51 protein-coding genes, 1 tRNA gene and 2 pseudogenes (2 of these 54 only partly in view) are annotated in these 57671 nt (G+C 62.2%); 26 read left to right on the top strand and 28 right to left on the bottom strand.

The window, feature by feature from the left end:
- Both DVR09_RS13830 and DVR09_RS13835 read left to right on the top strand, forming a co-directional pair.
- Positions 1-1411: the 3' portion of an ABCB family ABC transporter ATP-binding protein/permease gene (locus DVR09_RS13830; RefSeq protein WP_115417537.1), read on the top strand. Its footprint begins 410 nt before the window's first position; the window shows 1411 of its 1821 coding nt (coding positions 411-1821); its start codon lies off the left edge, out of view; its stop codon occupies positions 1409-1411.
- Positions 1412-1538: 127 nt separating this feature from the next.
- The gene (locus tag DVR09_RS13835; RefSeq protein WP_115417538.1) at positions 1539-3044 is read left to right on the top strand and encodes a SulP family inorganic anion transporter; all 1506 of its coding nucleotides are present in this window, start codon (positions 1539-1541) and stop codon (positions 3042-3044) included.
- Here the strand turns inward: DVR09_RS13835 and DVR09_RS13840 are convergent.
- The 4 genes from DVR09_RS13840 to DVR09_RS13855 are packed head-to-tail and all read right to left on the bottom strand — an operon-like array spanning position 3035 to position 5819.
- The gene (locus DVR09_RS13840; RefSeq protein WP_115417540.1) at positions 3035-3439 is read right to left on the bottom strand and encodes an ACT domain-containing protein; all 405 of its coding nucleotides are present in this window, start codon (positions 3437-3439) and stop codon (positions 3035-3037) included. The genes DVR09_RS13835 and DVR09_RS13840 overlap by 10 nt on opposite strands.
- Positions 3439-4740, bottom strand: coding sequence for an ATP-dependent protease ATPase subunit HslU (gene hslU, locus DVR09_RS13845; RefSeq protein WP_115417541.1), 1302 nt, complete (start codon positions 4738-4740; stop codon positions 3439-3441). Before hslU ends, DVR09_RS13840 begins: the two co-directional genes overlap by 1 nt.
- 4 nt (positions 4741-4744) lie before the next feature.
- Positions 4745-5305 carry an ATP-dependent protease subunit HslV gene (gene hslV, locus DVR09_RS13850; protein WP_115417984.1) on the bottom strand — a complete coding sequence of 187 codons (561 nt, stop codon included), beginning with the start codon at positions 5303-5305 and terminating at the stop codon, positions 4745-4747.
- Positions 5306-5360: 55 nt separating this feature from the next.
- Positions 5361-5819, bottom strand: coding sequence for an outer membrane protein assembly factor BamE (locus DVR09_RS13855; protein ID WP_115417543.1), 459 nt, complete (start codon positions 5817-5819; stop codon positions 5361-5363).
- A 162-nt stretch (positions 5820-5981) separates the two neighbouring features.
- On the opposite strand from DVR09_RS13855, the gene DVR09_RS13860 reads away from it, so the two are divergent.
- Positions 5982-6497, top strand: a complete 516-nt coding sequence (locus tag DVR09_RS13860) for a ubiquinol-cytochrome C chaperone family protein (RefSeq protein ID WP_115417985.1) — start codon at positions 5982-5984, stop codon at positions 6495-6497.
- On the top strand, positions 6494-7024 hold the full coding sequence (locus DVR09_RS13865) for a YceD family protein (RefSeq protein WP_115417544.1): 531 nt from the start codon (positions 6494-6496) through the stop codon (positions 7022-7024). The genes DVR09_RS13860 and DVR09_RS13865 overlap by 4 nt, the downstream gene beginning before the upstream one ends.
- A gap of 3 nt (positions 7025-7027) precedes the next feature.
- Here the strand turns inward: DVR09_RS13865 and DVR09_RS17400 are convergent, their stop codons facing one another.
- The 6 genes from DVR09_RS17400 to DVR09_RS13890 form a co-directional block, all read right to left on the bottom strand.
- On the bottom strand, positions 7028-7180 hold the full coding sequence (locus DVR09_RS17400; RefSeq protein ID WP_174223758.1) for a hypothetical protein: 153 nt from the start codon (positions 7178-7180) through the stop codon (positions 7028-7030).
- A 14-nt stretch (positions 7181-7194) separates the two neighbouring features.
- Complete coding sequence (ssb, locus tag DVR09_RS13870) at positions 7195-7734, bottom strand: single-stranded DNA-binding protein (RefSeq protein ID WP_115417546.1); 540 nt, start codon at positions 7732-7734, stop codon at positions 7195-7197.
- A 99-nt stretch (positions 7735-7833) separates the two neighbouring features.
- A complete protein-coding gene (feoB, locus tag DVR09_RS13875; RefSeq protein WP_115417548.1) occupies positions 7834-9696 on the bottom strand; it encodes a ferrous iron transporter B in 1863 nt (620 codons plus the stop codon).
- Positions 9693-9932, bottom strand: coding sequence for a FeoA family protein (locus DVR09_RS13880; RefSeq protein ID WP_115417550.1), 240 nt, complete (start codon positions 9930-9932; stop codon positions 9693-9695). The genes feoB and DVR09_RS13880 overlap by 4 nt, the downstream gene beginning before the upstream one ends.
- 54 nt (positions 9933-9986) lie before the next feature.
- Entirely contained in the window at positions 9987-10646 is a 660-nt protein-coding gene (locus DVR09_RS13885; protein ID WP_115417551.1) for a COQ9 family protein, read from the bottom strand.
- A 3-nt stretch (positions 10647-10649) separates the two neighbouring features.
- On the bottom strand, positions 10650-11243 hold the full coding sequence (locus tag DVR09_RS13890) for an ankyrin repeat domain-containing protein (protein WP_234041466.1): 594 nt from the start codon (positions 11241-11243) through the stop codon (positions 10650-10652).
- A 96-nt stretch (positions 11244-11339) separates the two neighbouring features.
- Here DVR09_RS13890 and DVR09_RS13895 point away from each other — a divergent pair, with 96 nt between their 5' ends.
- Genes DVR09_RS13895 through DVR09_RS13925 form a run of 7 tightly spaced genes read left to right on the top strand, consistent with a single transcriptional unit; the run spans position 11340 to position 15798 of the window.
- Positions 11340-11924: an SCO family protein gene (locus DVR09_RS13895; RefSeq protein ID WP_115417553.1), complete on the top strand. Its 585-nt coding sequence runs from the start codon at positions 11340-11342 to the stop codon at positions 11922-11924.
- Positions 11912-12379 carry a YcgN family cysteine cluster protein gene (locus tag DVR09_RS13900; RefSeq protein WP_115417554.1) on the top strand — a complete coding sequence of 156 codons (468 nt, stop codon included), beginning with the start codon at positions 11912-11914 and terminating at the stop codon, positions 12377-12379. The genes DVR09_RS13895 and DVR09_RS13900 overlap by 13 nt, the downstream gene beginning before the upstream one ends.
- Entirely contained in the window at positions 12376-13098 is a 723-nt protein-coding gene (locus DVR09_RS13905; protein ID WP_115417556.1) for a M48 family metallopeptidase, read from the top strand. The genes DVR09_RS13900 and DVR09_RS13905 overlap by 4 nt, the downstream gene beginning before the upstream one ends.
- A 43-nt stretch (positions 13099-13141) precedes the next feature.
- The gene (locus DVR09_RS13910; RefSeq protein ID WP_115417557.1) at positions 13142-13597 is read left to right on the top strand and encodes a hypothetical protein; all 456 of its coding nucleotides are present in this window, start codon (positions 13142-13144) and stop codon (positions 13595-13597) included.
- 34 nt (positions 13598-13631) lie between these two features.
- On the top strand, positions 13632-14555 hold the full coding sequence (ribD, locus tag DVR09_RS13915; RefSeq protein WP_435867818.1) for a bifunctional diaminohydroxyphosphoribosylaminopyrimidine deaminase/5-amino-6-(5-phosphoribosylamino)uracil reductase RibD: 924 nt from the start codon (positions 13632-13634) through the stop codon (positions 14553-14555).
- A gap of 20 nt (positions 14556-14575) precedes the next feature.
- Positions 14576-15193: a riboflavin synthase gene (locus tag DVR09_RS13920; RefSeq protein ID WP_115417560.1), complete on the top strand. Its 618-nt coding sequence runs from the start codon at positions 14576-14578 to the stop codon at positions 15191-15193.
- A 2-nt stretch (positions 15194-15195) separates the two neighbouring features.
- A complete protein-coding gene (locus DVR09_RS13925) occupies positions 15196-15798 on the top strand; it encodes a protein-methionine-sulfoxide reductase heme-binding subunit MsrQ (protein ID WP_234041467.1) in 603 nt (200 codons plus the stop codon).
- On the opposite strand, the gene DVR09_RS13930 is transcribed toward DVR09_RS13925, so the two are convergent.
- From DVR09_RS13930 to DVR09_RS13945, 4 genes are all read right to left on the bottom strand, one after another.
- Positions 15783-16283 carry a helix-hairpin-helix domain-containing protein gene (locus tag DVR09_RS13930; RefSeq protein ID WP_115417562.1) on the bottom strand — a complete coding sequence of 167 codons (501 nt, stop codon included), beginning with the start codon at positions 16281-16283 and terminating at the stop codon, positions 15783-15785. The genes DVR09_RS13925 and DVR09_RS13930 overlap by 16 nt on opposite strands.
- A gap of 117 nt (positions 16284-16400) precedes the next feature.
- Positions 16401-16940 carry a GNAT family N-acetyltransferase gene (locus DVR09_RS13935; RefSeq protein WP_115417564.1) on the bottom strand — a complete coding sequence of 180 codons (540 nt, stop codon included), beginning with the start codon at positions 16938-16940 and terminating at the stop codon, positions 16401-16403.
- 6 nt (positions 16941-16946) lie between these two features.
- Complete coding sequence (locus DVR09_RS13940; RefSeq protein ID WP_115417565.1) at positions 16947-18128, bottom strand: amino acid aminotransferase; 1182 nt, start codon at positions 18126-18128, stop codon at positions 16947-16949.
- 105 nt (positions 18129-18233) lie between these two features.
- A complete protein-coding gene (locus DVR09_RS13945) occupies positions 18234-19022 on the bottom strand; it encodes a DUF1134 domain-containing protein (RefSeq protein ID WP_115417567.1) in 789 nt (262 codons plus the stop codon).
- Positions 19023-19241: 219 nt separating this feature from the next.
- Here DVR09_RS13945 and DVR09_RS13950 point away from each other — a divergent pair.
- From DVR09_RS13950 to DVR09_RS17405, 4 genes are all read left to right on the top strand, one after another.
- Positions 19242-19333, top strand: a tRNA-Ser gene (locus DVR09_RS13950).
- 249 nt (positions 19334-19582) lie between these two features.
- Positions 19583-20152, top strand: coding sequence for a PilZ domain-containing protein (locus tag DVR09_RS13955; protein ID WP_162814977.1), 570 nt, complete (start codon positions 19583-19585; stop codon positions 20150-20152).
- Positions 20153-20390: 238 nt separating this feature from the next.
- On the top strand, positions 20391-21734 hold the full coding sequence (locus tag DVR09_RS13960; RefSeq protein WP_234041468.1) for an EAL domain-containing response regulator: 1344 nt from the start codon (positions 20391-20393) through the stop codon (positions 21732-21734).
- Positions 21710-22165: a response regulator transcription factor gene (locus DVR09_RS17405; protein WP_234041625.1), complete on the top strand. Its 456-nt coding sequence runs from the start codon at positions 21710-21712 to the stop codon at positions 22163-22165. Before DVR09_RS13960 ends, DVR09_RS17405 begins: the two co-directional genes overlap by 25 nt.
- Positions 22166-22177: 12 nt before the next feature.
- On the opposite strand, the gene DVR09_RS13970 is transcribed toward DVR09_RS17405, so the two are convergent.
- From DVR09_RS13970 to DVR09_RS13990, 7 genes and pseudogenes are all read right to left on the bottom strand, one after another.
- Positions 22178-24433, bottom strand: coding sequence for a PAS domain-containing hybrid sensor histidine kinase/response regulator family protein (locus DVR09_RS13970; RefSeq protein WP_234041469.1), 2256 nt, complete (start codon positions 24431-24433; stop codon positions 22178-22180).
- A 159-nt stretch (positions 24434-24592) separates the two neighbouring features.
- Positions 24593-24859, bottom strand: a pseudogene (locus DVR09_RS18045) (PAS domain S-box protein); the annotation flags it as partial.
- A gap of 221 nt (positions 24860-25080) precedes the next feature.
- Positions 25081-27498, bottom strand: coding sequence for a PAS domain-containing hybrid sensor histidine kinase/response regulator (locus DVR09_RS13975; RefSeq protein WP_115417572.1), 2418 nt, complete (start codon positions 27496-27498; stop codon positions 25081-25083).
- 9 nt (positions 27499-27507) lie between these two features.
- On the bottom strand, positions 27508-27915 hold the full coding sequence (locus tag DVR09_RS17690; RefSeq protein WP_234041471.1) for a hypothetical protein: 408 nt from the start codon (positions 27913-27915) through the stop codon (positions 27508-27510).
- Entirely contained in the window at positions 27894-31349 is a 3456-nt protein-coding gene (locus DVR09_RS13980; protein ID WP_234041472.1) for a GMC oxidoreductase, read from the bottom strand. Before DVR09_RS13980 ends, DVR09_RS17690 begins: the two co-directional genes overlap by 22 nt.
- Positions 31346-32782, bottom strand: coding sequence for a metallophosphoesterase (locus tag DVR09_RS13985; RefSeq protein WP_115417574.1), 1437 nt, complete (start codon positions 32780-32782; stop codon positions 31346-31348). The genes DVR09_RS13980 and DVR09_RS13985 overlap by 4 nt, the downstream gene beginning before the upstream one ends.
- On the bottom strand, positions 32779-34011 hold the full coding sequence (locus DVR09_RS13990; RefSeq protein ID WP_234041473.1) for a serine hydrolase domain-containing protein: 1233 nt from the start codon (positions 34009-34011) through the stop codon (positions 32779-32781). The genes DVR09_RS13985 and DVR09_RS13990 overlap by 4 nt, the downstream gene beginning before the upstream one ends.
- Positions 34012-34196: 185 nt before the next feature.
- On the opposite strand from DVR09_RS13990, the gene DVR09_RS13995 reads away from it, so the two are divergent.
- The gene (locus DVR09_RS13995) at positions 34197-37766 is read left to right on the top strand and encodes a hydantoinase B/oxoprolinase family protein (RefSeq protein ID WP_115417988.1); all 3570 of its coding nucleotides are present in this window, start codon (positions 34197-34199) and stop codon (positions 37764-37766) included.
- Here DVR09_RS13995 and DVR09_RS14000 read toward each other — a convergent pair whose 3' ends face one another.
- Positions 37767-39188 carry an aldehyde dehydrogenase family protein gene (locus DVR09_RS14000; RefSeq protein ID WP_115417577.1) on the bottom strand — a complete coding sequence of 474 codons (1422 nt, stop codon included), beginning with the start codon at positions 39186-39188 and terminating at the stop codon, positions 37767-37769. It lies immediately after the preceding gene.
- Between the two features lie 130 nt (positions 39189-39318).
- Between DVR09_RS14000 and DVR09_RS14005 the strand changes: the two genes are divergently transcribed.
- Complete coding sequence (locus tag DVR09_RS14005; protein ID WP_234041474.1) at positions 39319-40455, top strand: acyl-CoA dehydrogenase family protein; 1137 nt, start codon at positions 39319-39321, stop codon at positions 40453-40455.
- Positions 40452-41195, top strand: coding sequence for an acyl-CoA dehydrogenase family protein (locus tag DVR09_RS14010; protein WP_115417581.1), 744 nt, complete (start codon positions 40452-40454; stop codon positions 41193-41195). Before DVR09_RS14005 ends, DVR09_RS14010 begins: the two co-directional genes overlap by 4 nt.
- Positions 41196-41402: 207 nt before the next feature.
- On the opposite strand, the gene DVR09_RS14015 is transcribed toward DVR09_RS14010, so the two are convergent.
- Positions 41403-42380, bottom strand: coding sequence for a helix-turn-helix transcriptional regulator (locus DVR09_RS14015; RefSeq protein WP_234041475.1), 978 nt, complete (start codon positions 42378-42380; stop codon positions 41403-41405).
- Between the two features lie 117 nt (positions 42381-42497).
- Between DVR09_RS14015 and cysD the strand changes: the two genes are divergently transcribed.
- From cysD to DVR09_RS14030, 3 genes and pseudogenes are all read left to right on the top strand, one after another.
- Positions 42498-43418, top strand: a complete 921-nt coding sequence (gene cysD, locus DVR09_RS14020; protein WP_115417989.1) for a sulfate adenylyltransferase subunit CysD — start codon at positions 42498-42500, stop codon at positions 43416-43418.
- A gap of 122 nt (positions 43419-43540) precedes the next feature.
- A pseudogene (gene cysN, locus DVR09_RS14025) lies at positions 43541-45492 on the top strand (sulfate adenylyltransferase subunit CysN).
- A gap of 89 nt (positions 45493-45581) precedes the next feature.
- Positions 45582-46229: a helix-turn-helix domain-containing protein gene (locus DVR09_RS14030; protein WP_115417585.1), complete on the top strand. Its 648-nt coding sequence runs from the start codon at positions 45582-45584 to the stop codon at positions 46227-46229.
- Positions 46230-46254: 25 nt separating this feature from the next.
- Here DVR09_RS14030 and DVR09_RS14035 read toward each other — a convergent pair whose 3' ends face one another.
- A complete protein-coding gene (locus DVR09_RS14035; protein WP_115417586.1) occupies positions 46255-46647 on the bottom strand; it encodes a VOC family protein in 393 nt (130 codons plus the stop codon).
- 471 nt (positions 46648-47118) lie between these two features.
- On the opposite strand from DVR09_RS14035, the gene DVR09_RS14040 reads away from it, so the two are divergent.
- A complete protein-coding gene (locus tag DVR09_RS14040) occupies positions 47119-48594 on the top strand; it encodes a N,N-dimethylformamidase beta subunit family domain-containing protein (RefSeq protein WP_199798575.1) in 1476 nt (491 codons plus the stop codon).
- Complete coding sequence (locus DVR09_RS14045; protein ID WP_162814980.1) at positions 48591-49916, top strand: NAD(P)/FAD-dependent oxidoreductase; 1326 nt, start codon at positions 48591-48593, stop codon at positions 49914-49916. Before DVR09_RS14040 ends, DVR09_RS14045 begins: the two co-directional genes overlap by 4 nt.
- 75 nt (positions 49917-49991) lie before the next feature.
- On the opposite strand, the gene DVR09_RS14050 is transcribed toward DVR09_RS14045, so the two are convergent.
- The gene (locus DVR09_RS14050; protein ID WP_115417591.1) at positions 49992-52289 is read right to left on the bottom strand and encodes a TonB-dependent receptor; all 2298 of its coding nucleotides are present in this window, start codon (positions 52287-52289) and stop codon (positions 49992-49994) included.
- Between the two features lie 143 nt (positions 52290-52432).
- On the opposite strand from DVR09_RS14050, the gene DVR09_RS14055 reads away from it, so the two are divergent.
- The gene (locus DVR09_RS14055; RefSeq protein ID WP_162814981.1) at positions 52433-53134 is read left to right on the top strand and encodes a TetR/AcrR family transcriptional regulator; all 702 of its coding nucleotides are present in this window, start codon (positions 52433-52435) and stop codon (positions 53132-53134) included.
- Positions 53135-53141: 7 nt separating this feature from the next.
- On the opposite strand, the gene DVR09_RS14060 is transcribed toward DVR09_RS14055, so the two are convergent.
- A complete protein-coding gene (locus tag DVR09_RS14060) occupies positions 53142-54545 on the bottom strand; it encodes an alpha/beta hydrolase family protein (protein WP_162814982.1) in 1404 nt (467 codons plus the stop codon).
- A gap of 22 nt (positions 54546-54567) precedes the next feature.
- On the bottom strand, positions 54568-55539 hold the full coding sequence (locus DVR09_RS14065; RefSeq protein WP_115417597.1) for an alpha/beta hydrolase: 972 nt from the start codon (positions 55537-55539) through the stop codon (positions 54568-54570).
- 242 nt (positions 55540-55781) lie between these two features.
- On the opposite strand from DVR09_RS14065, the gene DVR09_RS14070 reads away from it, so the two are divergent.
- Positions 55782-56630 (top strand): DUF6544 family protein, encoded by an 849-nt coding sequence (locus DVR09_RS14070; protein WP_115417599.1) that lies wholly within the window; start codon positions 55782-55784, stop codon positions 56628-56630.
- Between the two features lie 67 nt (positions 56631-56697).
- On the opposite strand, the gene DVR09_RS14075 is transcribed toward DVR09_RS14070, so the two are convergent.
- Complete coding sequence (locus DVR09_RS14075; RefSeq protein WP_234041476.1) at positions 56698-57381, bottom strand: hypothetical protein; 684 nt, start codon at positions 57379-57381, stop codon at positions 56698-56700.
- Between the two features lie 187 nt (positions 57382-57568).
- Between DVR09_RS14075 and DVR09_RS14080 the strand changes: the two genes are divergently transcribed.
- A protein-coding gene (locus DVR09_RS14080; protein ID WP_115417602.1) for a flavin monoamine oxidase family protein crosses the window boundary here: on the top strand, positions 57569-57671 show its 5' portion. 1358 nt of this gene lie beyond the right edge of the window; only the first 103 of its 1461 coding nucleotides appear in the window; its start codon is at positions 57569-57571; its stop codon lies beyond the right edge, outside the window.

The following is a 57671-nucleotide window of genomic DNA, read 5'->3' on the forward strand; positions in this document are numbered from 1 at the left end:
GGTTACGAAGACGATCGATCGCGGCACCAAGAGCATCGACATCATGCTCTATTTCCTGTTGTTCAACATCGCCCCGACCGCGCTCGAGCTGACGGCAGTCGGCATCATTTTCTATATCAACTTCGGTTGGCAACTCGTGGCAGCAACCGCGCTGGCCGTGACACTGTATATTTATGTGACGCGCAAAATCACCGAATGGCGCAACGACTTGCGGCGACAAATGAACGAGCTCGACGGGACGGCCCTTGCCCGATCGGTCGACAGCCTGCTCAATTACGAGACAGTCAAATACTTCGGAGCCGAGGCCCGCGAGCGCGAGCGCTATGCGGAATCGGCGCGGGCCTTTGCCGAGGCCGCAGTCCGGTCGGAAAACTCGCTCGGCCTGCTGAACATCAGCCAGGCGGTCATCATGAACCTACTGATGGGCGGCGCAATGGGGTTTACCGTCTGGCAATGGAGCAAGGGCGTGCTGACCACAGGCGATCTTGTGCTGGTGAACACCTATCTCCTCCAGCTTTTCCGTCCGCTCGATATGCTCGGCATGGTCTACCGCACAGTTCGACAAGGGCTGATCGACATGGCCGAAATGTTCCGCCTGATCGATACGGAGCCCGAAGTGCGGGACGCACCCGGTGCCCCAGGCCTGGTGGTGCGACAGCCCACCGTTGTGTTCGATCAAGTGGTGTTCGGATATGAAGATGGACGCACGATCCTGCACGGGCTCAGCTTCGAGGTGCCTGCTGGCAGTCATGTGGCTATCGTTGGCCCATCGGGCGCCGGCAAGAGCACGATCGGACGGTTGCTGTTCCGATTCTACGATCCATGGAGCGGCCGCATCCTGATCGACGGACAGGACATAACGCAGGTCACGCAGGCCAGCCTGAGGCGAGCGGTCGGTATCGTTCCGCAGGACAGCGTGCTGTTCAACGACACGATCGGTTACAACATCGCCTATGGTCGTGACGACGCGGATGTCAAAAGGGTCATACAGGCAGCGCGCGCGGCAGCGATCCTGCCGCTTATCGAGCGTCTGCCCGAAGGGTTCGATACCGAGGTCGGCGAGCGAGGGCTGAAACTATCCGGCGGAGAAAAACAGCGCGTTGCCATCGCGCGCACACTGGTCAAGGACCCGCCGATCCTGCTGCTCGACGAAGCGACCAGCGCGCTGGACAGCCGGACCGAACAGGAAATTCTCGCGACCTTGCGACGTGTATCGAAGGATCGCACCACACTGGCCATCGCGCATCGCCTGTCGACCATTGCCGATGCCGACCGTATCCTCGTACTCGACCATGGACGTCTGACGGAAAGCGGCACCCATCGGGAACTGCTCGCAGCGCGTGGCCTCTATGCCGAGATGTGGGCCAGACAGCAGGCCGAAAAAGGCACACCCACCGAAACAATGAACTGAGTACGTGTCCCCCTCGCCCGCCCCTGACGACCCGGTCTTGTGCTGCAATGCAACATCGTCCATAGGGCGAGCGAATTTTCGCGCGCCGTCTCATGCGCGTTTTTCCAGATCAGACAGGACAAACCCCATGCTCGACCGCGCCGCGATTCGCCGCGACTGGTTCTCCAACATCCGTGCCGATGTGCTGGCGGGCCTTGTTGTCGCCCTCGCCCTGATCCCGGAGGCCATCGGCTTCTCTATCATCGCCGGCGTCGATCCGCGCGTGGGCCTCTACGCGTCGGTCGCGATAGCCATGGTCATCGCCTTTACCGGCGGACGGCCGGGCATGATCTCGGCAGCGACTGCCGCGGTAGCCGTGGTCGTCGTTCCACTGGTGCGCGACCACGGGGTCGAATACCTCTTCGCCGCAACCATCCTGATGGGCGTGTTTCAGGGCCTGGCCGCACTGTTGCGGCTCGACCTGCTGATGCAGTTCGTCTCGCGCAGCGTCATCACCGGCTTCGTCAATGCGCTCGCGATTCTCATCTTCATGGCGCAGCTGCCGCAGCTCGACCCGACCGCCGACGGCATCGGCTGGATGACCTATGCCATGGTCGCCGCCGCGTTGGCGATGATCTACCTGATCCCCAAGCTGACCACCGCAGTGCCCAGCCCGCTGATCGCGATCATCGTGCTGACCGCTCTCACCATCTGGCTCGGCGCGCCGGTGAACACCGTGTCCGACATGGGCGAGCTGCCCGAGGGCCTGCCCTATTTCGCCCTGCCCGATGTTCCGCGGACCTGGGAAACGCTGGCGATCATCGCCCCCTATTCGGCGACCATGGCCGCCGTGGGCCTGCTCGAAAGCCTGCTCACCGCGCAGATCGTCGACGACATGACGCATACCAGCTCGAACAAGCGCCGCGAAAGCGGCGGCCAAGGCGTGGCCAACATCGTCGCGGCCATGTTCGGCGGTATGGGCGGCTGCGCGATGATCGGCCAGTCGGTCATCAACGTGACCAGTGGCGGGCGCGGACGTCTGTCGACCTTCACGGCGGGCCTTTCGCTGCTGATCCTGCTGGCGCTGCTCGGCGATCTGGTCGGCCAGGTACCGATGCCCGCGCTGGTGGCGATCATGATCATGGTGTCGATCGGCACCTTCTCGTGGAATTCGATTCCCAACCTGTCCAAGCATCCGTGGCAGTCTTCGGTCGTGATGGTCACGACTGTCGTGGTCGTGGTTGCCACCCACAATCTAGCGCTCGGCGTACTGGCTGGGGTTATCCTGTCGGGTGTGTTTTTCACCCACAAGGTGATGACCATGTTCGAGGTCGTGCGCGAACGCCACGGCGACAAGGCCGTCTACCGTGCCAAGGGTCAGATCTTCTATGCCAGCGTCGAACGCTTCGAAGCTGCTCTCGGCCCGGAAGGCGCCATGCCGGACCCCGCCGATCACGTGGTGATCGACGTGTCCAAGGCGCATTTCTGGGACATCTCGGCGATCGGAGCGCTCGACAAGGTGGTCGAACGCATGCGCCGCCACGGCCGCAGCGTCAAAGTCGTCGGGCTCAACCGTGCCAGTGCCGATCTGGTCGACAAGTTTGCCCTGACCGACAAGACCGGCGTGGAAAGCGGGTTGGCACCTCACCCCTGATCGGAGGATAGCCTTTCGAGAATAGCGAGAGCCTCCTCGCCACGGGTAGCAGGCACGAAGGCGTGGTCGTGGTGGTAAGCCGCGACCATGTTGCAGGCGATCCCGGCATCGGCGAGCGCGCTCGCGACTGCGGCGGTGAGCCCGACGCTTTCGAGGTCGGAATGGACCATCAGCGTGATGTGCGCGAAGTCGGGTCCTTCGATCCCTAGTTCATCGGCTAGCTGTGACGGTATGATCGCGGACACACTCTCACCCTCGCGAAACGTGCCGGTCGCCGCACCGAGCAATTGCGGGGCGGTGTCGGGCGCGACAAGGACGAAGCGCCAACTGCGCGGGTCGAGCCGGGGTGCCATGGCGGCGATCATCGCCCGGCCATTGCGCACCGGGCCGGTCATCAGAGAATATACTTGCTCAGGTCGGCGTCGCCGACGAGCGTCTCCAGCCGTTCGCGCACGTAATCTGCGTCGATCGTGATCGTCTCGCCCTCATGCTCCTCGGCCTCGAAGCTGATGTCTTCCAGCAGGCGTTCCATCACGGTCTGCAAGCGGCGGGCACCGATGTTCTCGACGGTTTCGTTGACGCGCGCCGCCAGCTTGGCGACCTCGGCGATCGCATCCTCGGTGAAGTCGAGCGTCACGTCCTCGGTGCCGATCAGCGCTGTGTATTGCTCGACGAGGTTGGCGCGCGTTTCCTTGAGGATGCGCACGAAGTCCTCCTCGGTCAGCGCGCGCAGTTCGACGCGGATCGGCAGGCGGCCCTGTAATTCGGGTAGCATGTCCGACGGCTTGGCGACGTGGAATGCCCCCGAAGCGATGAAGAGCACGTGGTCGGTCTTCATCGGGCCGTATTTGGTGGCGACCGTGGTGCCCTCGATCAGCGGCAGCAGGTCGCGTTGCACGCCTTCGCGGCTGACCGATCCACCGCGCACGTCCGAGACGGCGATCTTGTCGATCTCGTCGAGGAAGACGATGCCGTTGGTCTCGGCATTTTCCAGCGCGACGCGATTGACATCGTCCTGGTCCATCCGTTTTTCGGCTTCCTCGTCGACGAGCCGGTCCCAGGCATCGGGTACCTTCAGCTTGCGGCGCTTCATCGGGCTCTTGCCCATCGCCTTGCCGAGCATGTCGCTCAAATCGATCATGCCCACGCCGCCGGGCATGCCGGGAATATCCATCTGCTGGCCCGGCTGTTCGCGCACGTCGATCTCGACCTCGGTGTCGTTCATCGCATTTTCGACGATGCGCTGGCGGAACGCCTCGCGCGTCGCCTCGCTGGCATTGTCACCGACGAGCGCAGTGAGCAGGCGCTCCATCGCCGCCTCGCTGGCAGCCTCGCGCACCGCCTCGCGGCGGCGTTCCTTTTCGAGCCGGATCGCCTCTTCCGCCAGATCGCGGGCGATCTGGTCGACGTCGCGGCCGACATAGCCGACCTCGGTGAACTTGGTCGCTTCGATCTTGATGAAGGGCGCTTCGGCAAGCTTCGCCAGGCGTCGGCTGATCTCGGTTTTGCCGCAGCCGGTGGGGCCGATCATCAGGATGTTCTTGGGCGTCACCTCGTCGCGCAGCTCGGGGCCGAGCCGCTGGCGCCGCCAACGATTGCGCAGCGCCACGGCAACCGCGCGCTTGGCATCCTTCTGGCCGATAATGTGGTCGTCCAGCGCGGCGACGATGGCCTTGGGGGTCAGATTTTCCATCAGTTCCTCAGACCGTTTCGACGGTCACATTTCCATTGGTGAACACGCACACATCGGCGGCGACTGCCATGGCCTTGCGCGCGATGGTTTCCGCATCGTCCTCATAGTCGACCAGCGCCTTGGCGGCCGAGAGCGCGTAATTCCCACCTGAACCGATCGCAGCGATACCGCCTTCGGGTTCGAGCACGTCGCCATTGCCGGTAAGGACCAGCAGGTTTTCCTCGTCCGCGACGATCATCAGCGCTTCGAGATTGCGCAGGTATTTGTCCATGCGCCAGTCCTTGGTCAGCTCGACTGCGGCGCGCAGAAGCTGGCCGTTATGCTGTTCGAGCTTCTTTTCGAGACGTTCGAACAGGGTGAAGGCATCGGCGGTAGCACCGGCGAATCCGGCGACGACCTTGCCGCCTTCGCCGATCCGGCGAACCTTTTTCGCATTGGGCTTCATTACCGTATTGCCCATGGAGACCTGTCCGTCCCCGGCAATCACAGTGCTATCGCCGCGCTTGACGCCGATGATCGTGGTGGAATGCCACTGGGTCAGCCCGTGGCGATCGTCTTGTGAACTCATGCCGCGCGATATGGGGCGCGCGAAGCCGGGATCAAGCCGTGTGTGCCGGGCCTTATTATCCGGGGCCTGCAGCGCCCGGCGCGCCAACCGCGCCGATATTGCCGAACAGGTCCTCGAGGAAGGTCCGCTCGCGGCCCAGCGTGGGCGTTTCGTCGCCATCGGGGCTCAGATAGACGACCTTGTCGATACCCGTCTGTTCCGCCGACACGACATTGCCCGCCTCGTCGAACTTCACCGCGAGGACCGAATGCTCCCGGATACGTGGGCGAACGAAAGGTTTGCGCCCGGTGGTGCTCGACACATAATACCAGGTGGGCTGGCCGTATTGGCTTTCGAAAGTCGGGCGGCCCAGCGTGCCCTCGACACTGCGCTGGTTATCGATCCCGGGCTGGACCGTCTGCAGCAATGTTGCATCGATGATATATCCCCGCGGTTCGCGGATCGCGGTACAGCCGCTTGCTGCGATGGCCGCCGCGCCGATGGCGGCAAGGCCCAGAATTTTCGACCTGTTCATGGGAACAGCAAATCTCCGTCTGTCGGCAGGCGCTTGGCCGCGGGCGACCCCCTGCCTATATGCTCGGGCAACGCCTTAATCCGAAAGCGTCTGCCCATGCAACTCGGCAATGGGGGACGCTTGGGGATCGCGGCCTGTATTGCCGCTGAACGGAGTAGAAACGTGTCCTTATTCGCCCGCCTCTTCGGCACCCAGACCGACCCGCGCGAGGAATGGCGCGGGCTGTGGCATCGCACCGTGGCCGAAGCCCGCGATCCCGACTGGTACCGCATGTGCGGCGTCGCCGACAGCATCGAGGGACGCTACGACATGATTACGCTGGTGTTGACACTGGTCATGCTGCGGCTGGAAGACGAAGGCGACATGGAGGCCAGCACCGCTCGGCTGACCGAACTGTTCGTCGAGGATATGGAAGGCCAGATGCGCGAAGCCGGTATCGGCGATCCCACCGTGGGCAAGAAGATCAATGCGCTGATGGAAAGCCTGAACGGGCGCATCGGCGCCTATCGCGAAGCCTTGCGCACCGATCCCAAAGTGCTGGTCGAGGCGGTGCGTCGCAATGTCACCATGGCCCAGCCCGACGAAGCCGAGGCGCTGGTGCAGCGCATCGCAGCGCTGCATGCGCGGCTGGAGCGCACCGACGTCGGAAAACTGCGCGCAGGCGAGATCGCGGCATGAGCGCGCCCGAACTCAGCCGACTGGTCAAACCCCGCGCCCTGCCCGCCGGAGCAATGGTGGTGGAAGCGAGCGAGGCCGAACGTTCCGCACTGGCTGACCGTTTTGGAGTCACGTCGATCCCGAGCCTTTCCGCGCAGGTCGAGTTCGGCACCGAAGACGAGGCCGTGCTCGCCAATGGAAAGCTGTTCGCAAGCATCGAGCAGCCATGCGCGATCACCGGTGAAGAGCTGAATTACGACGTCGAAGAGCCGCTAACGCTGAGGTTCGTGCCCGCAGGATCGGTGCCAGACTACGCCCCCGACGAGGAAATAGAGCTCGACAGCGAGGATTTGGACGAGATCGAGTATGAGGGCGACACTTTCGACCTCGGCGAAGCGATCGCGCAAACACTCGCGCTTGCAATCGACCCTTATCGCGAAGGCCCGGGCGCGGACGAAGCAAGAAAGCAGGCCGGTATCGCGAGCGACGAGGACCTTGCGCCAAGCGGCCCGCTCGCCGACGCGCTGACGGCGCTGAAGTTGGGCTAGGGGTCAGCCGGTAACCGGGAGACCTTCGCACTCCTGCCCGCCCCAGCGCCCACCTGCATCGAGACAGCTATCCTGGGCCAGAAACCAAGCGGCCTTCCACCCGAAAAGGAAGAAGGCCGCTGCGATCACAATCGCAATGAGAAACGCACGCGTCATTTGGAGTGCGCGCCTTAGAACGGAATATCATCGTCGAGGTCGTCATAATTCGAGCCACCGCCCGAGCCGCCGCCCGACGATCCGCCGCCGCCCTGATTCCAGTCGCCATCATTGCCGCCACCGGAGGAACCGCCGCCGTAGGAGCCGCCTCCGCCCCCGCCGCCATAGCCGCCGCGCTGGCCCCCGCCACCGCCGCCGCCCGATGCACCATCGAGCATGGTCAGGGTCCCGTTGAAACCGCGCAGCACAACTTCGGTCGAGTACCGATCGTTACCCGACTGGTCCTGCCACTTGCGGGTCTGCAATTGGCCTTCGACATAGACCTTGCTCCCCTTGCGCAGAAAGCGTTCGGCAACGCTCACCAGACCTTCGGAGAAAATCGCCACGGTGTGCCATTCGGTCCGTTCCTGGCGTTCACCCGTATTGCGATCCTTCCACGTTTCGGTGGTGGCGAGCCGCAGATTGCAAACTTTGCCGCCATTCTGGAAGCTGCGGATTTCCGGGTCGGCGCCCAGGTTTCCGATGAGCATGACTTTGTTTAGGCTACCGGCCATCGAATCGTCCCTTCGTAAACTGTTGGCGAAGGGCCTAACCGAGGCTTCGAGTCGCTTCTAGGGTTCCTGCCGAGTTTCCCCCGCAGTGGATCAGCTTGGCTACAAGCCCAGAGCCGTCGCGATCCAAAATGTGAGCCCCGCGAACACATAGGCCAGTACGAAAAGATAGCCGACCATGAAGGCTGGCCATTTCCAGCCATTGGTCTCGCGCCGGGCGACCGCGATCGTCGAAATACACTGCGGCGCAAAGACGAACCAGGCAAGGAAAGCGAGCGCGGTCGGCAGGCTCCACAATTCGGCGATCCGGTCGGTCACGCCCTCGGCGGCCAGATCCTCATCCTCGGCATCGACGGCATAGGTCGTGGCGAGCGCCGAAACGGCGACTTCGCGCGCGGCCATGGCGGGCACCAGTGCCAGGCTCATCTCGCGGTTGAAGCCGATCGGCTTGAGTACCGGATGCAGCCCATCGGCGATCATACCCGCGACACTCGCATCCATCTGGCTCTCACCCGGCTCCGCCTTGGGAAAACTCAGCATCAGCCAAAGCACGATGGTGACCGTGAAGATGATCGTGCCCGCGCGGCGCAGGAAGACCCAGGCGCGTTGCCACAGGCCGATCACGAGGTCCTTCAAACGCGGAAGCTGATAGCGCGGCATTTCCATGATGAAGCCGCTCGCAGCCCCGCTTGTCACCGTGTGGCGGAGCACCAGCGCGACGACCATCGCACCGAGGATACCGGCGATGTAGAGGGCGAAGAGGACAAGCCCCTGCAACCCCACCCCCGGACCGATCGTGGTCTGCGGAATCACAGCGGCGATGATTACCGCATAAACCGGCAGCCGCGCCGAACAGGTCATCAGCGGGGCGACCAGTATGGTCGTCAGCCGGTCCTTGGGATCGGGGATCGAGCGCGTCGCCATGATGCCCGGAATGGCGCAGGCGAAGCTGGAAAGCAGCGGAATGAAGCTTTTCCCGCTGAGGCCCACACCCGCCATGAGCCGGTCCATCAGGAAGGCCGCGCGCGCCATATATCCGCTCGCCTCCATCAGCAGGATGAAGAAGAACAGGATCACGATCTGTGGTAGGAAGACAACCACCGAACCGACACCCGCCAGAACGCCCTCGACGAGGAAGTCATGCACGAAACCGGACGGGAGGCTGGCGCTGACCACGCCCGATATAGCCCCGACACCGCCTTCCAGCGCATCGGCGAAAGGTGTCGCCCAGGCGAAAACCGCCTGGAAGATTACGAACAGCAGACCGAACAGGATCACCGGTCCGATCCATGGATTGAGCAGCACACGATCGATGCCGTTTTCGACCGTATGACGAGTCGATTTGGACAGGGTTGCGGCGCGCGCCATATGCTTCGCCGCCAGCCTGCGTTCGGGCAAGGTGATGTGCCAGCGTTTGTGGGCGTCCTCGTCGGCATGCGCTTCCGCTTCGGCGATCGCTGCGGCAAGTTCCTCCAGTCCGCGACGCCGGACGGCCACCGTGGGAACCACCGGCACGCCCAAAGCCTCTGACAAAGCGTCAGGATCGAGCGTGAGCCCGTCGCGTTCGGCCAGATCGATCATATTGAGCGCGACCACCGTGGGCCGGCCCAGTTCGAGAACTTCCTGCGCGAAGACGAGATGCTGTTCCAGGTTGGAGGCATCAAGGACGAGCACGATCACCTCAGGGATCGCCTCCCCTTCGAATTCGCCATGCACGACCTTGCGGGTCACGTCTTCATCGGGGCTTGCGGCGTCGAAGCTATAGGAGCCCGGCAGGTCGATCAGTTCGACGCTATCGCCATCGGGCAGGGCCAGCCGCCCCGCCTTTCGTTCGACCGTAACACCAGGATAATTGGCAATTTTCTGCCGCGCACCTGTCAGCGCATTAAACAGCGCAGATTTCCCGGCATTGGGGTTGCCAACCAGGGCGGCTGTGTGGCGCTTCACGGGGTCCTCGCGGCTCATAGCGGCTCGACCTCGATGGCGAGCGCATGCGCCCGGCGCAGAGCGATGGTCATCCGCCCGATACGCAGCGCCAGCGGATCGCGTGTGCCGAAAACTCCGCGATGAACGATGGCGACCTCTGCCCCCTCGTCCACCCCCAGCGCCTTCAGGCGCTTACCTTCATCCTCGGCCAGCACGGCCCAGTCCACCGCAACGATTCGCGCGGCCTTGTCGTGTTCGAACCCATCGAGCGTCATACGCGCCGCCCTGTCAGATGTCGACGCTTGTTGCAACTGGTTATCAATAGCGGCCTAACGCGCTGGGTATCGCAGCCGCCCGAGGAAGCGCGACATGCTGAAGGATTCCCGCTCGGGATTCAGCCATTTCGCCTTAGCCTTTTCGAATTTCATCACGCCGTCGATCCGGCGGCCCAGAAAAGCTCTGGTTTCGGCCTTCCCTTCGCTCTCATCATCGACGAAGATGGCCAGCGTCGCGCCGTAGATCGAGGCGAGAATCGCCCGCTTGGTATAGTGGTTGTAATCGGTCGCGGTGTCCCCGGCGAGCCGCCACATCACGTCGGCGCTGCTCCAGCCGGTCCTGAGCGCCCGCGCCGCATTCTGAGGCATGGCCATGATCGCAAGCGCGCGACGCAGCGATTCCTCCAAATCCGCCACCGCATCGAGACGATATTGGATCAGGCTGCGGATCCGTTCGCGGATCTTCATCTCGGCGAGTTTTTCAGCAGGCAGGTCGATCGCCATCTGCCGGTCGATGGTTTCGATCCACGCGCAGATCATGCCCATGGCGCCATCGTCCTTGAAGGCGAGTCGGGCGACGTCGCGATCGGCGCCAAGCTGATCGGCAGCCATATCGAGTGCTTCATTGCTCCAGCCATCGAACACCGCCGCCTCCGCAATGCCGGGAGCAAGCGCGAGCCGCAGCTCGTCGAGCGTAAGGTCTTCCACCTCCATCGGTCAGCTCGGCCCATAGGCTTGCGCCTTGTCGCCGCGCTCGGCCTCGGCCCGCTCGATTTCCTCAAGCATACTGGAACGCGCGCCCAGCAACATCGCATAATCGCGGGCGGTGCGCCCCGAATTATCGGCCCGGTCGGCATTCGCGCCCTTGTCGATCAACAGCCGGACAAGACCGCTGTCGCGCCGGTGCACCGCGGCGATCAGCGGCGTTTCGCCCGTGCTGTCGGGCACGTCCACATCGGCGCCCCCTTCGGCCAACACCTCGACCCCCTCGGTAAATCCCAACTGGGAAGCAAGTTGCAGCGGCGTGGTCCCGTTCTTGTCGGCGATGTTGGGATTGGCGCCCTTGGCCAGCAGGAAACGCAGCCACACCGCATCGCGCCGCTGGGTCACGATATGCAGCGCGGTTTCCCCACTGACGACATCACGTGTATTGACCAGCACACTGCCGGGTTCGGAAAGGAATTCGGTCACTTGCGTGCCGTCGCGCTCCTTGACCGCCTCGAGGAATTTATACCCGTCGCGCTGCATCTGCGCATGGACCGGGCCTGCAATCAGCGATCCGGCCAGCGCGGCCAACAGAGAAAATTTCACGAAACGTTTCACCGTGTGCAAGCCCCTACTATCCGCAATTCTATGGCTGACTAGCTCTTGTCGAGCGCCGGTTAGCAGACCATGAACCCTCACACCATGCCCCGCAACCATACTCCTTTGATCGCCGCCCTTCTCATGCTGACAGCTTGCCAAGCGGAAACACCCCCCGAACCACCTCTGGCCGGTGCGGCCATCGGCGGCGATTTCACGCTGACTGGCGAAGGCGGCCAGCCCGTAAGCTGGGCCGATTTCACCGGCCAGTACCGCACGCTCTATTTCGGGTACACTTTTTGCCCCGATGTCTGTCCGGTCGACACGCAGCGCGCCATGGCGGGATTGAAAGCCTTCGAGAAAGCCAATCCGGAGCTCGGCGCCAAGATCCAACCCTTGTTCATCAGTGTCGATCCGGAACGCGACACGCCTGAAGTGCTCGCCGAATTCACCGATAATTTCCACCCGCGCCTGATCGGCATGACCGGCACGAAGGAAGAGCTCGATCGGATCACCTCTTCATTCGCCGCAACCTATTCGATCGGCGAGAAGCAGGACAATGGGGGCTATCTGGTCGGCCATACAAACATCACCTACCTCTTCGGCCCCGAAGGAGAGCCCTTGGCCATGCTGCCGACCGACGAAGGTCCGGAAGCAGTCGCGGCGGAGCTGGAAAAATGGGTGCGTTGAGGGACCGCTTCTGGGAACGGCCCTTGGCCGATCTGAACGCCGAGGAATGGGAAGCCCTGTGCGACGGCTGCGGGCGCTGCTGCCTGCACAAGGTCGAATATGAGGATACGGGCGAGATCGAACACACCAATGTGGCGTGCAGACTGCTCGATACACAAACCGCGCGCTGCACCGATTATAGACATCGCAAGGCCTTCGTGCCCGACTGCCTGAGGCTCACGCTGAAAATCGTTGACGATGTAAGCTGGCTGCCCTCTACCTGCGCCTATCGCCGACGAGCGGATGGGCTCCCTTTGCCGCGCTGGCATCATTTGCTGACCGGCGACCGCGAGGGGGTTGTGCGCGCCGGAATTTCGGTGGTGGGCCGGGTGGTGAGCGAGGACATGGCAGGCCCGCTCGAGCATCATGTCGTCGACTGGGACGAAGACGAGCACGACGACGAGGCGGCGGCATGATCGACTGGCTCCGCCGCGAAGCGCAGGAGCCGGTGATCGAGCTGGATGGGCGCGAACTGCCCATCCAGCTCGCCCGCAATCGCCGCGCCAGGCGGCTGACCATGCGGCTGGCGCCCGATGGCAGCGCGGTGTGCATCACCCTGCCCCACTGGTGCCGCAGCGCCGAGGCGGTCGATTTCGCCCATGCCCGGCGCGAATGGCTCGCCGACGAGCTTGCCAGGCTGCCCCAACGGCGCGATCCCGCCCGTGAGGGCAAGCTGCTGTACCGGGGCGCGGAAATCGGCGTGGACTGGCGCCGAGATGCGCCGCGAAAGGCCGACTTCAACGGCGGAATGCTCACATTGGGCGGGCCGGAGGAAACGCTCGGCAAACGGCTTCAGCGCTGGCTCGAGGGCGAGGCGCTGCGCTTGTTCGCGGAGGAGGCGGCTCATTACTGTGCACGCGGCGATCTGGAAACTGCCGAAGTCAGGCTGAGCCGCGCGCGCCGCCGCTGGGGCAGTTGTTCTTCGCAAGGCGTATTGCGCTTCAACTGGCGCTTGGTTCAAGCTCCCGACCCCATTCGGCGCTCGGTCGTCGCGCACGAAGTCGCGCATCTCGTGCATTTCGACCATTCGACCGCCTTCCACACATTGCTCGGCAAGCTTTACGAAGACGATATCGATATGGCGAACCACTGGCTGCGCCATCACGGGCGCAGTCTATACGCGACATTCGGTTAGCCAATACTGGCGCCATTCATCGAAAGCCCCTATCTTTAGCGTCATGCGTCTCAAGACACGTTTCAATGCCAAGGCCGGGTTTGCCGATCTGTGGGACTATGTCCGCGAGCCGCGTCCCTATCGCTGGCCGCTGCTGGCAGTGTCTTTCGCGATCCCCGCAACCGGGCTCGCGCTGCTGTCGCAGGAATCGCATTTTCGCCCGCCCGATGCGCCTGAGGTAACCTATATCTCGACCTTCGCGGAAGGGCGGAGCGAGGAAGAGATCCGCCAGTCGAACATTGCCAACCAGCAGCGCAAGGATGCGCTGGAAGCGGAACGCGCCGAACTGGAAAGGCGCAAGATAGAAGCGTATAAATCGCTCGGCCGGGCCACAGGGCTCGATGTCGACGCGATGGAACGCGAAGCGGCCATGGAACGCGAGCGCGAAGCGGCCGAAGCCGCTGCGCAGCGGCGCGAACTTTATCAGGCAGGCCAGGCGGTTGACAGCGCGGGCGACTGACGCGCGCTGGCTCGATGCTGCCGCGCGCCTGTCGATGCGCGCGCGGCCCATCAGCTACCCCAATCCCGGGGTCGGGTGCATTATTGTCAAGCACGGCAAAGTCGTCGGTCGCGGCTGGACGGCCGCCGGCGGACGCCCCCATGCCGAGGCAGCCGCACTCCACCAGGCGGGCGAGAAGGCGCGCGGAGCGACGGCCTATGTCACGCTGGAACCCTGTGCCCATCGTTCCTTGCGCGGCCCGGCCTGCAGCGATCTGCTGGTCGAAGCGGGGATCGCGCGGGTCGTCGCCGGTGTCGAGGATCCCGATCCGCGTACCGCCGGGAACGGGCTAGCCCGTCTGCGCGAGGCCGGGATCGAAACCGCCCTTCTCGCGAGCCCCGCTGCCGAGGCAAGTCTTGCCGGCTATCTCATGCGCGCGCGCCAGCGGCGCCCGCATGTCACGATGAAGATCGCCATGTCGCTGGACGGCTGTATCGCCATGGCCAGCGGCGAAAGCCAGTGGATTACCGGCGATGTGGCCCGTGCCCATGTCCATGCGCGCCGCGCGGGGGCCGATGCGATCCTGGTCGGTGGCGGGACATGGCGCAGCGACAAGCCCAGGCTCGACGTGCGCCTCCCCGGACTGGAGCAGCGCAGCCCGCAGCGCGCGGTGCTGACGCGCGGCGTGCCCCCCCATGGGGTGAAGGTCATCAACACACCCGAGCAGATCGAAACACTCGATGCCTTCTATCTCTATGTCGAGGCCGGCGCGAATATCGCCGCAAGCTTTCTGTCTGCGGACCTAGTCGACCGCCTCGAGACTTACCGTGCGCCCATCGTGATCGGCAATGGGTATGCGGCTGTCGGCGATATCGGGCTTGGTGCCCTTGCCGATGCACACGGCAGATGGGCGCTTGAGGAACGCCGCCAGCTTGGCAGCGACAGCTTCGAAGCCTACAGCCGCCTGCGCCAGAAATAGAGCGTTAGCCAGGAGCACGCATGTTCACCGGGATCGTCACAGCCATCGGCATCATCAAGAGCATCGAGACGGAGGGCGACCTGCGTGTCGTCATAAGCTGTCCGTGGGACCCGGCCGGGATCGATATCGGCGCCTCCATCGCCTGTTCGGGCGTTTGCCTGACGGTGGTCGAAAAGGGCGGGCAGGAGGGCGATGCCTGGTTCGCTGTCGATGTCTCTGGCGAGACAGTAAGCCGCACGGCACAGGACCAGTGGCGCAAGGACCGCAGGCTCAACCTCGAACCAGCCCTGCGGCTGGGCGACGAACTTGGCGGGCATCTGGTCACCGGTCACGTCGATGCGGTCGGGCGTGTAGCGCTGGCCGAGGACATCGGTGGCTCGACCCGGCTGGAAATCCTCGCCGGTGAAGACATCGCGCCCTATGTCGCGGAGAAAGGCTCGATCACCGTCGACGGTGTCTCGCTGACCGTGAACGAGGTCGAGGACGAGCCCAATGGCGATGTCCGCTTCGCACTCAACATAATTCCGCATACGGGTGAAGTGACGACCTTGGGCGATTTGTCCGAAGGCGATGCGGTCAATCTCGAAATCGATGTGCTCGCGCGCTATCTCAAGCGAATGCAAAGCCTCGCCAACTGACCGTGCGGTCCAGGCCCCTGCTGAGATCCCTCGTCACGTCTCGGCCGCTGCTGTGGCTGATCCTCGCCCTGCCGGGGCTATGGATCGCCTGGCGCTGGGCAGTAACCCCCAATAGCTATGGCTATGGGCATGCTATCGGCGATACCGGCGACTGGGCTGCATGGCTTTTGATGGCGACGATGGCCGTCACCCCGCTGAGGCTGATGTTCCGCCGACAGCGCTGGACCGGCTGGCTGATGCGGCGCCGCCGGGACCTGGGTGTGGCCAGCTTCGCCTATGCCGCGGGTCACACGTTGATCTATCTGGTGAGGAAAGCTTCGCCCGATCTGATCTTCGCCGAGCTGTCGACGCCCTACATTCTAGTGGGCTGGATCGCTTTCACCCTGTTCCTCCCCCTGGCAGTCACCTCGAATGATGTTTCGGTCCGACGCCTCAAGCGCTCGTGGAAGAAGCTGCACCGTCTTGTCTATCCGGCTGCCGTCCTGACTTTCCTGCACTGGATCTGGTCGGCCTTCGATCCGACCACGGCCTGGATCCATGTGGGGATACTGGCCGCGATCGAGATCGTAAGGGTAATGTTGCAGCGTCGTCAGAGAGTGACGTAGTTCCTGAAGCGGGCGACTTCCGCCTCGTCGACATATTTGCCGATTTCGCGATCGAATTCGTTCATATCGGCATAGGGGCGGTATTCTTCGAACTCGTGCTCCATCTTGTCGGTCATGCCGGGAATGAGACGCAGTTCTTCCTTGCTCGCCGTGTTTAGATTCACCGGAACGAAGACATTTTCGAGCACCGCTGCGGCCTCTTCGGCGCTCAGCGTTTCGAGCAGCTTGGCGTTCAGATCGGTCACGCTGGCATAGGGCTGACCTGCAACGATCGCCGCGGCCAGTTCCTCGCTCACGCCTTCGACAGCGGCGAGCTGTTCGACCGTGGCGGTGCCCGCATCGAGCACGGCGGCTTCGGCAGCCGCCTCGGTCGTTTCGGCGGCTGTCGGAGCTTCGGCTTCTGCCGCTTCATCGGCACCGCCCGAGCAGGCGGCAAGAGTGACCATGGTGCCCGAAAGGGCGGCGGCAAGTACCAGCTTACGCATTGGGAGATATCCTCTTGTTGAGAAGCATTCTCATTAGCAGGCCGTGACGCAAGATAAAGCAGAATTTGGTCAAGGACCGTGAACACCTTACCCGCGCGCCGACCTTTCAGCCCGAATTCAGGCGAGCGGGCCTCGCTCGAAGCTTTCCCGGGTGATTTCATAGACGAGGTGGACCACGCGTTTGCCTTGGTACTTCTCAAGCTCGTACCGGTCGGTACGCACCGCGCTGATCGCTTCGAGCGCATTGCGCGAACGGTAGTTGGTGTCGCCTACGCGAAACTCGACCAGCGCCACGCTTTGAAACGCGTAGGCCAGCATGGCACGCTTCATCTCGGGATTGATGCCCTTGCCCCAGTACCGGGGCGCGAGGAAGGTCCAGCCGATCTCGACCACTCCGCCCTCGTCCGGATCGTATTTGTCGTACCGGGTGGAGCCGATGATCGAACCGTCGCGCTTGTCCACTACCGCCAGCGCTCCGCCGCTCGCCAGCCCGTCGCCGAAAAAGCGATCGAAGATCTCGCGCCGCCAGCGGTCGTGGATCGGGTGCTGTTCCCACACTCCGGGATCGGAGGCGACTGCGTAGAGTGCCTCGCGATCCCCTTCCCCAAGCGGACGGATCACCAGCCGCTCGGTCTCGAGAGTCGGCTGACGATCCATCCTCGCCTAGCCCTTCGTGACGTCCGCCAGCGCGGCGATGAACTTGGGCGTGTTGCCTTCATGGAGGCCGGCCACATTGATCCGGCCCGACCCGGCCATGTAGACGCCGTGGTCTTCGCGCAGCCTGGCGATCTGATCCTTCGAAAGCGGCAGCATGGCGAACAGACCGTTCTGCTTGCCCAGCGCGGCGAGATTGAGGCCGGGCGCCTCATTGTCTGCCGCCGCCAGCCGCGCGCGCACCCGCCGCATGCGCGCACGCATTTCGCCCAACTCGTCGAGCCACTGCCTGGTCAACTCCTCGTCCCGCAGCACCGTCCGCACCGCCGCGCCGCCGTGATCCGGCGGCATCGACCAGTTGGCCCGAGCCAGGGCATTGGCGTTGGAGGTAATGGTGGGCAGGTCGGAGGCGTCTTTCGCGATCATGTAAAAGGCCCCGACACGATCGCGGTAAAGGCCGAAGTTCTTGTCGCAGCTATAGGCCACCAGCGCCTCGGGCACTTTGGCGAGCACTTTGCGCACTCCCGCGACATCCTCCTCGAGCCCGTGTCCGAGCCCATGATAGGCAACGTCGAGGATCGGCAGGATGCCCTTGTCGGCAAAGGCCTGGGCAATCTGCTCCCACTGCTCGTCGGTATAGTCGACCCCGGTGGGGTTGTGGCAGCACCCGTGCAGCAGCACCGCATCGGTTTCGCGCGCCTTGCCGATCGCATCGAGCAACGCGTCGATATCGGCTGTGCCGTCATCCTTGGCATGGTGGAAGGTGGTGGTTTCGACCCCCACATCCTGCAGGATCTGTGCGTGATTGGGCCAACTCGGCACACCGAGATGGATCCGCGTGCCCCCCGCAGCCTTGGCCAGCGCCACGGCGAGGCGTACCGCGCCGGTACCACCGGGGGTCTGCATGCCCTCGATACGTCCGCTCATGGTGGCGTTCTTGCCGAAGATATAGGGCTTCAACGCGTGGACGAAGCCGGTATCGCCTTCCGGCCCGAGATAGCTCTTGGAATCCTGCGTATCGACCAGTCGCTGTTCCGCCGCCTTGATAGCGCGGAAAACCGGGGTGGCGCCGTCATTCGTGCGATAGACACCCACGCCGAGGTCGATCTTGTCCTCGCGCGGGTCTTCGGCGTGCATCTTGATGAGCGCGAGCAGCGCGTCGGGTGATTGGGCTTCGAGTTGGTCAAGCATGCGCGCCTCATTGCCCGATATGGATAGAGCCGCAACAGGAAATCCTGTCATGGCCCCCATGCTTTCCGGTTTTATGGTTGGGCGCCCCGAAGGGCTGCTATCGCCTCAGAACGGCAGCCAGCGCTGCTTCTTCGAAAACTTCATGTAGCCGGCATTGATCCCCAGCCGCAGACCGGCCCCCATGCGGATCGGGATCAGCACGACATCGCCCTTGCGCATATAGCTCGCGGTGAGGCCGCCGATCACATAGGCCTGACCCTCGCCTGCCGGATACCGCTCGTAGAGTTCTTCGCTGTCGTAGAGGTTGTACACCAGCACGAAGGTGCTGCCGGCATTGGCCCCGGCATCGAAACCGATCGACGGGCCGGTCCAGTAAACCGGACGCTCGCCTTCGACCTTGTGATAAAGCGTGCCCGAGCCGTAGCGCGCGCCGACGATGAAGGCGCCGCTCGCCTCGCGACCGACAATATAGGCATTGGGCTCGCCCTGTTCGGCGAGCAGTTTGCGGACCATCTTGGCGACCCCTTCCGCACCCTTGCCGAATACACCTTCGGCCGCCCCGATGAGGTCATCCTCGCGATAGGTCGTGTCGGGATCGTCGACCGCGGCAGTGTCCACCGCCTCGCTGGCGGCTTCCTCTGCGGACTGCTCCGACCATTGCGGCTGCTCGGGATAAGCGTCCTCGGGTGCCGCCGCTTCGGGTTCCGTAGTGTAGGTGGTGGCTTCTTCCGGCTCGCCGTAGACCGGCTGGTCGCCTGGCTGCTCGACGAGATCGCCGTCAATGGCGGCGTTGGGGTCGATTGTCTCGACCTGGGCCGCAAGCGGGCTCACGCTTAAGCCGAAAGCTGCTAGTGCGAAGCCGATCTTCGGCAGTTTCCGTATATTTTCGATCATCGATCCCTCCGTGTCGGCGACGCATGCGCAGACAGCTGCGCCATGAGAAGAATCCCCTTTGACCGCCACGGCAATGAAACGGCGATGAACCGAATCGAAATTGCGGCAAAGCGAGTCTGTGAGCCGATGAAAGATGGGCGCGAACCTTTATAAAAACTCCCCTTGAAGGCATGCGGGGGCATGGGTATAGCGCGCCCCTCGCAGCCGAAATGCGTCAGCGGAGACGTGGGTGAGTGGCTGAAACCAGCTCCCTGCTAAGGAGCCATACCTGGTAACGGGTATCGAGGGTTCGAATCCCTCCGTCTCCGCCACTTGCTCTCATGCCCTCGATACTGGAGTACCGCTCTTCATCCGGTGGATGTGCGGCGCGTGGCAGGCTTGCGAAATGGTCGGGGCATGGGCCATGCCCGGCCGAGGCAGCGCTCTATCCAAAGAGCTTCGTGGTTAAAAAACCCTCTTTCGTCACATAGAGATATCTCAATATCCGGCTTGCAGGTTGCTTAATCGCCCGTCGCTAGGCAGGCTGGATGAGGAATTCGGCACCCAGGGGTTTGTCGAACATGGCGATCGGTTCGCAGCCGGTTTTACAGCCGGAGCGACGGCAAGAAGATCGCAGTATTCGCACATTCAGGCCGGCCTGTATCGAGGCCGAAGGCAAAGCCTATCTGGCGACCATGAAGGACATTTCGGAGTATGGCTGCGGTTTCGAGGGGGCGATACCGCTGACGCCGGGGCAACCCGTGCGCTATCGCTGGAGCAGCAGGGCGTTCGTGACGGCCACGGTCGTCTGGGTAGACGGCGCGCGGTTCGGGCTGATGAACGATGCGCCCTGCGATGTCGGTACAAATGCCGGGTTCCCCTATCGCTCGGTGCGCATCCCGTTCGAACATTCGGCATCCGTTTTCGTCTGCGGGCGCCGGATCGATGCCGCCGCGCTCAACATCGCGCAGAAAGGGTTGTGTATCGCGCTCGACGAACCGATACCCGAGGGCTGCCTATGCACCATAGAAGTGTGCGGAGCGACATTCCCGAATGCGGCCATCCGCTGGTTGCAAGGAGGCAGCGCCGGACTTGCCCTGGAAAAGCCGATGTCCCTTCGGGCATTGGCGTTTCTCACCAATCCGGAGTGAATGGTTGGATCGTCCCATGCCCTGCGATTTTTCCTGCGGGACGCAATCCCATCACCGCATGACTTAATAAAGAAGTTATACTCTTCATAGTATTATACCACCCAATCCGGTCGGTCGGGGTTTGCGCTGATTAATTTAGGGTGATACCCGCGCCTTGCCCCGAGTGGGAGGCAACGTGCATTCGTTATTTATTTTAGACGATAATCCGCAGACGGCGAAGCTCTTCAAGCGGTTCGCCGTGAAGGCTGGCCTTCAGGCCGTGGCGTTCACCGAACCGCGCGATTTCTTTGCCGCGCTGTCCGCGAGGGACACCTCACCGGACGTCTTGCTCGACCTCAACATGCCCGACATCGGAGGAATCGATGTCGTGGAAAAGCTGCAAAAGGCGAATTTCTCAGGCCGCGTCTTCCTGACCAGCGGCGCCGATGCACCAGTGCTTGAGGCGGCCGGACGGTTGCTTTCCGGCAGCGGGGCGAAGATCGCAGGACTTCTGCCCAAACCGTTCAGCTTTGCCGATTTCGAACGGCTGGTGACTTCGCAGCCATCGGCCGATCCCGACAAGGAAAAGTCCTCGCCTCCCGATACCCTGATATGTTCGCGAGAGGAATTTGCGCAAATCCAGGCAACGCTCCAACTGTATTTCCAACCGAAGATCTGGGCCAAGTCCCGCAAACTGGCCGGGTTCGAGGCGCTGGCCCGGTTTTGGAACGCGGATGGCGAGATGCTGTCAACCGACGACTGCATCGCGCAGCTGCAAAGCCATGGCAGAATGGTCTCGCTGACCGAGACCGTGATCGAGAAAAGCATGGAGTGGGCTTCCGAGGTGCTAACCGACGATCTCCACCTAGCCATCAATATCGAGCCGGAATTTTTCGAGCAGCCCGAGGGATTGGAGAAAATCGAGCGTCTGCGGAAGGAAAAGGGGCTGAAAGCCTCCCAGTTCATCTTCGAAGTGACCGAGCGCGCGGGCCTGCCCGATGATGAAAATGTTCTGAAATCGTTCACCAAGCTGCGCGTCGCCGGGTATGGTATCGCCATCGATGATTTCGGGATCGGGTTCTCGTCGCTGAAGCAATTGTCCGATTTCCCGTTCTCGGAACTGAAGATCGACGGCAACTTCGTCGCGCGGATGGAACAGGAAGAACGGGCAGCGGAAATAGTCCGGGCCATGGTAAGGCTGGCAAAACGAACCGGGATCCTGTGCACTGCGGAAAGAGTCGAAACCGAATCGGCCGCACAGATACTGGAAGAGGCGGGTTGCGATCAGTTGCAAGGCTTCTGGACCGGACGCCCGGCCCCCGCCGACGAGGCGGCCAAGCTGGTATCGGATGCTGCGAGGGCCGACGGAAAAAAGGTGGAGAGTCCCTTGAGCGCGAGCCCCGACCAATCCGATGGCGATACGAAATCGCGGCCGCTCGTGGCCATTGTGGACGACGAATCCGGTGTGAGGCAGACCCTGGTGCGAGGTCTGGAAAGACAGGGGTTTGCCTGTCGCCCTACCGAAGCGGAGTCGATTTTCTCGAAAGCCTCGAATTCGAACTGCCCGATTGCGTCATTCTGGACATGCGAATGCCTGAAATGAATGGTATGGCTGTACTGGAAAGCATTCCCGACGAAGCGCAGGCGGTTCCGATCATCGTTTTGACTTCGCATGGCGAGATCAGCCTGGCGGTCGATGCCATGAAAAACGGTGCGGTGGATTTTATCGAAAAGCCCGTATCGATCAAGGAATTCGCCAGGAGAATCAATGAGCACATTGCGCATTCCATCGAGCTGCGTCGCCAGGTCGACGAAGTGGAACGGAACAAGTCGCTGATCGCGCTTCTGACATCGCGCGAAAGCGAAATCGCCGCGCAGATCGTCGATGGCAACAGCAATAAGGAAATAGCGAGGACGCTGGACATCAGCCCGCGCACGGTCGAGGTTCACCGGGCGAATATCTTCAAGAAACTGGGGGTGCGTAACGCAGTCGAATTCACCCTGATATTCGAGAAGGCCAATCCATCGAAATAGCGCTCTCCCCGGTCAGTCGCAGACCGGATCGCAGGTCACGCGCTTGAGCGCTTTTGCCAGTTCCATGCGCGTATAGGGCTTGAGCAACAACATATCCCTACCGGGATCGAAACTGTCGCCAAGTGTGCGCATACTGGCATAGCCGGATGAAAAAATGACCTTTATTCCCGGCAATCGGTGCCGTGCCTTTTCCGCCAGTTCCAGCCCATTCATTCCGCCCGGCATCACGATATCGGTGAAAAGGAGATCGACATCGTCGTGCCGATCGAGCAGCGCCATTGCGTCCGGGCCGTTGGACGCGCTGAGGACCGAATAGCCTTCGGCCTCGAACAGCTTTTCGACGTAACGCCGCACCTGCCCCTCATCTTCGACGATCAGTATCTTCGCAGCGGAGTCTCGAGGAAAGGTATACTCGGTTCCGCGGCTCTCGGCTTCACCCTCGATCGGTTCGATCTTCGGCAGGAAAATGCAGACCGTCGTTCCTTCACCTGGCGCGGTTTCCACGAAGGCGTGGCCTCCCGACTGGTTGGCGAAACCATACACCATGCTCAGTCCCAAACCCGTCCCATCTCCCCTCGCTTTCGTCGTGAAAAAGGGCTCGAACACGCGAGAAGCAATTTCGGGAGCCATGCCTGAACCGCTGTCGGTCATCGCGATCCTGACATATTCGCCGGGCGCCAGTACATTCTCCAACGCCCCCAATTCCACGCGATATGACGATGCCTCGAGCGTAAGCAGGCCGCCTTCGGGCATCGCGTCGCGCGCATTCATCGCCAGATTGACCAGCGCATTGTCGAGCTGACTGGGATCGACCTCGACGAAAAGATCCTCCTCGCTCGCCGTAACCGACAGGGTGATGTCTTCCGGCAGCCCATGCCTGATGAGCTTGCCGATCTGTTCCATCTGCTCGGCAATGTTCATCCGCTGCGGCGCCAGCGGTTGCTGCCGCGCGAAAGACAGCAAGCGGCTGGTCAGTTCGGCACCGTTGCGGGCTGCCGACTGGATCAGATCGAGCAGTTCGCGCACGTCCGGATTATCGGTTTCATCCAGCAATATCTCGGTATTGCCCATGATGATCATGAGCATGTTGTTAAAATCGTGCGCTACGCCGCCGGTCAGCTTGCCCAGCGATTCAAGCGATTGTTTGTTGCGAAGAAAATCCTCGAGTCGCCGGCTCTCGGTGATATCGCGCACGGCACCCACAACGCGCGTAACGGCGCCGTTCTCGTCTCTGATGAGCGCAGCGGTATCCTGAACCAGCAAGGTCGACCCGTCGGCCTTTTGCATCCGGTACTCCTCGCGCCAGCGATCCGCACCGCCTTCGAGCGCTGCGCTCAGGCTCGAAACCACACGTTCCCGGTCTTCCGGGCTGACCTGATCGATCCAGGCCCCACCCGAATAGGGCGCCAGGTCGGGGTCCAGACCGAGCCGTTCTACGCCTTCGGCGGCACGCCAAACCACCTCCGTATCCGGATTCATCTCCCACAGAATATCGCTGGATAGCTCGGTCACAATCCGCAATCGCTCTTCCGAACTCGCCAGCTTTTCCTCTTTCTGGCGCAATTCGGTTACGTCGATTGTCGATCCGATGATCCGGACGGGTTCTCCATCATCGTCATAGTGGATGGTGAATTCCGACCGCAAAGTCCCAATGCCGCCCTCCGGTCTGACGAACCGGAACTCCCGCTGCAATCGACGGTCCTGCTGCGCTAGAGCCTGGAGTAGCTGGCGCTGGTAGCGATCGCGATCTTCCTCGACGACATATTGCGGGACCTCGGTCAGGCCCATCGTGCTTGGCGGGGACGATCCGAAGACGGTTTCGAAGCTTTCGCTCGCCCAGAATTCTTCGGTCAGCAGGTCCCAATCGCACACGACACTTCGGGCTGCCCGCAAGGCAAGCTGGAAGCGGCGCTGATCGGCCTTCGCCGCCAACTCATGGTTACGACGCTGGCTGATATCGTTGAAGTAAAGGATGACTGTCGAGATCTCGCCTGTGGGTTCGACTATCGGCAAAGCGTTGCAATGAAACCATTGGGTTCCGCCCGAGCCACCAGCCAGCTTGCCGATTATTGCATCGCGAACAGCTTCGCCGCGCTCCATCACCGATTTCACAAGACAGTCTTCCTCGGTAAAGGGGGACCCGTCTTCTTTGATGAGATCAAATTTGGCGCGCTCTATTGTGCGCCCCTCTGTCGACGGTGACAGTCCGAGTGACCGCATGGCTTCAGGATTGATCTTCCTCACCACGCCATCGGGCGAACAGATCATCACCCCCGTTCCGATATTTTCGAAGATAACGCGGGAATGTTTTTGAAACGCATCGAGATCCCGCTGTCGCTCGCCTCGATGGCCCTCGCCCAGCTTTGCTATCAGACCGACGAAATCCCCGTTCTCGTCGAATTGGGGCAGGATCGAAAGACTGTGCCGGAATGCGCCTCCCCCTTTGCGATGAGCGATCACTTCGCCTTCAAAGCGCTCTCGTTTGGCGATCGCATCCCTAATACGCTCCGCGAGTTCGGCTGTCGTTTCATCCCGTTCCAGGAGACGCCAGTTCTTTCCCAGAATATCCGCCTCGCCATAGCCCGCCATGTCGAGGAAGGCCCGATTACAAAAGGTTATTTCTTCACCGGCACCGATGAACAAAATTCCATCACCAACAGCCTGAAGCGCTTTGCGATAGAATAAATCCTGCATAACCTTCTTCACCTTCCTACAGCCACGACGGTATGTTAAATCCGCCTGAATTAACTACAAAATAACCATCCGGTTTTCCAGTATGCGAATGTATTTTCGATTATCGAGCACTCTGCCCAGCCAGCCGGAAAAATCGATCTTTCCATCTCACCTCCCGCGATATCGGGGCTTTTCCCAGCCCGGCGAGAGCTGACGATCCGTGCTGCCCCGGTCGATCAGCCCTATCCTCCGAGAGCGCCTTCGATTGCATCGATCAGATCGGCCCTTCGGATCGGCTTGGTCAAACGCCGCTGGCCGATCGCCAAGCCATGCTCGTCGACATTGGTCTGGCTGGCATAGCCGGACATGAAGATTATTCGCGCCTCCGGATCGAGCGCCCGGATTTCCTTGGCCAGGTCGGGCCCCTGCAGGCGCCCGGGCATTACGACATCGGTCAAAATCAGGTCAAAACCCGGTCTTCGTTGCCTGTAAGCGTCGAGAGCGGCATCGCCATTGGCCGTCGCCGTGACATCGTAACCGCTCCGCTCGAGCGTTCGGATAACGGTATCGCGCACTGCCGAATTGTCTTCCACGACGAGTATGCGCGCTTGCGAAACCTTGCCCTGCCAAGCTTCGTTGTCTTCGCGCAAGGCGAGCTGCGCTGCATCCTTGGCATGAAAATAGAGCCTGAACGTGCTTCCGCGACCAAGTTCGGTGGAGACTCTGACAGCCCCTCCGGATTGCTTCATGAATCCATGGACCATCGACAACCCAAGCCCCGACCCCTTTCCTGCCGCCTTGATGGTGAAGAATGGGGAGAAGATTTCTTCCAGCAGTCCGGTCTCGATACCCACACCGTCGTCGATGACCGACAAAACGACATAGCGCCCGGGTTGCAGATCCTCACGCGTTTCGCTGACGCAGGCTTCGTCGAGAACGATATTGGCGGTTTCGATCGTCAATGTACCGCCGTGAGGCATGGCATCGCGCGCATTGAGGATCAGGTTTATCAATGCGCTACGGGTCGAGCCGACATCCGTCTCAACAGGCCAGAGATCGCTTTCGAGAACCGCCTTGATCTCGATGTTTTCAGGGAGAATACGCGCGCTCCACTTCCGCGTTTCGTCAACCACTTCGTTGAGATCGAAAATTTCGGGCTGGAGCGGCGCCTTGCGCGCGAAAGCCAACATACTGCGAGTGAGATCCACCGCTTCCATCGCCGCACCAATGGCATCGTCGACAAGCTCTCGTTGCGATGCATCGATCTTCTCGAAATCGCGCAGCACTTCCAGATTGCCGAGGATGATCGCCAGGATATTGTTGAAATCATGGGCAATCCCCCCTGTTAATTGCCCGATAGCTTCCATCTTCTGGGTCTGCCGAAGCTCCTGCTCCAGCTTAACCAACTGGGTGATGTCCTGGCAGATGCCCACTGCGGACTGGGGGCGACCTTCGGCATCCTTCTTGAAGATGGCCCGCTGCCGCAGAACCACCTCCTTCCCATCGGGTCGGATCAGCCGATGTGTCGTGTCGTAACGCTTCCCTTCGGCGAGCGCTTCCGCATAGGTACGTTCGACCCGAGCCCTGTCATCCGGATGGATCATGTCGAAAAAGAATTCGACCGTTCCGCCGAACTCCGAAGGCGCGACACCGCTGAGCTCATAGGCCTGTTCCGACCAGATCAGCGAGCCATCGCTATGCGCTTCCCACGTCGCGAGCCGTTCGAGCGATTGGGCTTCGTTGAGCCTCGCTTCACTGGCCTGGAGTCGTGCGATGAAATCGGCGTTGTCTTCCCGTAATCTGTCCAGTTCCGACAGAATTTTGGCGATTTCGACAAATGCGAAGGGCGTCGAAGGAAGGACGGGCTCGTGGATGGTCTTTTCGCGGGTCAATTCGTGCGCGACGAATTGCGAAACATTGTCGAGGGTCTTCCGAAAATTCTGGTAGATCGAACAATAGTTCGCTCCGCAGATGAGCAGGACCAGCAGAGCCGCCTCGGCCCCGATCGCCGGCCCCGAATGCTCCACCCCGTTCATGTACAGCACGAGGGAAACCACAAGTGCGCCGGGGATGATGACCATATAGACCATCAAGCGCGATCTAAGCGTTACGGGCCTGATCGTAACCAAATCCGCCGATAGCTTGAAAATGAGGCGATCGTAAAACGTATAGAACAACGATATCTGCACGACCGGCGATATGAAGACCAGCGCCCACGATCCCACCACGTGGGATCCCGCCGAATTAAAGCTGTGGGGTAATGGCACACCGAGCGCACTGAGGAGCAGGACAGGCCACAGAACGCTGTGCCCCATCGCGAGAATCAAGACAGTTCGCGCCCGGCGGCTGATGTCCGGCCGTTCGATCCGATCCGCACCCGAAATCGCATCCTCGATCCGGCGGGAATTGGAGTAGGCGATATAGGTGAGCGCACAAGAGGCCGTGAAAATGTAGATGAGAAGCGGCCCCTCAAGGGCTTTCAGCAGCTTGCCAGGGGTGAATGCCTCGACCAGTAAGAGGCTCGCGGCATAGACGAACGGCTGTAACAGCCCCATCGTGAGTGCGGAAACGACGCATCCGATAGCCAAGGCGCCGCGTCTTTCTCGGACGATCGCGTCGGTTCGGGTGGCAGCGGTGAAAGTATCGCCTGCGTCGGCCATCGCGGAAGACTATGCCCGCTTCCCGGAATGAGCACCAGGAATTCCACATCGAGCCGATCCACCCATCCCCATTCCGCTCTGATCGTCCAGCCACGCCAATTGATCCAGGATGATGGGAGTCACGTCGCGATGGGCGTTGTGACCGATGAACAAATCCATATGCCCGTAATCCGGTATGATCCGCTGCTGATAGAGATCGGCACCATTTCTGTCTTCGAGCCAGACCCGCGTACGCTGGCCACTTTCGGGATAGAATATCTTGTTGGTAGCTCCCGACAGGAAGCTGATCGGCAAAGCCAGGCGCCGTGCGGCATCATCGGATGTGTAGATCGCTTGCCCGTCAGCATCGACTGCCAGCCCCCTGCGCATCACATCCTGCAGTTGTTCGAAGGGTTTCAGCGAGACGCGGCTGAACATGCCTCCAAGCGCGAGATGCGTATCATGCCCGAGCTGATTATGGTCCCAGCTGGGGCCGAATACGCCGAAGACACGGCGGCACGTCGGATTCTTGCACGCCTGCCCTTCGGGCATGGGTATCTGGTAGGCGATGGCGTCGATTTCGTAATCGGCCTCGGTTCCCCCACTGACGAAATCCAGATGACCATCGAGAAGCGATATCTGCCCAAGGCCCCGGCCACACCGAGATCGGCCTTGAAATAATTGAGCCAGTCGGTGACTGGATGCAGGGTCAGTTGCGAGGAGAGCAGCGAACGGATGCCCGAAACCCATCCCGCACCGATGCCCATCAAGAGGCTCATCGAACCGACGCAATGGGCAATTGCCTGCACGCTTTGCGTCCCCGATAGGGCGCGGATTTTCGCGATGGCGGCGGGCCAGTCGTAGCGAGCGATAGCGTCGATGGTGAATTCGGGCGGGTGCTGGAGATCGTTACCGGCATCGGCGCTGGCGCGATAATCAAACAGCCACACATCGTAACCCTGCGCGACGAGGCTTTCGGCAAGGTTCTCCTCCACCGTCGGGGTTGCGAAGCTCGATGCGCGGACCGAAAAGCCGGGTGCCAGAACCAGCGGCCCGCGCGAGCCGCCGCGATAGCGGGTGAGGCCGATATTCACGCCATCGCCAGTGGGTACGATGTGGTGTTCGGCGGGCGGAAGGCGCAGTTCGCGCGCGACCAGCTTGGCTGCATCCTTACCCGCGAAGTCATTCAGCGTGGCCAGCATGCCGCCATAGGCGCGGAACACGGTCATCGCGAAGAACCCTGCATATTTCGCGAGAAAATAGGTCTCAATCGCCTTCTTGGCGCGCGGGATGAGGTTCACGATATATCCGATCAGACTGCCGGAGGCATAAAGCTCGACCGTCGTAAGCTGACGCATGAACTCGTCGATTCCGAGCTTGAGGACACCGCGACCGATCAAGTCGCCGGATGCGTCCTCGCCGTGGCGCAAGGTCACGAACAGCGTGGTGAGATCGGTCCAGGGATCGGACTGGCCACGCTGTTCCAGCGTCTTGAAACCCTGAAAGTGAACGGGGCCATCGGGGCCTTCCAGCACCATTTCATACAGCATTTTCCAGCTTTCCGCCCTGGCCGGATCGGCAATCAGCAGACGAAAGGTGCCATCGCGCACCGGCAGCGGATCGGGCGAAATGGCGCTCACCATAACAGTACCGGTGATGCGCGAGCGATGCTGACTGTCCTCGATCATGCGGTGCACATTGTCGGTCGCCACCGTCAGCAGGAAACTGCATCCACTTGCTTCCGTCCGCCCCCAGGCTTCGCCATTCGCATAGTCGTCGCGAATGCGTTCCGCCTTGCTGCAGGGATGATGATGGCAACCGGTGGCACTGATATGCCCGGCCATCGTTTCGGTGAAGGAAAGGCCCGGGCTCATCGCCGCCGGATGATCCATCACCAGTCGGCGTATCGCCGCCTTTCCCTTGTCGAACGCGCCGCTTTCGTAATGCAGCGCGGCTTCCTCGATCCCGCGGGATACCGGATCGATGGCGTGACCCGCGACCCATTTGGCGACACCGAGACGCAATGTGTCGGCATTCGCCGCGAGAACGGGCTCTGACACTGGCTCTGAAGTCGGCCCTGTGGCAGCTTGCGTTTTAGGCAGCGGGCGTTCGGCGCCCAGAGCGTAATCGATCGTCCAACCTTGCCTCAAAGCGAGTTTCTCGACCGCGCGCTCGGCCACGGCGGTAATGGTCAGCAAGGGGTTGACGCCTACGGAACCCGGAAGCGCCGCACCGTCGCAAACATACAGCCCCTCGTGGACATCGGCACCTGTGAGACCGGCGAACACGCGGCAGGTATCGTCGACCACCCCAGTGGTCGCATCATCGCCCATGCCGCAGCCGCCGATGGGATGAACGGTGATCAGCTTCTTGCCGAACGGATCGCTCCACAGCGGGTCGGAGAAATACTGCGCATCGATCGCTTCCGCGGCTTCGCGCATCTTGTCGTCATCGCGGCGGTAGGTGCGCTGCTCGCCCGCGCCAGACCAGTGGATCGTCAGCCGATCGTTTTCGAGAGCGAGCTGTCCACCGGCATTGTCCACGCTCATCACCAGATAGGTCTGGGTTCGCGCCATCGGCCCCTTATAGGCCCATTCGGCGATATTGCCGGGATCGGTCTGCAGCGCTTCGCCCATGGCCTTGGCGTCCATCAGGCGGGGTTTCACCTGATCCATGCCGAAGCGGGTGAAACCATCCGCCAGCGCCTCCCCGAAGAAAAAAGCGGGGGCGAGCGCGGCTGCGAGAATGCCCGGCGCTACGCCTTCCTCGATCACGAGGCCCTTGGTCGCATCCTCGGTTCCGCGCATGTCGATCACGCCGGTTATGCAGGGACCAGGGTAAGCATCTTTCGCAATATCCGAAGCACCGACACCGATCGCATAGAGCGGTTTGGCGGTCAGCTCGTCGCCCTGTTTCTCTGCCTTGAGATAGCTGTCATAGGCGAAACCCAGCGCATCGCCATTGCCGGAAAAGCTTGCGCCCAGGCGATCGGAAAGTTCGAGGCCCTTGCCGCGCGAACGCAAAAGGATTTCGGTCGAGCCCAGCGCACCGGCGCCGAGAATGACATGGTCGGCCGTGATGCTGCCGGGGCCATTCGGTGCATCCTTGCCATTGGGTTCGAGATGGACACGCCAAACGTCGCCGCAACGCTCGATCCACAGCACCTTGGCCTGGGTGAAGATTTCCGCGCCGTGATTAGCCGCATCGGGCAGATAATTCATCAAGGTGGTGTTCTTGGCCCCCACATTGCAGCCCGATACGCAATCGCCGCAATTGGTGCAGGCGGGCTGCGGCACGCCGAACCGGTTGAGCTTGTCTTCGAAAGTGACGTTGATGGGCGTCTTGTAGAACCGCTTGCCCATCGCCTTGGCCGAATGTTCCAGCGCTTCCAGCTTTCCCAATGCCGGGTAGCTGTCGGGATAGGGATTGGGTGCGAGCATCTCGCGGGCACGCTCGTAATAGGCGTCGATTTCATGCGGGTTTTCGCGGAAGGCAGCGGGCCAGTGCGCCTGGTCGAGCAGGCGTTTGTCGAGTTCGAGCGAGACATTGGCGTTGATCAGCGAGGTGCCCCCAAGCCCGCAGCCGACCAGTGCGTATTGATCGTCATTCGCATGGACTTCGAACAGCGCGTCCGGTTCGCCGATGCGTCCGCCCTTCGCATTGATCTGGACCGAGCCCTGAGCTTCGGAAATCCTGTCGGGGTACTCGCCCGGCAGCAGTTCCTTGCCCCGCTCGAGGACGCAGACATCCTGGCCGGCACGTGCCAGACGCGAAGCGGCAACGCCCGCGCCATAGCCCGAACCGATAACGAGGACGGTGTAATGCGACTTGGCCCGGTCGAGGCTTCTGGCAATCCGCTTCTGCATGGTCATTCCGCGGCCTCCCGATGAGCCTCGTTGGACTTGTCGAGCATACGGCGGACACGTTTGTCCGCCTCCTCGACGATGCGTTTATGGACGATGTGCGAGAAATCGGCCCAGTGACTGGCCACCCTTTCGACCGCAGCACCGGCTTCGTCGGCGAGGCGCGACACACGACCGCTGCCTTCGACCCGTACCGGAGACATCACGCCGTCGGTGGGATCGTTGAACAGGCGAAGCGATGCGACTTCCAGATCATCCGAAACCAGAACCGCCGAACATCCCTGCACCGGCATCAGCGTGGGTTCGTCGAGCACCCAGCCCCCGGTGTTGAAAACCCCGACGGGCAGCGTGTACCCCTCGACCATCAACTCATCCTGGAACGGTTTGTGCGTGTGGCCGAAGACAAAGCTCAACTCACGCGGCAATTCTCCCAATTCCTCGCGGAGCTGATTGGCCACCGGGGTGCCAAGATACCATCCGATATCCTCGATCTCGGCTTCACCCAGAACGTGGCCGTACCCGTCGCGTTGACGCTCCGCCGCACGGCCCGCGGTGAGATCGACGCTCGCACGGATGAGGTTATCGAGCGTGATCCCGTATTTGAGCTGCATCTTCGGATTGATGCCCAGCTTCGAATTCAGCCCGCCGGTAATCCGCCGCGCTATACTTTCGGCGAAATCGTGGCTCGCACCGGCGCTGAGCATGGTTGCGTATAGCGAACCCGCTTCGCCGCCGATCTCGCCCGCGCTGCCCAGGTCGGACCATAGAAAGTCGATCCAGGGACCGTTCTCGGCCTCGAGTTGCTGCATGGTCTCGGGCTGCGCTTCGCCGTTTTCGAGAAAGCCGCGCAGGCTCGACAGCGCGCGGTACATCCCGTCAAGATAGTGCCCATGATGCATCACCACCGCGCGGCCCGTATTGCCATCGGCGAGCCCCCAGTTGGGATAAGCGATGCTTACCGTGGCCCCTGCCATGTGCGGCCGGTGCGCGATCAGTGATTCCATCAGGCGACAGCGGTGCGCTGGCGGACCCGTGATCGAAGTGACGTATTCGAGATCGCCGGGTATATCCCCTGCCTGAAGCGAAGCGATGAAGCCGTGATCCTGCGCCATGCGCCAGATATGATGGTCGTGATTGCCCGCGATATAGACAATCTCGCGGCGAAACACCTCGTCCCCATCTTCGGGAAAGAAGGCGTCGATCAGTTGGAGAAAGCTCTTCGAAACATCGCCGAAAGGCGACAGGCCAAGATCGAGCGCATCGCCGAGCAGAACAAGCTGCGGCTTGGGCCGTTCACGCAGCGTTTCGCGCAAACCGTCGGCAAAGGCGGTGAGGACTTCGGACGGTCCGTCGGCGATTTCGTCATGGGCGTTCACATGCGTCAGCAGGCTGTCCCGCGCGCCGAGGTGCAGGTCCGACAGGACGATATGTGCAATAGTCATGCGTTCATCTCCAGGCAGGCGTAGAAGGCGTCCCGCACGATTTTCTCGCGCGGATCGTCCCATTTTCCGGTACCGAGCTGATTGGTGATCCAGGCGTAGGCGACCTCGTCTTCCGGGTCGGCGAAGGCGAGGCTGCCGCCCACCGCGAAACTGCCGAAGGCGCTGCGGGTGCGGGCGTATTCCCACTCGGCGAAAGGCTTTTCGAAACCGTGGGAATAATACATGTCGGCCGTGAGAACCTGGTCCCTCAGGCCCTTGCGCGGATAAGCATGCCCTGCGCAAAGCGTGGCCATCACCTCGGGCGTGACGCCCAGTTTCTCGCCTCCTTCGACGAATGCCTGATATAGCGCCGCGAGCCCGCGAGCCGAGGCCATACCGCCCGCCGCACCCTGGCCCGCCCGCCAGAATGCTTCGCGATCCAGCGCACCCGGCCCTGCCAGGATCAACGGGTTGTTGAGCGTCCGGAAAGCCAGCGTACCGGGCAGACACATCTTGAAAGTGAGCAGCCAGGGCATGGTGGTGTGGTGGAGGAAGAGATCCTGAAGACCGAAGCCCTTGATCCGCGCGATGCGGTTGCGTTCGAAGCTGTCGGGTAGGCCGATAAAGACATCGACACCGAGCGGCCGGGCAATTTCCTCGGCGAAAAATCGGGGAAGGCGGCGACCATGGGGATCGCGGCGGCAGATCAGTTCGCTGGCTATCCAGCCGAGCGAATAGGCATGGTTGCCGCTATGCTCGCCGGGCGTCCAGTTGGGCTTTTGTGCGGCGATGGCGGCGCAGATCGCCTCCTCGTCGGCAATATTATCCAGCGTCAGTCTGAAATCGATCGCGGCAAGGCCCGCCTGTTCCGACAGGGCCTTACCGACCGTGACATCGCCTTTCCCATGGGCGGCGAACTCTGGCCAGATATCGGCGACCGGTTCGTCATAGGCGAAAAGACCGCGCGACACGGCGACCGCTCCAGCCATTCCGGTGAGCCCCTTGGTCAGCGAGTAGACGAGCGCGATGTCGTCGCCCTGCCATTGCTCTTGTCGGGTTTTCTGCCGCCATCCCCCCTGCAAGTCGGCGACCGTCCTTCCCCGATGAATGATCGTGCAGGCCGCACCCAGCGCGCTTTGCGCCTGGATGGCGGAGGCAAAGGCGTGAGCGACGGGTTCGAAACCCGGCGCAATGTAGCCGCGTGTGAAGCCTCCTCCGAACGAGATTTCTGTCGGATTCTGAATGTGCATGCAGTCCGGCTGCTGCATCGACACCCCCCCCCAGTAGCGTGTCGGCAAGCCCCCTTGCCGCAGTCAGGGGAACTAAAGAAAAATGGTTAACGCCAGCTTATGGCAGGGAAAGATCGCGGCGGCGGCGGCTTTCGAGAGAGCCGTTTGAAATTTGGCGCGGCGCATGCGAAGCGCAAGCGATGGGCATGAGCAAAGGAACCGGCGCATGGCGCTTCGCAGTCGATCGCGGCGGCACCTTCACCGACGTCGTGGCCGTTACCCCCGCCGGGCATCTGGTGACCGACAAGCTGTTGTCGGAAAACCCGGATCATTACGACGACGCGGCAAGCGAGGCGGTGCGGCGGCTGATGGCGCATCATGGCGCAGGCCCTGTTGTCGAAATGCGGATAGGGACCACGGTCGCGACCAATGCCCTGCTCGAACGCAAGGGAGAGAGACTCGCTCTGGCGACTACACGCGGCTTCGGCGATGCGCTGCGGATCGGCAATCAGGCACGGCCCGAGATTTTCGCCAGGCATATCGTTCTGCCGGAACAGCTACCTTCGTGCGTGGTCGAAATCGATGAGCGGATGGCTGCCGATGGCGAGGTCCTGACGCCTCTCGACGAAGACGCGGCGCGCGCGCAATTCGAAGCATTGCGCAAGGATGGTATCGACGCGCTTGCCATCGTCCTCATGCATGGCTGGAAGTATCGCGCGCATGAAGAGCGTCTCGCGGCCATCGCCCGCGAGCTTGGCTTTGCGCAGGTCAGCGTCAGCCACGAAGTCTCCTCCCTCATCCGCCTTGTCCCACGCGGCGATACCACTGTGGTCGACGCCTATCTCTCTCCTGTCCTTCGGCGCTACACCGACGGTCTGCGTGCGGGCCTTCCCGAGACGCGAAGCCTGCGCTTCATGCAATCCAATGGAGGGTTGGCCGAAGTCGGCGCCTTTCGCGGCAAGGATGCGATCCTGTCCGGCCCCGCAGGCGGCGTTGTCGGCATGGTCGCGGCGAGCGAGCCGCTTGGTCATGCGAAGCTCATCGGTTTCGACATGGGCGGGACCAGCACCGACGTGGCCCATTACGCCGGCGAACACGAGCTGACCGGCGACAGCGTGGTGGCAGGCGTGCGCGTCGCGGCGCCGATGATGCAGATCCACACGGTGGCGGCGGGCGGCGGCTCCATCTGTCAGTTCGATGGCGGTCGTTTCCGCGTCGGTCCCGAAAGCGCGGGCGCCGATCCCGGCCCTGCCTGCTATCGCAAGGGAGGCCCGTTAACGGTTACCGACTGTAATCTGTTCCTCGGCCGCCTCGATCCCGCTTTCTTCCCGAGCGTTTTCGGCCCCGGCGGCGACCAACCGCTCGACCGGGAGGCTTCGCGGGCGCGGCTGGAGAAAATTGCAGCCACGCTGTCCGATTCCCGATCGCTGGAGGAAATCGCCGAAGGTTTCCTCGCCATCGCTATCGACAATATGGCCAACGCCATCCGCAAGATCAGCGTGGCGCGCGGGCACGATGTGACGACCTATGCGCTCGCCTGCTTCGGCGGTGCGGGCGGCCAGCATGCCTGCCGCGTCGCCGATGCGCTGGGTATGGAGACAGTGCTGGTCCATCCGCTGGCGGGGATATTGTCCGCCTATGGCATCGGCCTCGCACCCGTGAAGGTCATCCGCGAAGTCAGCATCGTGCGCGGGCTGGACGAGGGATTGTCCGTCGAATTGGACACCCTCAAGCGCGAGGCACGCAATGCCCTGCTCGACCAGCATATCGCGGACGAAGCCATCGAGATCGAATGTCGCGCCCGATTGCGATTCGAGGGCAGCGACAGCTTCCTCACGATCGAGTACGGGGACCGGGACGCGATGGATCGCGCCTTTCGTGCCCTCCACCGCCAGCGCTTCGGTTATTCCGATGACGAAGCGAAAATCATCGTGGAGGCGCTCAGCGTCGAAGCCAGGGGATCGTCGGGCGGTCTCGGCGCGGCCCGGGCCGAGCCGATGGCCGTCGCGGGCACGGCCTCTGGCACCTGGCCTACGGTGGAACGCGTTGCCTTGGCTCGAGGCGTGCCGGTCGATGGTCCGGCCCTGATCGTCGATGCCGCATCGACCACCGTGGTCGAACCGGGCTGGAGGGCGTGTCTGGCCGAGGAAGGCAGCCTCGTGCTGACCCGTACCGAAGCGATCCACCGCGAACGTGCGGCGGGCACGCAAGTCGATCCGGTCCGCCTCGAAATCTTCAACAACCTCTTCATGGCGATCGCAGAGGAAATGGGCGTCGTCCTCCAGTCGACCGCAACCTCGGTCAACATCAAGGAGCGGCTCGATTTTTCCTGCGCGCTGTTCGACGCATCGGGCGCGCTGATCGCCAATGCTCCGCATATACCCGTCCATCTCGGCAGCATGGGCGACAGCATCGCGCGGGTGATCGAGGCTCGCGGTGCGGGGCGCGATGGCCGCGGCTTCCGGCGCGGCGACGCCTACGTCCTCAACGATCCCTATCGCGGCGGCACGCACCTGCCCGACATTACCGTGATCGTGCCGGTCTATTTCGGCGAGGATGGCGCGGAGCCGGACGCCTTCGTCGCGGCGCGCGGACATCACTCTGACATTGGCGGCATCGCCCCCGGATCGATGCCGCCGGAAAGTCGGAGCATCGAGGAGGAAGGCGTGTTGATCGACAACGCGCTTCTCATCGAAGAGGGGCATTTTCGCGAAGAGGAGATGCGCGAACTGCTCGCTTCCGCGATCCACCCAGCCCGCAAGCCCGATCGCAACATCTCCGATCTGCGCGCCCAGCTAGCCGCCTGCACGCGCGGGATGGAACTGCTGCAATCGGCCGCGCGCGATCAGGGCAGCGAGGTCGTCACGGCCTATATGGATCACGTACTCGCCAATGCCGAGGAAAGCGTGCGCCACCTGCTTGGCAGGCTGGACGACGGGGAATTCGTCTATCCGATGGACAATGGCGCAAGGGTGCAGGTTGCGATCCGCATCGACCGGGACGACCGCTCCGCCGTGTTCGACTTTACCGGAACGAGCGATCAGCTATCCGATAATTTCAACGCGCCGAAATCCATAACGCGCGCGGCGGCGCTGTATGCCCTGCGCACGCTGATCGACGATGCGATTCCGATGAACGACGGCTGCCTGCGCCCGGTCGAACTGATCGTGCCCGAAGGCTCCATGCTCAACCCGAAGCCCGGCGCGGCAGTGGTGGCGGGCAATGTGGAGACGAGCCAGGTCGTCACCGATGCGCTGTTCGCCGCGACCGGCCGCCTCGCGCCGAGCCAAGGCACGATGAACAATTTCACCTTCGGCAATGAGGCGCATCAGTATTACGAAACGATCTGCGGCGGCTCGGGCGCGGGGATCGATCATCACGGCACCAGCGCGGTGCAGACGCACATGACCAATTCGCGGCTGACCGATCCGGAAATCCTCGAGACGCGGCTACCCGTGCGGCTCGACGCCTTCTCCATCAGGCACGGATCGGGCGGCGACGGCGCGTATCGCGGAGGCGACGGGGTCGAGCGGCGGATTACCTTCCGCGAACCGATGCGGGCCAATATGCTCGCCAACCGGCGCAAGGTTGCTCCGCGCGGTATCTGCGGTGGGAAGGACGCCGCCCCGGGCCGAAACTGGGTCGAGCGCGCCGACGGCACGCAAGAGGAACTCGGCGCGACGGGTTCGGCCGAAATGCAGCCCGGCGATGCTTTCGTGATCCTGACCCCGGGCGGAGGGGGCTTCGGCCCGCCCCGCCCGGATCAGGACGCGTGATCAGACGGCCGCGTCGCGCTTGACCGTGATGACCTGCGGATAGGTGAATTCCTTCAACCCGTCCAAGCCGTATTCCGCGCCGAAGCCCGATTGCTTGTGCCCGCCGAAGGGCGAGAACGGCGAAAGGTGCATGAATTCGTTGATCCAAACCGTGCCGGTTTCGAGCTGTTCGGCAATCTCGACGCCCTTGTCGGTATCCTTGGTCCACACCGCCCCGGCGAGGCCGTATTCCGAATTGTTCGCGCGTTCGATCACTTCGTCGATGCTGTCGAATTTCAGCAGCGGCATGACAGGCCCGAACTGCTCCTCGGCCACGATGCGCGCATCTTCAGGCGGATTGTCGAGGATCGTGATCGGCACGTAATAGCCCGTGCCCGAGGGGTCCTTGTCCCCGCCGGTCAGGAATTTGTAGCCATTGTCCTTGGCGTCCTGGATCAGCTCCAGAACGCGCTCGTACTGCTTCTTGTTCTGGATCGGGCCGACGCCCGTGCCCTGCTGCGATCCGTCGCCCACGACCACGGTCTTGGCGTATTCGGCGATCGCCTTGCTCAGATCGTCGTAGATGTCCTTGTGGATATAGACCCGCTTGGCCGCGATGCAGACCTGGCCGGCATTGGAAAAGCTCGACCAGAAGAGCTGTTCGGCCACTTTCTCGACATCGGCATCGGGCAGCACGATCGAGGCATCATTGCCGCCCAGTTCCAACGTGATGCGTTTCAGGTCCCCGCTCGCGCCTTCCATGATCTTCTTGCCCGTCGCGGTCGAGCCGGTGAAGGTGATCTTGTCGATATCGGGATGCTCGGTAATCATCGGGCCGAGACTGTCTTCCCCGGTGATGATATTCACCGTGCCCGCGGGCACCACGTCCTTGATCAGCTCGGCAATACGCAGCGTGGTAAGCGGGGTGAAGGGCGACGGCTTGAGCACGATGGTGCAGCCCGCGACCAGCGCCGGGACGATCTTCTGGATCGCCATCATCACCGGGAAGTTCCACGGCACGATACCGCCGACCACGCCCACCGGCACGCGGCGGGTGCGCGAGAGGCGCGTGTCGTCATCCTGATTGACCACATCGTCGAGCGTCAGTGTCGACTGCGCGGCGGCGAGCCCGGCAGCGCCGTAGATTTCCTGCTGCGCCTGGGCATGCGGCTTGCCCTGCTCGGAAGTCAGCAGGCGGAACAGCTCGTCGGCATTTTCCTTGATCGCGGCGGCGATGCCCTGGACGACCTTCTGGCGTTCTTCGGGCGAGGTCTTCTTCCAGTCCTTGAAGGCGCGGCGGGCGGCGGCGACCGCGCGGTCGAGCTCGTCCTTGCCGCAAGCGGGCACACGACCGACCACCTGTTCGTTGGCGGGATTCAAAACCTCCAGCCACTCGCCATTGTCGACCATCTCGCCATCGATCAGGTTTCTGTAGTCAGCCATCGTCTCTCTCCTCGCGGAATCTCGGGATTCGTCTCTCTGAAACCACAGTGTCGGGATTCGTTGCTCGATGCAACGGGTCTTGCGCTGCGGCGTGAGATTGGCGAGAGCAGTGCGCGAGAGAGGAGAGCGCGTGCAGACTTTCGTCACCGAACCGGTCGACTGGCCCGATACGGCACCAGCCCTGCGCGAGCAGGTGCGCGCGCTGGTTGCCGAGCATGGGGAAAGGGATCCCGTCCGCCGCGCCAATAGCTGGACCAAAGCCGCCCCCCAATTCAGCCGCAAGCTCGGCGAGGCGGGGCTGCTCGGCATGACCTGGCCGACCGAATATGGCGGGCACGAGCGCAGCCAGCTCGAACGCTATGTGGTGATCGAGGAATTGCTGGCGGCGGGCGCACCGGTGGGCGCGCACTGGATCGCCGACCGGCAGAGCGGGCCTCTGCTGCTGCGACTGGGCAATGAGGAGCTGAAGCGCCGCTGGGTCCCCGCCATCGCGCGGGGCGAAGCCTACGCCTGTATCGGCCTTAGCGAGCCGGGCTCTGGCTCCGATCTTGCCTCGGTACGGACCACGGCGCGGCGCGACGGGGACGAGTGGATCATCGAGGGCCAGAAGGTCTGGACCACCGGCGCGCATGTGAGCCATTTCATGATCGCGTTGGTGCGCAGCGAGGCGGGGAGCGAGCGGCAGGCGGGCCTGTCGCAATTCGTGATCCCGATGGATGCGCCCGGCGTCAGCGTGAAGCCGATCATCGATCTCACCGGCGCGCATGAATTCAACGAAGTCTTCTTCGAGGATGTGCGCCTACCCGCTTCCGCCCTGCTCGGCACCGAAGGCGAAGGGTGGAAGCAAGCGACCGCCGAACTCTCGCTCGAACGCTCGGGGCCAGAGCGGTATCTGTCGTCCATGGTGCTGTTCCTCGAGCTGGTGCGCCATGCGCAGGGCAAGGACGATCCGGTGCTCGCGCAGTTGGTTGGGCGGTTGGCGGCGGAGGCTTGGACCCTGCGCCTGATGAGCGCCTCAGTCGCGGCCAAGCTGGCGCGCGGCGAGGACCCGGCGCTGGAGGCAACCATGGTCAAGGATCTGGGCAATTCCTACGAACAGGCGATCCCGCAACTGGTGCAGGCGGCGGTCGATTTCGGCGATGCCGAGGCCGAAGTGCTCCGCGCGGTGTGTTTCTATCTCCTTCAGGTCAGCCCGAGCTTCTCGCTGCGCGGGGGCACGCGGGAAATCATCAAGGGGATCATTGCCAGGGGGCTGGGGCTTCGATGAGCGACACCCGCCGCATGCTGGCCGAAATGGCCGATCCGCTGTTTGCCGAACTCGGCCCCGATGCGCCGAGCGAGCGCGCCCTGCCGCAACTCGAGGAACTGGGCTTGCCGCTGTTGCTTGTGCCCGAGGCAAAGGGCGGGTTCGGCGGCGACTGGCTCGACGCGTTGATCGTCTTCCGGCTGGCGGGCTATCACGCCTTGGGTGTCGACCTTCCCGCAATCGCCGTCGGCAAGGTTGCGGGCGCCGGAGAAGAGCAGCACCAGTCGCTCATGGCATTCGCCCGCGCGGCGCAAATCGCCGGAGCGCTCGACGCCGCGCTCGGCCTCGCCGTGGGCTACGTCAACGAACGCGAGCAGTTCGGCCGCCCGCTGGGCAAGTTCCAGGCAGTCCAGCAATCGCTGGCGACCTTCGCCTGCGAAGCGGCCGCCGCGAACTGCGCCGCCATGGGCGCCGCGCAGGCGCTGAATCGCGGAGCCGCACAGTTCGAGATCGCGACCGCGAAGCTGCGCGCCAACCGGGCCGTCGAAATCGGCACCACGGTCGCGCATCAGGTGCATGGCGCCATCGGGTTCACACAGGAATACGCCCTGCACCACTTGACCCGACGCCTGTGGCAGTGGCGTTCGGAATATGGCAACGATGCCCATTGGAGCCGCAGGCTCGGCAGCGCGGTCACCGCGCGCGGCGCGGACCGGTTCTGGCCCGACCTCACGGCGCGGACCGACCCGGCCTGTAGGTGACAGATGGTTACACCGGTGTCCGCCTAATCCTACATTGACAGGTATTTGAAAATACTTACTTATTTGCGCTTTTCGCCGGTCCAGGGTGACACATTGCGCGTTTCCTTCCGGTGCCGATCGTTTCCCGCCTCACTCTGAGCCAGGCATAGTCGTGCAGCCGCAACCGGGCATAACGGAGCCCCTGCCCTGTAGGAAAGGCGCCCGGCCCTAGGCCAGGGCAAGCACCCCGGTCAGGATATTGCGCACCAGATCCACCTGCCCGCGCGCGCCGGTCTTGGCGTAGATCCGCTTGGAGTAATAGCGCGCCGTTTCGAGAGTCAGGCCGTGCAGCCTTGCCGCTTCCGCGATCGAGGCGCCTTGCGAGAGCGACCATGCCAGCCGCGCCTCGGCGGGCGTCAGATCGAACAGGTCGACCAGTTGTTCGTGACGGTCCGCGCTCGACGACCGGTCGCCGCGCAGATAGATCATCGCCACGGCCTCGCCATCGCCCGCCAGCGCCGGGAGCCGGACCGGCGAGACGAGAATATCGATCCAGGGATCGCGCGCCAGATTGATGGCGCGCGGCCGAACCCCGCGATCGGCCGAACATTCCCGCGCGAAGCGGGTCAGCGCACGATCGGCTGCCGGAGACGACGAAATCAGCCGGTCGTAGGGGCCGCGCCGCAACACGCCCGAACGTTGAAGAAATCGCTGCGCCTGTCCATCGAGCCCGACGATCCGGCACCGGGCATCGATCGCGATCCAGCCGAAATTCATGCGCGCGAAGGCGTCCGCGCTCATCGATGCGCGCGCTTTTTCCCGCTCGAGCGACGACAAGACCTTGAGCGCCACGCGAAGATGCGGTGCAAGCGCGGCCAGCAGGCTGGAATGTTCCGCCCGCAACCCGCCGTCCGAAAGGATTGCCAGCCAGGCTTCCAATCCGCCGCCATCGGATAGCCGCGACGCGCGCAGGTCGCCGGCCGCATCCTCTGCAAGTTCGGCCAGCGCATAGACCCGGCCCTCGCGCATGTCGCTCGTCAGCACTGCTGCCTGATCCGCACATTCGCCTCGCGACAGGACCATGGGCTCGCGCGCTTCCCCCGATTGCAGGACCAGCATTGCCCCCGAAGCACCCGAAACGCCGCGCAGCCGCGCGAGGAAGGTGTGCCACATAGGCTGCTCGAAAACCCCGTCATGCAGGGGCACAAGAAGTTCTGTCTCTCCAAGATTGGGAATTCGCATAATCTGAGCAGGATACCTCCCATATGGGAGGTTCGCAAGCATGCCTGCATGTTAGCGAGCGCGGGTTCGAAGGACGATTTTATGACCGACACCACCACTTTGACCCATCTCCAGCGGCTCGAAGCCGAGAGCATTCATATCATGCGCGAGGTCGCCGCCGAGGCGGACAAGCCGGTGATGCTCTATTCGATCGGCAAGGACAGCGCGGTGATGCTGCACCTTGCACGGAAGGCATTCTACCCCTCGCCCCCGCCCTTCCCGCTGATGCATGTCGATACGACCTGGAAATTCCAGGACATGTATGCGCTGCGCGAAAAGGCGGCGCAGGATGCGGGAATGGAATTGATCGTTCACCGGAACCCCGAGGCCGAGGAGCGCGGGATCAACCCGTTCGATCACGGCCCGCTGCACACCGATATGTGGAAGACCGAGGGGCTCAAGCAGGCGCTCGACAAATACGGTTTCGATGCAGCCTTCGGCGGGGCGCGCCGCGACGAGGAGAAAAGCCGCGCCAAGGAGCGCATTTTCTCCTTCCGCACCGCGACCCATGGCTGGGACCCGAAAAACCAGCGCCCGGAACTGTGGAACCTCTACAACGCCCGCAAGAAGAAGGGGGAGAGCATCCGTGTCTTCCCGCTGTCCAACTGGACCGAACTCGACATCTGGCAATACATCATGGCCGAGAATATCGAGATCGTGCCGCTTTATTTCAGCGCCAAGCGCCCGACCTATGAACATGAAGGCGGGCTGTTCATGGCCGACGATATCGACCGGCTGGAGAAGGTCATGGGCTATCGCCCCGAGATCACTGAACGATCGATCCGTTTCCGCACGCTGGGCTGTTTCCCGCTGACCGGCGCGGTCGAAAGCGAGGCGTCTACCTTGCAGGAAGTGGTGCAGGAAATGCTGCTGACCACCACCAGCGAGCGGCAGGGCCGCGTGATCGACAAGGACGCGGGCGACGCGTCGATGGAGAAGAAGAAGCAGGAGGGGTATTTTTGACGCGCCACGGAATGCGCAGCGTTCCGAAGCGTCAACCCCGGACTTGATCCGGGGTCGCCTTCCAACCGACCGGCTTCACCGACAACGATCCCGGTTTCCGCCGGGATGACGGGACAAGAATTATGACCGACCCTATCTGCCAGACCGACGCCCTCATCGCCGAGGACATCGAGGCCTATCTCGAGCAGCACCAGAACAAATCGATGCTGCGCTTCATCACCTGCGGCAGCGTGGACGATGGCAAATCGACCCTGATCGGCCGCCTGCTCTACGATTCGAAGATGATCTTCGAAGACCAGCTTGCCGCGCTCGAAAACGACAGCAAGAAGGTCGGCACGCAGGGGCAGGAAATCGATTTCGCCCTGCTGGTGGACGGCCTCGCCGCCGAGCGCGAACAGGGCATCACCATCGATGTCGCCTATCGCTTTTTCTCGACCGAGAAACGCAAATTCATCGTCGCCGACTGCCCGGGGCATGAACAATACACGCGCAACATGGTCACCGGCGCCTCGACCGCCGATGCCGCCATCATTCTGATCGATGCGCGCAAGGGCGTGCTGGTCCAGACCAAGCGGCACAGCTTCCTGTGTCACCAGCTCGGGATCAAGAATCTCGTGCTCGCGGTCAACAAGATGGACCTGATCGATTACGACCGGGAAAAGTTCGACGCCATCGTCGCGGATTACGAGCATTTCGCGGAAAGCATCGGGATCGAAACATTCACCGCCATCCCGATGTCCGGCCTTGCGGGGGACAATATCACCACCCGGTCGGACAATACGCCATGGTACGAAGGCCCGGTGCTGATCGACCACCTCGAACAGATCGAGGTGCGCAGTGCAGCCAATCGCGACAAGGCATTCCGCCTGCCGGTTCAGTGGGTGAACCGCCCCAATCTCGACTTCCGCGGGTTCTCGGGCCAGATCGCCACCGGAACCGTGAAACCGGGCGACATGCTGCGCTCGCTCCCGTCGGGCAAGACGAGCAAGGTGAAATCGATTGTCGTCATGCCCAGCGCCGGTGCCGCAAACCAAGCCGGCGCGGAAGGTCATCTCGAGGAAGCCGTCGCCGGCCAGTCGATCACGATCACGCTCGAAGACGAAATCGACTGTTCGCGCGGCGATGTGCTGGCAACCGCCGACAGTCCGCCCGAGGTCGCCGACCAGTTCGAAAGCACCATCGTATGGATGGATGACGAACCGCTGGTGGTCGGGCGCGCCTATTGGCTCAAGCTGGGCACGCAGACGGTCAGCGTCACCGTTGCGCACCCGAAATACGAGATCGACGTCAACAATCCGGCGGGCTCGGGGTCACATCTCGCTTCGCAGACGCTCCATCTCAACCAGATCGGCGTGTGCGAAATCACTACCGACAAGCGCATCGTGTTCGATCCCTATGCCGAAAACCGGGCGCTGGGCGGCTTTATCCTGATCGACAAGATCACCAACCACACCGTCGGGGCGGGCATGCTGCATTTCAGCCTGCGCCGCAGCCAGAACGTCCACTGGCAACCAACCGACATTGCCCGCGAACATCATGCCCAGATGAAGAACCAGACGCCGCGCGTGCTGTGGTTCACCGGGCTTTCGGGCTCGGGCAAGTCGACCATCGCCAACGAGGTGGAAAAGAAGCTGGCAATCATGAACCGCCACACCTTCCTGCTCGATGGCGACAATGTGCGCCATGGCCTCAATAAAGATCTCGGCTTCACCGAAAGCGACCGGATCGAGAATATCCGGCGCATCGGCGAAGTGGCCAAGCTGATGACCGATGCGGGGCTTATCGTTCTCACCGCCTTCATCAGCCCGTTCCGCGCCGATCGCCGATTGGTGCGCGACATGATCGATGCCGGCGAGTTCATCGAAATCCATGTCGATACGCCGCTGGAGGTGGCCGAGGCGCGCGACGTCAAGGGGCTCTATAAAAAGGCCCGCGAAGGTAAGCTGAAGAACTTCACCGGCATCGATAGCCCTTACGAAGCCCCCGAAAACCCGAGATCCGGGTGAACACCGTCGAAATGACACCGGAGGAAGCGGCCGATTACATCATCAGCAAGATCCTGCCGCTCAAATAGGCATCGGGGCCGTCACCACGGACGGCCCCTCCCGCGCGAGGACCCGGACAGTGGCTCCCGCTTTCCTTATGCGCAGTTTGAACGATTGAGTGGCCGAGCGATTGATCCTTGAGAAGTGGGCTTTCACAGCCCGGAGTGCTGGATACGAGACCATCGTTCCCGATGGCTGCCGCGATGTCATCATTCGCAAATCGATCGGCCTTGCGCCGGTCGTCTTCGTCAGCGGGCTGGACGATTTTCCGCGCCGGATTGCGGTTCGCGAAGGCGACTCTTTCATCGGATTGCGCCTTCGTCCCGGCGTCACGGTGGGCGCGGATCCAGGTGCCGTCCTGGCTATGGATCGCGCCGATCTCGATGACATGGCGGCGATCCGGCAGGCCCTGATTGCCTGCCCGCGAACGACGGAGGCATTGGCCGCCCTCAAGAGCGCTCGCGGCACTGCGGATGCCGCGCGGGAACTGGGTGTGTCCATCCGCACCTTTCAGCGCGTGGTGAACGAAGCGACGGGCCGTTCTCCCGCGTGGTGGCGCCGCCTCGCCCGCGTCCGAAGAGTCGCGGCCAAGATCGCTTCAATTCAGGCTCGACAAGACAGTCTCGTCGAAATGGCGGTCGATGCCGGTTTTTCGGACCAGGCCCATATGACGCGCGAATTGCAGCATTGGCTTGGCACAACGCCCGGTCAATTGCGACGAGGCGGGCCGGTCGCCGAAGCGCTGAAGGCCCGCGGCTATGAGTGAGTGCCGACCGGGCGCAATCGCCGGACTAGCTGCCTGACGGCGCCACTGGCGAGCAAATTTCGACCAGATAGCCATCGGGATCGGCAATATACGCGGTCGTCTGGCCCCACGGTTCGTCCCGAACATCCTGTTTCACGATTGCGCCGGCTTCCTTCGCCTTTTCCAAGGCGGCGGCGACATCGTCCGTCTCAAACGCAATTTCGAAGACGGGGGCATCGGGATTTGCCGGAGCTGGCGATTTTCCAAGCTGCCGCATCAACTGTACCGACGAAAAAGCGAGCTTGGTTTCTCCCGTGACAAGCTCTCCGTAATCTCCGCCTTCATGGAGTAGCCCGCGCTTCAACCCGAAAGCGCGCTCGTAGAATGCAAGGCTGTCTGCGACATTGTCTACATACATGATCGTGTACCGAAGGATCATTCAGAGCTCCTATTGCTGTCACCCGACAATGGATGCACGGTCCCGATCCGTCTTGAATCAACGCGCCACATCACCCCGAGAAATGCGAATTGCGATTGCGCGGGTTTCGAGCTGAGCTGTTTCAAGCGAATTGGGCCAGGCCAAGGACGGCTTGGGGCTACTAGAAACATTCACTCGAGCGCCTGTCACCGGGTTCGTCGGCCGCCGCTGTGAGCCATGGTGGACGGTGCCGCCACCAGCTTCGCCGCGGGCATCCAATCGATCCATCCCATACATGCTCTTAAGAGCTGGAGGGCCGGGCTTCTTCACGGGACCGAGAAAGCATGGGCAGTACCCATCCGCATTGACAGGGAAGATTAAATCGATATTTATCGATTTATGAGCTTACCATGGTTTTACCCGGATCGGGTCAGCGTAGCGCCCGGAGACGAACTCGCCATACACGCCAGCGCACCCCCCGGTCTTTACCATTTGAAGATTTCGCGGGTTGGCAGCACAAACGAACTCAAATCGACGGTCGAGGACATCGTCATCGACCAAGGCGAGATACCGGCAAATGTCGAATCTTGCGGGTGTAGTTGGCCCGTCGTTCTCCGGTTCACGATCCCCGCCGACTGGAAGACCGGCTATTACGATCTGTACCTTGCCGGAGCCGATGGTGAAGGCACCCATCATTTCTTCAACCTGAAACCTGGGCCAGGCAAACCTCGCGCTCGGGCCGCGATCGTCCTCGCGACCAATACCTACCAGGCCTACAATTACTGGGGCGGCGCAAACTCCTACGCGCATGTCGAAAAATTGATGCGTGGCGAGGTCGATGCCGCCGGGTCAGAACAGGAGGCAAAAGGGCGGCTATCGCGCATGCGGCCTTATGCGCAGGGCTTGCTGATGCCTCGCCTCGGCCAGCCGCGGCTGGTCAATCCCGCCCCGCGCGAGTTAGGCATGGCCGCACACCCTGCAACGCCTGAATGGATGGCCGAGCACCAACCATCCCCTTACGACTTTTCCGCCTGCTTCGTCGGCAAGTGGGAACACGCTTTCGTGTGCTGGGCGGAAGAAAACGGGGTCGAACTCGACTATTTCACCGATCAGGACCTCGAAGCGGGTGCCGGAATCCTCGATCCGTATCGAGCCGTCTTCCTGGTCGGCCATAGCGAATACTGGTCGGCCTCCGCACGCGATGCGATCGACAGTCTGCACGAGGCGGGAGGGAATCTGATCGTCTTCTCCGGAAACACAGCATATTGGAAGATCCGCTGGGAGGAGGACGGCCAGGTCATGGCAGTCCATAAATGGCGCGGCGAGAGCGACGATCCCCTATGGGGCACGCCGGAAGAGGGCCGCGACGGCACGCATATGTGGTCGCACCCTGCCTTTGGACGCCCGGAAGCGGAGATGACGGGGCTTTCCTTCCTCTATGGCGGCTATCACCGCCTCGGCCTATGCGTCGGACGGGGATCGGCCGCCTACACCATCTATGACGACAAGCACTGGGCGCTGGAAGGGACCGATCTCTACTATGGCGATTGCATCGGCGGCGACATCCCTCTGGTCGGCTACGAGAACGATGGCTGCCCCATTCGTGTCGACCGGCGCGGTCTGCCCGTGCCCGACGGAGGGTTTGGCGTCCCCGACGATCTCTCCATCATCGCGCTCGCACCGGCCACGCTGTTCGAAGACCCGGCCGCGCCCTACCCGCCGATCGTGCCGCCCGGCGATATCGCCATACTCGCGCGGATCGCGCATGGCGAAGACAATCCGGTCAACCGCGAACGTCTGCAACACGGGCATGCGGTCATGGCCTCGTTCCGCCGCGGAAATGGCGAAGTGTTCAATGCCGGGACCACCGAATGGGCGCATGGCCTGGCCGCGGGCGATCCCTATGTCGACCGGATAACCCGCAACGTCCTGACCCGCTTCGGCGTCCCGATCGGGGCCGCCGATTGAACGCCTTCCCTTTCCGTGAGCTGAGCCCCTGGCTCTCCGAACCGGAAGACCGGCAACCGCTCCTGCTCGGACATACACGCGCCGATGTCGCAATTGTCGGCGGCGGCTATACGGGCCTTTCCACCGCCTTGGCGCTGCGCGAAAGTGGGCTGTCGGTCGCACTGGTCGAGCAGGATTTCTGCGGGTCCGGAGCGAGCGGGCGCAATGCCGGACATCTGACCCCGACCATCGGTAAGGACCTGCCTACGCTGCTGAGACATTTCGGGGAGCAACGCACCGGTGATCTCGTTGGCTTCGCGGAAGAGGCGGTCAGGCATACAGAGAAGGTGATCGTGCGGTTATCGCTCGATTGCGACTATCGCCCAGTGGGCAATGTAATTGCCGGCCTGCATGCCCGCCATCGCCCACCGCTGGAGCGCGCGGCCCGGGTCGCGGAGATGGTCGGCGCCCCTTTTCATTTTCTCGACGAGGCCGATGTGCGTGCGCGCGACCTCCCGCAATTCGTCAAATTCGGCGCGATCGAGGCCAGCGGCGGGCATCTTCACCCGGGCAAGTACGTACAGGGATTACGGCGAGCCGTATTGCAAGCCGGGGTCGAATTGTTCGAAGACACCTCCGTAACCTCGATCGAACGGAAAGGCAGCCGGGTCCATCTCCGAACCGCCAGCGGATCGCTCGATTGCGAGAAGCTGGTGTTGGCGACGAATGCCTATACGCCCTCGACCCTCGGCCGGATGGCCTATCGCGTCTTCCCGCTGCGGGTGTCCCTTTTTCGCACCCGGCCGCTGTCGACGGCGGAATGGGACAGGGTCGGCTGGGCACGCCGCGAAGGCATCTATACCGCGCATGAATCGCTCGAAAATTTTCGCCCCCTGCCCGATGGGAGAATCCTCGGGGGCTCGAAGGTCGTTCAATATGCCTTCGGCAGCAAGCTCGCCCCCGGGTCGCAGCCATCGGCTTTTCAAACCCTGACGGACCTGTTCCGCAAGCGGTTTCCCGAACTCCGGGATGTCGCGATCGAAGATTTCTGGGGAGGATGGATCGCGATGACGCTGGATTTCCTGCCCTTCTTCGGTGCCGACAAATCGGACCGGATCGTCCACGCAATGGGCTATAACGGGCACGGTATCGCGCAGGCGACCTTCGCCGGATCGATGGCGGCCGACCTTGTCATGGGCCGTCGAAACCGCTGGGTCGAACTTCTCCGCCGCCACTCGCTTCCCCTGCCTCCCGAGCCGTTCCGGTGGCTCGGAGTGAAAGCGCTGCTGGGCTATCTTGGCAGGATCGATGCGAAGGTCGATCACGATCTCTCTCGTCCCTAGACCTGCGGATTTGCGACCCGGCAGCAGGAGTCAGCCGATCGGCGCGATCCGAACGCCGCGCCGATCTCAAGCAGCCTAGTATTTCAGGATCAGTTGGACGCCATAGGTGCTCGGATCATTGTAGTTGAGCTGGTCGGACGTAATCACGGGAGCATAGGAGGTGATATATTTCTCCCCGAAGATGTTCTTGCCCCACATGGCCAGTTCGAGACTCTCGCTGGCGTTCTGCCAGGCGAGGCGCGCATTGACCTGGCCGTGATCGTCGACGCGCGACACCGGATCGTTGTCGGGGAACAGGAATATCGACGATGTGTAGGAACCGTCGATCCGGGCCTTCAGATCGCCGCTGGCCCCAAGCGGGAAACGAAAATTGACGCCCCCGGCCGCGGAAAACTCGGGCGCGTTGACCATCCGGTTGCCCGAGAACGCGGCACCCCCGAATGCGTCGAATTCCTCATATTTGCCATCGAGCAAGGTGATCGAGGCAAAAAGATCGAAATTGCGTGACGGGCGGATGGTCGTATCCGCCTCGAACCCATACACCCGTGCATTGCCGGCATTGACCTTGCGCTGCACCGGGATCGGGCCGGTCAGGTCGAACACGAACACCTGAAGGTCGCGATAATCGTAGTAGAATGCGGCGGCGTTGAACTGGACCAACCGGTTCAGGATTTCCGTCTTGAGGCCGACCTCATAAGCATAGAGTTTCTCTGACCCGAAAGGCTGCAACTGGACGAGGTCCGTCGAAGCACCGCCCGCGAAACCCCCGCTATTGTAGCCCTTCGAGAAGGAGGCATAGACGAGAGTTTCGTCGAGATCATAGTTGAGGGCGAGGCGCCAACTGAGATCCTCGAAACTCTCTTCGCCTGAAAAGTCGAGGATCGGAACGGTGACGTCTGAATAGGCCTTGGTCGGGGCAATGCCTCCGATTGCATCGAAGAGGCTCCGATATTCCATCGCAATCGTGTCATGGGAATAGCGCAGGCCAGCCGTCGCGGTCAGCCGTTCGGTCAAGGGAATGTCTGCCTGACCGAACAGCGCATAGCTGTCGGTATCCTGCGTGTAGGGGTAGCGCAGCAATCCAAGCGAATTGACCGGGTCGAATGTCCCGAGGAGATCGTTCGGATCGCGCAGGCTGCGCAGGAGATCGAAGGCGTTGTCGGTCTTCAGCTCGTCGTGGAAGTAATAGCCTCCGATGATCCAGTTGAAGTCGCCCCCGTCATCCGACTGGAGCCTGACTTCCTGGCTGAACTGCCTCGGGCGGTCCTCGTAATAGGCGACGACGAGATCCGCCGGACTCGCGTCGGTATCCTCCAGCGTTTCCCGGTTGACCTGCTCATAGGCGGTGATCGAGGTGAGCAGGACCGAGCCAAGCTGGAGTTCGCCGGTCAGCGACGCGCCGAAGGTCGAGATGCGCTCCGCACCCTCGACATTGTAGTCGCCTGCAAAGATGTCGTCGTCGGTATCGGCATAGCCGAGGCCATCAGTGGGCGTGCCATCGGGAAGCGTTGCTGGATTGCCGAAGAAATCGACACCCTGCCCGCGATGCTGGAACTGCCGCGCACCGCCAGTGCTCTTGCCGCCATGTACACTCAACCTGAGCAACAGATCGTCGGTTGGCCTGAGATCGATAATTCCGCGTAGCGCCCAGCGATCGATATCGTTGACCTGGTTTCCCGTGACACGATTGAGCGTTGTTCCGTCCCGACGATGATAGGTCCCTGCCGCACGAAAGGTCAGCGCCTCACCTACGATCGGGCCGCCGACCCCGGCCTCGGCGACGAATTCGTCGAACCGGCCGTAAAGGATGTTGGCATCGGCGGTGAAATAGTCCGTCGGCTTTCGCGACGAGAAGCGGATCGCACCGGCGGTCGTGTTGCGGCCATAGAGCGTCCCCTGCGGCCCTTTGAGAATTTCGATCCCTTCGCTGTCGAAGACATTGAAGAGCTTTCCGGAGTTGGCGCCCAGGAACACGTCGTCTACATAGACGCCGACCGCGCCGGTCGTGTTGGAGTTGAAATCTCCGATACCGACGCCGCGAATGAAGAGCGAGGTGGTCGAGGCCGCAGTCCCCGCCTGCATCGAAAGGCTGGGTACGAGCAATGTGAGGTCGCGCGGATCGCGAATGCTCGCTTCGGTCAACGTGTCTCCACCGAATGCCGAGATGGCGATGGGTACGTCCTGCACATTCTGGCTTCTGCGCTGGGCCGTGACGATGATCGGCTCTCCGATAGCCTCATTCTCGTACTCTTCCTCGGCCGACTGCCCGAGCGAGGCATCGGGATTTGTCTGGGCATGGACCTGCGGGGCACCCCCCAGGGCACATCCAGCCAGCAGGACTGATTTGGCGGCCGAGCCGATCGAAACTTTCATAAATCCCCTCCCAAACGATCAAAACGATTCATATCGTGTTTGAGCGGGCAATTTCGCGAGGAAAGCGCGTATGTCAAGCTTGAAATAGATATTTATCGGTATTTTTATCGGGTTTTTTGATTGAGCGCGCGGGTGTGCGCGTTATGATCGCCATCGAATTATCGATCGGAGTGAAGGCCTTGGGAGCAGCATCGTCATCAGGCTATCGCGAACCGCGACAGGAGCGCAGCCGCAAGCGTTTCAACGCCATTCTCGATGCGGCGGCCGCGCTTCTCGAAGACAAGGAGCCGGACGATATCAGCGTATATACTCTCGCCGAGTCCTCGGGAGTGCCGCCAGCGTCGATCTACCACTTCTTTCCCGATGCGAGCCTCGTCTTCGTCGCCCTGGCCGAACGCTATTATCGCGAGTTCGTGCGCGACATGGACAGCGATCCTCCGGCCGGAATTGCGAGCTGGCAGGAATTGCACGCTTTCCGCTTCTCCGAAGCGAGGGACAGGTTCAACGAAAGAAAGGCGGCCAGGCGCCTGCTGCTGGGCTCGGGCCTGTCCGCAACCATCCGCGCGCGCGATCTCGAGGTCGACAGGCAGCTCGCCGAATTGTCGGCACTCGAACTCACCAAACTCTTCGCCATCCCCGAAATTCCCAACCTCGTCGACCGGCTTACCGAGATGTTGGTCGTCAACGATGCGATCTGGACGCTCTCGGTCCATCGGCATGGCTACATAACGACCGAGCTGGACGAGCAGGCACGCCGCGCCCGTGAAGCCTACACCCGCACTTTCCTGCCGGAATACGCGCCATTGAGAGATCAGGCCCAATCGGAAGAGGCCAGCGACACGTAAAATCTGGTCACACAGCATCCGACAGAAGGCACGCGGCGATCCGATCCGCGACGTCGGGTTTGCGGATGAGGAAGGTGTAGAGCGCCATGTGATCCTCGTCCCGAATGATACGGTTTTCATCCGGCACCCGCCATCGATCGAGCAAATCGCTGGCAAGGCGAAAGGGCGTGGAGCTATCGCGCGTGCCCAGGCAGGCCACAATAGCCTCCGGATCGATGGACGGGGTATCGGGCGGGTCGAGCAGCGGGCGCAGCTCCGCGAGCAATTGGTCGGTCCAGCCAGCCTGTCGGACTGCGTCGGTCAGACCGAGAAGCTTCGAAAGATGCCCCAAGGCAACGACCTGATCGACATGGCCGGAACCGGCACCGACAAAAGCCATGTCCGGGCGCATGGCTTCCGGCCAACCCCCGCAATGGCCGACGATCTGCTGCGTTACCAGGCCTCCCAGGCTGACGCCGCCCACACCCACTTTGCGCGAACCGTTTTCGCGCGCCCATGCCACGAGGATTGCCGCCTCCTGGCATTGCGCGGAAAACAGCTCGAAAATCGAAACCGGCGCGCGGGCCAGATAGGGCTCGCCGCTATAACATCCGGGCAATTCGCGCCGCCCATGCCAGGGCGATTCCGGCAGGATCGTCCGGATGCCCCGCGCGGCCAGCCGCCGGGCCATGTAATCTTCTTCCGGCCAATAGCGAATGAGATCGTAGGACATTCCCAAACCGCTGCCGAATATGAAACTGGGAATGTCTGCGTTGCCGGGCGCCGGCTCGTAGACACGCGCGGTCACGACATCGCCATTGGTGAATGGCGAGGGTGAATGAAAGCGAAGCAGGTATTCTTCGCCGACCGGTCCCGGGATGGCGTTGGACCGCGTGACATCGATCGGATCGGCAGGAGCGGCATAGAGTTCCGCCGGATTGGCGAGCCAATCCGCGGAACGCTGCAAAGCGAGCACCGGCGCGGGCACGGAGAAGCCGGTCGGCGCAATGCTGGGTTCGTTCCAAAGGAAGCGAAACAGCATGCCGGGCTTGATCGCCCTTTCCGACAGCGAGCGCCGCTCCTCCTCGAGCGCGACGAGATCCGATGCGTCGATGGGCAGATCTTCCCACATCGCTCGCTCCCATGTCTCTTCGACGGGACGCAGCGCCTTGCGCCGAAGAGCAAGCTCGGTGAGCGCCCTTGCCGCAGGCTCGACCAATTTGCGTTTTGCTTCCTGGTCGGCGCCCAATGCGGCAAGAAAAGCCTCTGGCTCATCATGCTGGAAGGCCGCAGCCCGTGCCCGCGCCATGCGGAATTCACGCGGCAGCATCGCCAGCTTGAGATCGTTGAAGACGCCGCTGGCGAGCGGTCGGCCCAACGGGCTGGCGAGGATCCGATGCATCGTGGACGGCTTCAGGGTGGTTCTGGTCATGAATAGTGTATCCTGGTGGACGCTAGGCGCCTGCATCATGAGCAAGCAATCTAGCGGTCTGGCGAAATTTGATAGCGAAAGTGCGGTGTCCCACCTTCAAACTCCGCACCCGAGTCACGCCCCACGCCTGGACGAATTCTTCGATCGCTTCCGCGGAACAAAACAGATCGTAGGCACCGTGAACGACTCGAAACGCATCGGGATCGCTTTTCGGTAGACCGGCAAAATGCGGAGTGACCAGCCGCATGGCTCGTTCGATCTCTCTATCGTCGAAACCCGCATTGCTGGCGGCGAGCGCCATTCCCGCGCCGATGGGCGACCGGAAAATGGTTTGGAATGGATCGACGGCGGGGATCAGCAAGAACACCCTGTCGAGCGCGGCAAGCAAGGCAACCTGCGCTGCAATATTACCGCCCAGGCTGATCCCGCTGACGAACACCCGGCGATAGCCCTGCTGTCGCAAGGACAGGACCAGTGCCGCTGCATCGTGTGCCCCTTGGGAGAAGCCGCGAACGAGGCGCGGGACATCGCCGCTGAGAAGATACTGCCCGCTATAGCCGGACGCGCTTGGTGCCCGGTCCATATGCCAGGGTAGCGCGATGACGAACACGTCGATTCCCTTGGCCAGAAACGGACGGGCCATGAGGCGCTCGGCCAACCAGCTCGGCGCAAAGCCACCATGCAACATGACGATGGCCGACTTCGACCGCCGATCCGCTGCAAGCCATCGCTCGCCATGGACGCGGTCATTGGCGCTTTCGCCTGAGGGGACCGGCGAGGGGAAGGCGAAGGTCTCGACCTTGCCCCTCGCTCCGTCCGCAGAATCGAATGCGACAGCTACCGGCTCGACCGGGCGGAGCAGCGCGCGCGGATCTCGCTCCGCCAACGTGGCAAGCTCGTCCAGATCCGCCCGATTGGATACGATCGGAGCTTGCCGGCGACGCGCGACCAGCCAGCCATTGAGACGATCGGCTGCGTGATGAAGAGCTTTCATCGCAGGCTCCGGACCGCCTTTGCCAGACTCGTGCCGAACACCGCGCGCGGGTACGCTGTCGGTGAGTTGCCGCCGGTGCGCAAGATGCCAACACCGCGCCGTGCGCGCCGCTGCGCGGAGCTATCACTGGACGAGCAAACCGGCTGTTCGTAACGCGATTGCGAGCGGTATCTCATTGTACCGGGGAGTGATGCACCCCAATATCGGTACGGCGCCCCAAGCAAGCCCCTATGAGTTAAGTCATGTTGAAGATCCTGATCGTGCTTGCTGTGATTGTTGCGGTATGTTTTGCATCGCTGGCTTTCTGGCGCTGGAACGACACACGCATCGAAAGGGCGGTGTGGGACAAGCTGGCCGCAGCGGATAAAACCACGCCCGAACGGTTCGACAGGGCGATGGTGGAAGACCTGCCGGAGGCGGCGAGGCGCTATTTCGACTACACGATCACGCCCGGCACGCCGCTTTCCTCCATTGTCATGCTCGAGATGGAAGGCAAACTCGGGCTCGGCGACAAGGGCAATCCGGGCTATCGCGATTTTCGGGCGAGCCAGATTCTCGCACCGCCGCGTGGGTTCGTGTGGAGGCTCGACGCCGGCGCGATAGGAGGCTCCGACGGCCTGGAATCCAGCCGTTCCTGGACTCGCTTCTGGTTCATGGGCCTCGTCCCCGTAGTACGGGTTTCGGACGATAGCGACCATCTGCGTTCGGCGTTCGGCCGACTGGTGGCCGAAGCCGCGTTCTGGGCACCGGCAAGCCTGTTGCCCAGCGACCACGTGCGCTGGGAGGAGGCAGGACCGAAAACCGCTCGGGCCATCGTGTCGAACGGAAGCTTCGAGCAGGCCGTCGAGATCGGCATCGCGGCCGATGGCCGACCGACCGCCGTAACGATTCAGCGCTGGAGTTCGGCCAATCCCGAGGAAACCTACCGATTTCAACCGTTTGGAGGGTCCCTGTCCGACTTTCGCGATTTCGGCGGTTATCGGATCCCGACACGCGTCGAAGGCGGCAACCATTTCGGAACGGACGCGTACTTTCCCTTCTTCAAGGCCAGGATCCGTTCGGCTCGCTTCGTGAACCTCGAAGCCGAGTAGTTCATGCTTCGAGACTCGAACGCGGGCTGTTCGTAGTCGCAGCGAGCCCGGCCAACTGGAACGGGAATCACGCATTGGGCGGGCGAACACCGACAACCATGGTGATGAGCCAAACCGGCACGAGAACCATATAGGCCATCAGTGCGGGCTCCGCGAGCAAGGGCGCCGAGACGAGATTGCCCAGCCAGGCCATCGCCGTCGCGCCGCCCAGCACCCATGAAGCCGCGCGAAATGCGCGCATCGTTCCATCAGCCGCGAAACCGATGAGGATCCACCAGAGAGCACCCAGCAGGAATTCGGCGCGCCCCCAGAGACCCACATTCACGACAGCGGAGATCGTTGTAAAGCTGTCGCGCAGGGCAATGCGGGCGGCTTCGTTCGGCGCCGATTGATAAAGCGCCGAGAGCGTGGGCCAGGCGACCGAGAGAGCGGCTGCACCGATAGCACCGATGAGGCAATATCCGACACCGAACACAGTCGCGTAATTCATCACCGGATTGGCGCGCAGCCGCAGGTGAAGGAAAATCGCAATCGGAATCTGCAAGAGATAGAAGCCCAGCATATCGGCCAGCATGGCCCTCTCGAGCCAGAGTATCGCGGCCCCGTCGAGCTCGACCATCGCAGCGGGATGCTCAAGCAGAGCGGCATCGAAATCGACGCCTGTCAACAACAGCGGGTAAACGGCCAGGCACAAGGCGGCGGCCAGGAGCGCTGCCGCCCTGATAGGCATGAGCCCTACTCTATCTGTCATACTACCCCATCCTTCCTTCTCTTCGCGACGCTTCACCCACGCACGGACAGTCACGACCTATTTTATCGATTTATATCTGTTTTACAAGGCCGTTGTCCGGGCAATATGAGTACATTCGGTCACAGATTGACGAAACGTATCATCACAGCTATCCCTTGATTCGATAATTATCGTGTTTGGGGAAGGTATGAATAATCTATCGGCACGCGGCCCCGCAATCGATCGCCGCAGCCTCCTGGCGAGCGGCGCACTAGCTGCGGTTGCGGTATCCGCCACCGGTGCGACCGATG

The organism is Erythrobacter aureus (genome assembly GCF_003355455.1).
Lineage (GTDB): Bacteria > Pseudomonadota > Alphaproteobacteria > Sphingomonadales > Sphingomonadaceae > Qipengyuania > Qipengyuania aurea.

Coding starts and splice junctions, on each gene's coding strand:
- hslV (WP_115417984.1), bottom strand. CDS start 5,305: ATGAGTTCACAAGACGATCGCCACGGGCTGACCCAGTGGCATTCCACC.
- DVR09_RS13955 (WP_162814977.1), top strand. CDS start 19,583: ATGGCGATCGGTTCGCAGCCGGTTTTACAGCCGGAGCGACGGCAAGAA.
- DVR09_RS13840 (WP_115417540.1), bottom strand. CDS start 3,439: ATGACCGGCCCGGTGCGCAATGGCCGGGCGATGATCGCCGCCATGGCA.
- DVR09_RS13835 (WP_115417538.1), top strand. CDS start 1,539: ATGCTCGACCGCGCCGCGATTCGCCGCGACTGGTTCTCCAACATCCGT.
- DVR09_RS13910 (WP_115417557.1), top strand. CDS start 13,142: ATGCGTCTCAAGACACGTTTCAATGCCAAGGCCGGGTTTGCCGATCTG.
- DVR09_RS13970 (WP_234041469.1), bottom strand. CDS start 24,433: ATGATCTGTTCGCCCGATGGCGTGGTGAGGAAGATCAATCCTGAAGCC.
- DVR09_RS13990 (WP_234041473.1), bottom strand. CDS start 34,011: ATGCACATTCAGAATCCGACAGAAATCTCGTTCGGAGGAGGCTTCACA.
- DVR09_RS13920 (WP_115417560.1), top strand. CDS start 14,576: ATGTTCACCGGGATCGTCACAGCCATCGGCATCATCAAGAGCATCGAG.
- DVR09_RS14070 (WP_115417599.1), top strand. CDS start 55,782: ATGTTGAAGATCCTGATCGTGCTTGCTGTGATTGTTGCGGTATGTTTT.
- DVR09_RS13975 (WP_115417572.1), bottom strand. CDS start 27,498: ATGGCCGACGCAGGCGATACTTTCACCGCTGCCACCCGAACCGACGCG.
- DVR09_RS14060 (WP_162814982.1), bottom strand. CDS start 54,545: ATGACCAGAACCACCCTGAAGCCGTCCACGATGCATCGGATCCTCGCC.
- DVR09_RS17690 (WP_234041471.1), bottom strand. CDS start 27,915: ATGTTCAGCCGCGTCTCGCTGAAACCCTTCGAACAACTGCAGGATGTG.
- DVR09_RS17400 (WP_174223758.1), bottom strand. CDS start 7,180: ATGACGCGTGCGTTTCTCATTGCGATTGTGATCGCAGCGGCCTTCTTC.
- DVR09_RS14010 (WP_115417581.1), top strand. CDS start 40,452: ATGAGCGACACCCGCCGCATGCTGGCCGAAATGGCCGATCCGCTGTTT.
- DVR09_RS13900 (WP_115417554.1), top strand. CDS start 11,912: ATGGGTGCGTTGAGGGACCGCTTCTGGGAACGGCCCTTGGCCGATCTG.
- DVR09_RS13895 (WP_115417553.1), top strand. CDS start 11,340: ATGCCCCGCAACCATACTCCTTTGATCGCCGCCCTTCTCATGCTGACA.
- DVR09_RS13980 (WP_234041472.1), bottom strand. CDS start 31,349: ATGACCATGCAGAAGCGGATTGCCAGAAGCCTCGACCGGGCCAAGTCG.
- DVR09_RS13995 (WP_115417988.1), top strand. CDS start 34,197: ATGAGCAAAGGAACCGGCGCATGGCGCTTCGCAGTCGATCGCGGCGGC.
- DVR09_RS14075 (WP_234041476.1), bottom strand. CDS start 57,381: ATGACAGATAGAGTAGGGCTCATGCCTATCAGGGCGGCAGCGCTCCTG.
- DVR09_RS13985 (WP_115417574.1), bottom strand. CDS start 32,782: ATGACTATTGCACATATCGTCCTGTCGGACCTGCACCTCGGCGCGCGG.
- DVR09_RS13935 (WP_115417564.1), bottom strand. CDS start 16,940: ATGGATCGTCAGCCGACTCTCGAGACCGAGCGGCTGGTGATCCGTCCG.
- DVR09_RS13940 (WP_115417565.1), bottom strand. CDS start 18,128: ATGCTTGACCAACTCGAAGCCCAATCACCCGACGCGCTGCTCGCGCTC.
- DVR09_RS13945 (WP_115417567.1), bottom strand. CDS start 19,022: ATGATCGAAAATATACGGAAACTGCCGAAGATCGGCTTCGCACTAGCA.
- DVR09_RS14000 (WP_115417577.1), bottom strand. CDS start 39,188: ATGGCTGACTACAGAAACCTGATCGATGGCGAGATGGTCGACAATGGC.
- DVR09_RS14055 (WP_162814981.1), top strand. CDS start 52,433: ATGATCGCCATCGAATTATCGATCGGAGTGAAGGCCTTGGGAGCAGCA.
- DVR09_RS13930 (WP_115417562.1), bottom strand. CDS start 16,283: ATGCGTAAGCTGGTACTTGCCGCCGCCCTTTCGGGCACCATGGTCACT.
- DVR09_RS13905 (WP_115417556.1), top strand. CDS start 12,376: ATGATCGACTGGCTCCGCCGCGAAGCGCAGGAGCCGGTGATCGAGCTG.
- ribD (WP_435867818.1), top strand. CDS start 13,632: ATGCGCGCGCGGCCCATCAGCTACCCCAATCCCGGGGTCGGGTGCATT.
- DVR09_RS13855 (WP_115417543.1), bottom strand. CDS start 5,819: ATGAACAGGTCGAAAATTCTGGGCCTTGCCGCCATCGGCGCGGCGGCC.
- cysD (WP_115417989.1), top strand. CDS start 42,498: ATGACCGACACCACCACTTTGACCCATCTCCAGCGGCTCGAAGCCGAG.
- DVR09_RS13885 (WP_115417551.1), bottom strand. CDS start 10,646: ATGGAGGTGGAAGACCTTACGCTCGACGAGCTGCGGCTCGCGCTTGCT.
- feoB (WP_115417548.1), bottom strand. CDS start 9,696: ATGAGCCGCGAGGACCCCGTGAAGCGCCACACAGCCGCCCTGGTTGGC.
- DVR09_RS14035 (WP_115417586.1), bottom strand. CDS start 46,647: ATGATCCTTCGGTACACGATCATGTATGTAGACAATGTCGCAGACAGC.
- ssb (WP_115417546.1), bottom strand. CDS start 7,734: ATGGCCGGTAGCCTAAACAAAGTCATGCTCATCGGAAACCTGGGCGCC.
- DVR09_RS14065 (WP_115417597.1), bottom strand. CDS start 55,539: ATGAAAGCTCTTCATCACGCAGCCGATCGTCTCAATGGCTGGCTGGTC.
- DVR09_RS14050 (WP_115417591.1), bottom strand. CDS start 52,289: ATGAAAGTTTCGATCGGCTCGGCCGCCAAATCAGTCCTGCTGGCTGGA.
- DVR09_RS13865 (WP_115417544.1), top strand. CDS start 6,494: ATGAGCGCGCCCGAACTCAGCCGACTGGTCAAACCCCGCGCCCTGCCC.
- DVR09_RS13880 (WP_115417550.1), bottom strand. CDS start 9,932: ATGACGCTCGATGGGTTCGAACACGACAAGGCCGCGCGAATCGTTGCG.